Origin of the sequence: Rhizobium sp. Leaf384 (assembly GCF_001424065.1) — a bacterium.
Classification (GTDB): Bacteria; Pseudomonadota; Alphaproteobacteria; order Rhizobiales; family Rhizobiaceae; genus Ferranicluibacter.
In genome coordinates, this window is the sequence record NZ_LMQE01000001.1 from 396,295 (window position 1) to 450,418 (window position 54,124).

The window sequence follows — 54,124 nt, forward strand, 5'->3', positions numbered from 1 at the left end:
GCACCCGTGCCAGCGTTGTTGAGCGGCAGAATCGTGATAATGGGCGGATAGTCGTAATCGATCCCGCCATCGCTGACAGGCGTGATGCCCGTCAAGACGCCCCCTGTGAAAGTCGGCGTTGCGACCGGGACGCCATGACCGGAGAACACGACCTGCGGCGCCACCGTCCAGCCTGAGCCACCAACAACGGCCAGAGCCGAGACCGTGCCCCTGACCTTTGCGTGATACACGTCGGTCAGGTGGATGCCGTCTGCGACTGCGCCCAGCCTTACGTAGGATGAGCCCCAAGCCATCGGCGCATGCTTCGTCGGATCCGATTTGCTTTCGACCTGTGCAGCAATATCGCAGATGAGGCTGAGAGGATGACCCGTTTGACCAACACGAACAGTTCCCACTGCGCTTGATCCCGTAGCTGCTGGCAACCGGCCGCTCATAGGTGCACCGTCTCGAAGCCAAGCATTGAGCAAGAGCCGGACGCCGCCTGATGCATACGCCGCCGAGAATGCCGTCTGGTTTGCCAGCGTCACCCATCCGTCTGTCGAGGTTGTGTAGGGCGTGATCGTCGACTGGTAGACCGCCGGAAGAACGCCACGATAAGACTGCCATTCGGCAATCATGCTTGCCTGGACTGCGGCGAGCGAATCCCCACGGGTAACGTCGTTGATCCCCATCTGACATAGCGCAAAATCAATGCCGGACAGCGCCTGAATCATAACTGACTGCGCAGCGTGGTTGGCATTGTAGCCACTGACGTAATCGCCGGGTAGAGTGTGCTTCAGGACGCCGATACCCGCACGACCGAGAACGCGAGCCGGCCAGCCGAAGTTGCCCCAGGCATCGCCAGAGATGTCACCGCCACCCGCTGCACCGTTGGCGATACTGTCCCCTCGGACAACGCCAGATCGGCCATCCACTGCGCTTGCCAAGAATGCCGGCACTGCCGAAGGATGGCCTGATGTCAGTGGGTTGCCGCCTTGGCGCTTGTCGCCCAGCAGAGGCATGAGCACGATCGGTCGCTCAATGATGAACTGCAGAACGACGGAAGGAGTGGCCGTGTAGTTGCCGGCGGCTGTGACGTCCACGCGGTAGGCCTTGCCTTGGTAGGTGTAGACGCGTGCAGTAGCGCCAGAACCTGTGCCACCGGTAAAGGTTAGATCGTACCACGGGGCCCACAGCCCGGAACCGGCTTCCGTGATATCAATGCTCGTGATGGCCGAACCGGTGCGAACGACATTGAAGGTCGGAGCCGTGCCCAGCGTAGCCGTCGTTCGAATGCCGTACTCAGCGCCCACGGGAACCTCGACGGCAAGTTCGCCGTCGGTGACATCAAGCCGCGTGCCGCGCAAGATTGTCTTCGTTGGCACGATGTTCTGGTAGGTGTTTAGCGGGTATTCGATATCGACCGAGACAGACTGGTCGTAGTTGTAGGATGCCTCACCGATACCGTCGAAGCGATCGATAACGGCGGTAGCACCTACGCCGTCACCGGTAATCGTCAGCGTCGGGACCGGCCCTGCGGGAAATGAACCTGAAGAATAGTTCAGGATAGCAACGATTTGACCGCCAACGATCACCGGCCGGAAATCATAGCTCGAACCACCACCTGAAGCCGTGACCGTGGCCGTCGTGTAGCCGGACCCCGCGTTCGTAACGCGGATGTCCTTCGCGCTGTTCGCTGCGCCGCTGATCTTGACGCCGGAGAGCCCGACGCGGAGCTTTTTCAACGGTGCGCCAGTTCGATTTATCTGACGAACAGTGCCACCTCGGCCAGTGATGGAGGCGCCATTGACGTAGGTGTCCATGTAGCTGTTGTTGCCCATAGCCAGGCGGGCACCAATGGGCGAGTAGCGCCCTGCGCCGCCCTGCCCTGGGATGCTTCCCTTTCCGATGTAGCTTGCTGTCGAATGCATGCGCGCAACCCGCGCAGCCGACGAATTGCCGGAACGATAAGCCATGTTGAATCCTTGAGAAACGGCCCTTAAGGCACGATGACAAAGCGAACCGGCGGAGACACAACGGTCGTCGGGCCAAGCAGCTTTTGAAGAGGGTTGCAGGTGTACTCGAGCACGACTTCATAGCGAGCCGGGCCAAGCGCGGCAGACGTTGGAACGGTGATCGACCGGCGATAGGTTTCCCTGCCTGCGGTCAGATCGGCGCCAACGGTGTACTGCGGCACGGAATGCTTTTGGCCGGCGGAATCGTGGATCCATCGCTTGGCAACGACAGGGCAGATCCGATTGCGAATGACCTTGTATTCGACTTCGATCGTCCCGCCTGGTTTTGCTTCCGTGTCGATTGCGCGGGCTGCCTGGTAAGTGATGGGGGGTTCTCGGTCGACGACCATGACGGCCATGTTGAAAGAACTCACGGCCACGATCGCAGCCGTGGCTCCGGCGATAAAGCCGTAAAGAATGCGCTTCATGCTGCAGGCACTCCTTTGATCCAGCCCCATATTTTCAGGACGTTTTCGTAGAGCGCGACGGTTGCGATAAAGATCGCGATCGCGCCGTAGATGAGCCACCGCAGGAACCGAGCTACGGTTCGCAGATCGCGCACCATCTTGAAACCGTCACGAACATCGTCCGCCGGCATCTTCACGACTTCCTTGAGGGTCTTGAGCTCGTCTTCGCGCAGATCTGCCAGCCAGCTACGCGTATCCTCGGAGAGTTCGACGAGGCGGCCGGGCACTGGTTCGGTCATGCCTTTACCCCGCAGAGCTTTGCGAGCTTTTCGTTCTCTGCGAGGATCTGACGCTTGGTCTCAGTCGTCATACTGTCGAGGACAGACGGCCTGATCGTGCTCGCGATGTCGCAATAGTTACCGCTTGCCGTCGCGCATCCATTTAGCGAGACCATCGTCAACGCCACGATCATCCAGACCGCTGATTTCATTTTCGACTTCCTTGGATTTTTGTCTGGCACGCGCGTTGTTTTTGGCCACTTCCGCGGCCGCGTCTGCCTTGCCGTCAGTGCGGCCGTAGAGAAAAGCGGAGATGACGATGCCCAGCACCACACCTGCCGCTGCGACATAGCCTTGGATCCTGGCCCATAGGGTGGCGATCATTGCGCAACCTCATTAGTTGTGATGTTCTGGACCAACGCAACCGGAGACTCGACATGCTTGAAGACAAACTGATCGACATCCCCTGCCCCAAATGCGGTCATGAGACGAGAAAGAGCGTCGCTTGGATAAAGGCGAACGAGAGCCTTATCTGCGAGGGATGCGGCGCAACGATCAAAATCGAGGCGGAACAGTTCATCGCCGGAATCGATGAGGCTGAGAAAGCGCTCGCCAAATTGCGGAAATCTTTCGGAAAGTTCGGCAAGCGCAGATAGGATGCGGCGACCTCTCAATGTGTCAAAAGACAGCACAAGGTTTGCTGTAGCCATCACGCCCCTCGCCTCACACGCCGCACGAAGTACCAGACGCCGACAAGAACGCCCGCTACAAGCGCGATCGCGAGCGCCCACTGCAACGGCCCACTGCCAGCGGCAATCGCGCCACAGGCCGACAGGAGGCCGCCCAGCGGGCCCCATGCTTCCGGCTTCTTCAGGATCTCAGGCAAGCCGGTAATCTTGGTATCGGCCTTGGCCGCAGCCTCGATCGGCGCAACCACGGCGACAGGGTCCGGGCCCTTCGCACTGGTCATGCGAAGCGCGTTGCCAACGACGCCAGGCTGGTCTTTCCACTTCTTCAGCGGATCCTTGCCTGTCACGCGGATCGTCCAGCCGCGACCATTCGGGCCAAAGCCCGTGGGCCCGCCCAAACCACGCAGATACTTCATGCGCTCGTCGCAATATGCGATGATCAGCATTCGAACGCCGCCCGGGTAAGCCTTCACGCCGGCAAGTGTCTGCTCGCCGATGTGTCCGTCGATATTGCCGGTATAAACGCCTGCGGCTGCGAGAACGGTCTGCAGCTTCTTGATCGCCGTCGCGGGTCCGGAGTTCACGCCGAAGTCGAAGGCCGCATAATCCAGGCCAACAGGCAGAAGATCGCCGCCGGACTGCGTCCAATAGGATTTTTCGTAGATCGCCGTGGCTTCAGCCAGCGTCATCGCCTTGACCTCGGCGGCCGTGACCGACTTCAGTCCGCGGTGCGCCGCCAGCGTCTTGTGCGTGATGCCGTACTTGGTCGGGCCGCCGCTGTCCGTCTTGGCATTTGAATAGCCGCCCTCGTGCCCGAACATCAGGTCAAGGGCGACGGGAAGGGTTTCCCGCGCCATGGTTGTTTCCTCTTGTGGTGGTGGTAAGGGTTAGGCGGTATGATCCACGGCAGGGCCACGGCGCTGCAGCTCGGATTGAACATCCAAGGTGGTCTTCATAACGATGTCCTTTTGCTGCTTTCCGGCGCTCGACGCTTGCCGACTGGCGCGATCACTTCGCACCCAGCGAAGAAGATCCTTTGGTTTACGCTCTCTCACAGAGTGAAACGGGGCAAAAACCCCATTGTGCACGCCGCAAGCGGGATATATGGCTTAGCGCATACCTCTGTTTAGGCGCTCAAATAGACAACGAAGGAAGCGCTAATGAACCCACTACCGAAGAGCTGATGGAGGCAGTCGCTAAGGACATTGCGGCTGTGCTCGACAAATTGAAAAATGTCGAGACGACAGAAAACCTGGAGTTGTTTAGTTCTGGGTTCTTGTTGCAAAACATATTGGCCGACGCTTAGGCTAAGTTCGAGGCCGAGAAGGACACTCCAGATGAATGCTGAACAAATTCTGCACTTCCTTCGAGCAGCAGACGGCTCGGTCCCGCGACTGAATAATCACTTATCATTCATTATGGGGTATACCCGAGTTCCCAATACCGACCCTGCCATAAAAAAGAGGGCGACTTGGTTTGACCCACAAGGCAACGTTGTGACATTGATACCCGATTTTACTGGGAGTATTGATGCCGCGAGGATGTTTTTAGAAGCAGTTGTTCAGCCAAAAGCTGCTGGCTTTGCGCAACGGTCTGATGGCACCTTCGCACAAATAGACGGCTACCCTCCAGTCAAGGGAGCTACCCCCGCACTAGCTTTGTGTATGGCGGCTATAGAGGCCACGCTGGCAAAAGCGTGATCGCGCTGGATATTGCTAATATATCCACACCCAAAAATCGGAAGCGCCTGCCGCGCTAGAGCTTCGAGAAGTCTCTCCCGATCCGGATGCGTTCTGACTTGTGAGGCTTCAGCCCGTTGGCGATCTTTTCTTCAAGTGCATCCATAAAGGCGTCGATATCGTCCCAAGTAGACGGAGGCGGCAGCTCGACATAGCTGTAGCGCCACCAGCGAAGCGATATCATTCTCTCCACTTGAGCTTCTGAAAAACGATACTTCCGAATAGACGCCGGAGCACCACCGACGATCGCATAGGGTGGGACATCTTTCGTGACGATAGATCGAGCAGCCACAATGGCGCCGTCTCCAATCCGAACGCCACCTTTGAGCAAAGCACCTTGGCCGATCCAGACATCGTTACCGATGACGGCTGGCAAGGTGTACTTCTGGAAAGGCAGAAGCTCATAATCTACCCCATGCTCTTCACGGGCAATCGCCACAAAACGGGATGTATATGTAAGCGGACTGCTGGAAAAACGTTGTGTTGGATGCTGCGTGCCCATCATCTGCACATCTGGCGCGATACTGCAGAAACGCCCAACCTTAGTCAAAGGCGGTAAGCTGGAAGCAGAATAGGAGTGCCGCCCGATTGAGCAGAAACCGCCCTTAGGCATGGTAGAGTGCCGCTCGGCCATGACCCTAGTGCTGATTCCTAGTTTCCTGCCAGGTGCATATACTCCAATGATCCTGCGCGGATGCGCGAGATAGATCTGATGGTCGATGCAGTACTGGTCGTGACGTGTCGACCACTCAAACTTGTAGAGCGTCTTCCGCAACCGGATAATTTTTTCGTTTACGCTCTCCACCTCTTCCGGCACGACCTCTGGGGCCGGTAACTCTGCGAACTGGGCGTTCTCCTCAACAACAGGATCGCGACTGTGCCGATAACCTGGCAATTTTGACAGAAAACCGCTTAGAAAACCCAACATGATGCTCCCGGAATCCAATCAGCGAACAAGCATAATTCCGCTGATTCCTCAAGCGAACCCGTTACGTCGCCGTCACGTTTGGGTCCGACACGCCTGAAACCGACGCGACCTGCTTGCCGAATAGTCGAGTATTCTAGCGTTGAAGAAGTCCGTCGCCGTGGACTGGTTGTTGACATAAAGCCTCTCCATGACGAAACCTGCCGGGGCCGCAACATCTCCAGCGTTCAAGGTTACGCTCTCTAGCCCTGTACCGAAATAACCCCCGCCCTGATACAAGGCCAAAGACTGCTGATCGCTGATTCCGAGGGATTGCAGGAGGATAACGAACCGTTCTCCCCCCTCAGCGTCAGGTGTTGCCTATAATGTTACTGCTGCCCCCAATGCGGTCGTGCTGGTGAGGGTCGCGCCGCGCAGAATCAGTAGCAAGAGGCAAAGTGGTGTGAATACCACCAGGCAAAAGTCATTTTTCGAAATTAACGTGCAGATCGCGCCTTCAGTAATTTGGCGATCGCTTCGACTTTTTCCGTAACCGTGATGCTCTTGAATACTTCCACGTGCTTGGAGTTCACGACAACCTCTGCAAACTCAATCCGGGTATCACCCTCGTCTGTCTGGCAAAAAAAAGCGACCTTGCCGAAATCGACCACCGTGGTTGCATTGTTCTTCTGAGTAAGAATGAGCCACATAGCAAATATTCCTTATCTAATATGCTATTAACGGCTAACCAATATTCGTGCCTTACGCAAAGGTAAATAGCTTTAACCGCGTGCTCGGACCCTCGGCTGATAATGGCCATCTGCCGCGTTTCGAGGTCGAGCGATAGCCGAACAGATGAAGACGGGTAGTAGTCTAATTTGTCTCATGAGCACGATCGCGGCTTGCTACGGGCCCTGCGCCCTAAAAGTCGTGTTGTGAAACTCATGGAATGAACGCTAATTTCACTACGGTCATTCCCGCCGGCAAACAGCTTTCAGTGGCCACACTCCATTATTCGATGCTAGTGCGATACGTTATGGCGCCATTAGTCGTGACGTCGACAATTAATACCCCATCTTTTATCGCATTCGGTGAAGCCAGGCACGTGAAATGAAAATCCAAGATGTCATTCAAATCCTCAAAGACGCTAAAGAGCCCGCACCGAAGCTTGATGGCCTGATCGCTATCATCGCTGGTTATCGGCGAAGAGGCGAGAATGCTGACTCTTGGGTCGACCCAGAAGGTAGCTCCATCAATCGTCCGCCGAGGTACACCGAAGTCATCGATGATGCGATAACGCTGCAGGCAGCACTATGCCCTCAATTGAGGGTTGGGTGTGCTTGGGAGGTAGGCGAAGCATCAGCGAACGTAGGCTCGACAACCGCATTGTCGGTAAATCCTGCAATGGCACTCAGCATCGCCACACTTGAGGAAATGTTGAGCTTACAGTCGGCTAGGAACGAGTAGGAAGGACCGTTTAGCTGCGGCGTTAAAGATAGCATCGTCGCCGGCTGATCTCGCGGTGAATCCGAAGTTCTTCCCGCACATGGTCCAGCTCCTCTGCAAGCGAGCACACCGCCCGGACGTGTTTTTTGGTCGCCGTGTTCATATTGATCAGCTTGAAGCTAAGAGCCGTCGATTGAGGAAGTTGCTTTGTTGAGAGACCCTCGTCTTGGCTTCCGCCTTGCGGCTCCTGAAGTCGAGCATAGGTAAAGGTCGGGCGATGGTCAGACTCTGGCGAAGTGAAAGTGCATCCAGTTGTAGTTTTTCGCACGCCCCAGCGAGAGCGCGCCTTCCGATTCCACGATCTTCGAGAACGCTTTAAATTCTAGCTTCGCAAATCGGGCGCGATCACTCCGCCACTTCAAATGACTTTTCTCGGAGTCTGAATCAACGGCGATACTGTAGGCATGCATTGACCGCGTCTTCGCGCCGCGCATTGGTCGGAAGTTTTAGCAACAGCCAAAGATATCGACACCAAGCTTTTCGACGCCGTCGGCACCGTAGTGCGCCAGGGTCTTCTGAAAAATGCGCCGGATCGGCGCCTGTACTTGGGCACGGCAGAGGAAAGGCTTGATGATCCGATTTTTTCTTCCAAGCGATTTTCATGCGGTACGCAAGCTCAACGATGCCCGCGGTGGCTTGCACGCTCCGAGGCTCGCCAAAAGAGCTCCGCACTCCGGCTTGTGATGCCAGTCGGTCATGTGTTTCTCCAATCTGATGTGTTGTAGGTGGTTATGCGCTGCGGAGAAACGCTCAGCTTTTTGACTTGGACTCGTGGTGGTGTTGAGTATGTCTGGACTAGCACTACATAGTTTTTGTCAACACAAACCGGGGAGGCCAACATGTCTGAGAAGCAAGCAGTCGTAGCCGCGATTATTCTGGAATACCTGCCTATGGCGACACCAGAACTAGCCGCTGAGGTCTCAGCAAGGATTGTCACTGCGCTTGAGGAACAGCCGACTGAGCAGGCGAACCGCCCGATGCGAACTGGATCGCACCCCGATAATTGACCGTCACATGACTGCCAATTCTCGATCCGGGCCCGGCTCACATTGAGTCAAATGTATTACCCGCAGAAGCGAGGTTCTGTGTCACAGGTAGTACGCTGCGATGCGCTCGCAGCGCAGTCGACATCAACAGTCAGGCTGACGCAAAAAAATCGGCTGGATGACGCCTCGGCATCTCATCATTTTACTAAAATCCGCTGACAGCTCTGTCGGGCCGCCGCTGTCCGTCTTGGCATTTGAGTAGCCACTCTCGTGCTCGAACATCAGGTCAAGGGCGACGGGAAGGGTTTCCCGCGCCATGGTTGTTTCCTCTTGTGGTGGTGGTGGTGCGCGACGGCATTGCGGATGGGTGAGCACTCAAGCCGGCCTTCGGATTGAGCCGATGCGGTGGTCTGCGGGCGCGTCCGTTACTGAGAAATGCTCAGCTCACGGACCAAGGCAGTGCCGCCGCCGGCAGCCAGGATGTTGCTCCAGTAGACACCGCCGCAAGCGCCGGCAAAGTGCATCGCATAGGCTGTGCGCGCAGTGGTGATCGTCAGCACGTTGGCGGAGCTTCCGCCCCATCCTTCGAAAACATTGACGACTTGGTTGTTGCCGCTGCGAGAGACGACCAGTCGCACCTTCTGGTCGTCCGTGGTCACCGAGAGGGTTGAGGAAGTCCCAAGCGTGGAGCCCAACGTCATCGTGCCGTCGGCTGCGATCGTTGCAGCGTAGAGCCGCCATGCCGTCGTCGAGATGCGGACCAGCATCGTAACGACCTTTGAGCCCGCGGCACCCCAGGTGTTCGAATGCGCGACGATGAAGCCAGCGCCGACCGGCATGCTCACGTCTGCCAGGATCTCCACGGTATCCGTCGTGAACGCCCCAAAGATGTTGGAGCCATCTACCATCTCCGGTACGAGCTCATATGCATGGCTGGGCGTGCTGGCGAACGTGCGACGGAGCGGTCCTGAGTTCTTCAGCGCGTTCCGGGTCTTTACGCCGCGCTCCATCCGCTGGAACTCGAAGTTTCCGAAGTACAGCGCATCGCCGTCGCCGCTGAAGTAGCTGATACGACTAAGGCCGTAGGGGATCGCGCCCCAACGATAGGGAAGATCCGACTTGTGATAACCGGAAGGATTGCTCGTAAAGCCCACAGCGGCGGGGATCTTGTTCACCCCGGTGTTGGCCAGAATGTCATATACGCGCACATATGGCGGGCTCCCCGGCAGGTCGGACGCATACCCTTCTCCATCAATGCCGCGATAAACAAGGCCCATATCCGAGTCTTCGTTCCAGACCCAGAAGCTCATCATCGCGGTCGCCTTTGGGGCGGCAGAGTTCCAGAACATGTTGGCACCCTGGTGCAGGTTGTTGCCAAAAGCGGCTTGCGCGGTCGGGTCTCCGAGATAGTTGGATGCGCTATCCCAGGTCATGAGCTTCCGGCCCCTGCCCTGCTGGATGGTGACGGTATCCCCGAAGAATTCCTTTGCGAAGTAGCAACCCTTGAACCGATGGCCCACGTCCGAAAAATGCAGTCCGTCAGTCTGGAGTTGCGCCCATCGGTAGCCGTCCCGGTTGCCCTGAAGCCAGTGTTTCATGGCCGCCTCTTTGTCCATCAGCGGGATTCGGAATTCTGCCGCGATAGCCCGCTTGGCCTGATTGATCTGTCGCGTCACTTCCTTGTGGTCGCGCGTGTTCGAGGCATTCAGATAGATCGGGTCGCAGGTCGTGATAATCGGAATCGTGCCGTAAGCCATCACGAGCAGGATCAGCCGGCGAAACTCCGAAACGAAATCGGCAAGCTGAGAACCGGCTGCAGCAACATCATTCAGTCCGAAGTCGATAATCGTCGCAGCGGGAATGCCGTAAGCGGAATTGCTGATCACGGCCTTGCGGTAATTGTCGTAAGCCCATCCGCTGACGACCTTCTGCCCCACATAACCAGCATTCCAGAAAGTGACGTTGTTGCCGTACATGTCGCGGAGGATCGACTGGGCAACGGCCGGCCATGCGTTCGGCGCTGTTGCAGCATGGTCGATATTGCCGACGGCGTTCCCACTCCCGTCGACGGGGTTGGCTGTCCAGCCTGTCGTGTAAATGCCATCTGTCGTACTATCGCCATAACACGCGATGGTGACGTGATCGCCCGCCGCCATTTTTGCGCGCAGGTAGTCTAGAAGGCTTTGCGCCGTCCACTGACCGGTGAACATGTCGACCCGAGGGCGAAGGGATTGGAACGCCCACCAGCCACCGTTTGCGCTATTCGTGGTGCCATTCGGCAAGAAGCGGTCCGATGATCGGAACTTCGCCGCATCGGCAACGTCAGGCTCGCTCGCCACGCGCTTCCATGTCGTCACTTCCGTATCAAGCATGGTGTTGCGGCCGAGAGCCTGAATGGTCAGAATACCCGCCGGAACGGAAATAGAGGCCATGCCCGCCACAGTCCCGTAAATCGGCACCTGTTTTTCCGACGCAATATCGTTGACGTAGCCGGCTGCTTGGTCCCGGTAGTTGCTCGCTGCGTCTCGGGCGTCTCGAGCCTGGTTGCGGTAGTCAAGCGCCAGATTGCGAGCGCCTTCGGCTATCTCCTGGGCAGCCTGCGCCGCGTCAGCGGGAAGATCCAGTTTCTTCTGCCAAGCAATGCCGTTGTACACGTAGATCCCGCGCAAATCCTCGTTGTCGTCGGCGACCACAATACCGACGTCGCCAGTCGAAGCTCCGGAAACGCTATCCAGTTGCGCCTTTGTCCCTCGAATGAACGCCGAAGTGACAGCCATGCCGAGCGCGGTTGTCAGGTTCTCAAGCCACGTTCCCCATGCACGGATTTCTGGCTTTGAGGGCTCGGACGGATTGCCGCTTGGCCCGTCCGCCCAGATAGTTTTTGCGTTCTCTACCATAATTTCTCCATGCGGAAGCGCCCCGCCGGAGGCAGGGTGAGAGGTTCAGATTGTTCAATGGGCAGGCGTTAGGCGGCCGGGCGGAAGCCGCGAAGGCGAAGCGGGACGGACAGGGTGCCGACTGCGCTGATCGGCGGCAGGACGCAGTTCACGTCTATGACGCCGTCAACATTCACAAAACCGGTTGACTGCACGAAAATGAAGCCGAGCGTTAGCGCACCGACCGTCGGCCGCCCTGCGGGGTGGATGAAGACGAGATCCCCGACCTTTGCCTTAGCGGCCGGAGCGGAGAGGCGCAGACCGGAAAGCGCGACCGACACCGGCAGAGACTGCGTGATCGTGTAGTAGTATTCCCAGACCGGAGCGCCGGCCTTTATCGCGCCGTCAACGGACGACGCGAGATCCTGCGCGGCTTTCGCCGCTGTTTTTGCATCAGCAGCCGCCTGATCAGCAGCCGCGACCATTGCTCGTTCATCGGTTTGCGTCATGGGAAGGTCACGTCCAAAAAAGCGGTCGGCCCGACGACGCCAGAGCCGTTCTCGGGTTGCACCCAAAGGCGCCGGGTTGCCGCGGCCACCGGTGTTGGCTGCACATAGCGAACGTCGCCAGGTGCGGCCGCCAGCTTGTTGATGAGAGTTGCCGCCGCGAAGGTTTGAGCTGTCGTCCCAATCTTGAAGGTGAGGTAGGCGGTCCGACCTTGTGAGGCCGTGGTGTTGGCCGCGCGCGCGCTAAAGGTCGGCGATGCCCATGACAGCGCTTCGGCGACTGCAGGTGCTGTCGAGTCCACGGTGGATGTCACCTGGGCCACAAGAGACCATGTGCCCGTCTTCTTCGAAGTCATGAAGGCGACTTGAATGTCGAGCAATTTGTTAGAAGGCACGACGTTCGTGTTCATCTTGGTAAAGCCGCCCGCAGGCACAGCATCAGGGTATTCCTGCTCGACCCACTCCCCTGGGTTGCCAGTGCCATCATCGGAAAGCCGGTAGCGGACGGTCGGCGTCAGACTTTCATCTGCGGGGTCAATGATGTCGACGCGAATGTAAACGCTCGATCCATTGGCTTTCGACTGCACAAGATTGATGACGGGCGTTGGGATATTGTCTTTGCTCTGCCTTGGCGGAACAGGCGGTTGCTTACCTTCGTCCGTTGCAGGATCCCAAACGTCGATGCCATCCGGGTGGGCCTTGATGTCCATAGAAAAGCCGCCCTTCGTCAGGGCAACGACGGCTCTGCGGTTTTCGATGATTTTTCCATTGAGCCGCGGCAGTCGGATCGGCGTAGCTAGCCTCACCCAACGGCTGTAGACCGCGTTGATTCCCGAGTTCCAGACGTCGATTGAGCCGTTGACCTTCTGCTGGATCCGGAGCCATTCCCGCTTGCCAAGGCGGCGAGCCTGCCTCCACTGCTGGACCCACGTGTATTCGGCCTCCTCGGAGAGGACTCGGCCTGCGTTTAGCTGCGCCGGGATGTCCTCAAAATAGTCGGTGTCCGCGGTCGCGTAGTCCACCTCAGGGTACGTAAACTTGGGGACGAGACGGTTGATCTCGTCTTCGAAGAGGACATCGTATTGAATGGAGTGACCGATGATGTCAGCATCCGTCAGTGTGACGCACCGGCTTTCGCGGAACTTGCCCACCGTCAGAATGCGGGCGCCGTCGCCGCGAACGACCAGGTGGCCGTCACAGGTTGCAAGGATAGCGTTCAGGCCAGCCTTCGGGCTGTTTTCTGCCGTGTCCCAGCCGTTGCACTCGTAGCGCTTCTCTGTGCCACCTCCGAAAAGCGGAACGGCCTCATCGCAGATGTCTGCCTCTTCTTTCCAAAAATCGAGCGTCGGCAGCAAAGCCTTCGTATAATCCAACCGCTCGCCGAACTCGCTGAAGCACAGATGCCACGCCAGAATAAGTGCGGAGTTCTTCGTGAATGTCCACGTAGCAGGGTCCGTCGGGCTCTGGGCTGGGTTCCTGAAATCCCAGCACTTGGCGCCATCGACTTCTGCCGTCAGGTTCGGCACGCCGTAGGGAAACCGGCTCTGCTGGTCCTTGGCTTTTGCTGCACGCGCCAACATCGCCACGGATGCCTGACCGAAGCCAAGATGCTGAGAAGTCCAAAGGCGCTCGGAGGCTGGCTTCGCTGCATAGCGGTCGATGATGCTCTGATACGGAAGAGCCGCCGCGCTTTCGCTTCCAAGCCGTCGGAAGATATAGACGTTGTCGCGGTATGGATCGCCCGATGGCTTGCGCTGACCCAACGCATCGAGGTCCGCGAGCTCGACGACATCGTCGTGCAACCAAAAACGCTTGTAGGCGGAGACGGGATGACCAGCGATCGCCTGGATCGCGACAAGGTTATTCCCAAGCGACTCCCAGAGCATGTAGGCGCCAGCCATGCGGTTCGTGCCAACGCACCAGGCGCGGTACGGGATTGCCTGGGTCTTTGGCGCTTTGCCGTCCTCGGGCTTCGGCGGCTTTGGCACCATCAGCATCTGAAGGCCGAATGTCAATGCCGTCGTGGCGATCGCCGAAGCGATGGACGCAGTCGTAATTGTCGTGCCGGCAATCGTGCCCGTCAGGCCCATGGCGACGAACAGCGGCGTGAAGATCGGATCTCGTCGTGCGATCGGATAGAGGGTTGTCGTGCGTCGAAGCGTGTGCTCCCACAGAATCCGTTGATCAGGCGTCGCGTATGAGTGCGAATAAAAGCGCTCGTCTCTGATCATTCAATTCTCCAGGCAGCGCTATGCGTTGCCTGCTTTGCAACAGGACCGCGCGCCGACATCGCCAGCCACAAAGGGCCGAAGCGGATGGCGGGAATCTGTTTGTTGGTGATGCCAGTGGCATCGAAGCCGACGGGTGTGGAAATCAGGCCCACGTCCCCGGATCGCGGGGCTTCGGTGCGGCTGACGCTGACCCGCGCCAAGCGTTCGTCCAGCATGCGCTCGATGCCGCCATGAGACGCGATAAGGGCGTTCGCATCTTCACGCGAAGAATAGGTGCCGATCAGGCCGGCCCCGGGATCTTTGCCCGTGACGATCTCGACCCAGCGCGCACAGAATGTCGTGCAGTCATGACCGCCCACCCCACCCCACACCCATCGGTGCGGGAGGGCCGCGTACTCTGTCAGCGATGTCATGGAGTCACCTTGCCGGTGTTAGCCGTATTGCGGCCAAGAGGGCTGTACGCCCCGCGCTAGGCGGGCTGTTCCGTCGCAGAACTTGTCGGTCGGATAGATCGCCTTCTGGTGCGCGCTTGACCAAAGAGACCGCGACGGGCGCGACCTAGTTTCATTGCCGGCAGCGACGGCCAAGGAGAGCGTTAGTGAAGGGCTCTGCCCCGATTGCACCGCGGGGCTGGCCTCTCCGATATGCGAAGCTGTGCCCTGCCATAGCGGGATGATCTTGCTCATCGGCTGGAAATACTGATCCAGCGTCGTGATACCCATATGGACTTCCGCACCACGAACAGGCGGCAGGCTCTCGATCATCTTGGAGCCGGCCTCAGGGTCAATTCCAGAGATCGTGAACTCGACGCTGTCCGACGTGCCGTTGACGAGGATCTCGAGCGTCGGGATTCCCTGCAGCCTTCCGCCACCCAGATAGACCGTGCCGTCTGGGTCAATGCTGTCGAAGCCGATCGGCATGTCATTCACGCCGAACCATAGATGCAGAGCGGGATCAGTCGCCACCCGCATGAAGATGCCGAGTTGGTGGCTGCCGCGCAACTCCTGGATGATGTTGTCTGGAACCCAGCCCATCGTTAACCCCGACGGTTGGCGTAAGCCTGCGCGCCAAAGTCGCCACGCCTTGAAGCCTCAGTCCACCGCCGAAGGCATTGCTGCATGCTTTCCTTGACCTGGGTCTCGACAGCTTCTGCTGAAACGGTGGCAATCGTGAGTAAAGACGACTGCCTGCCCATCATCTTCTCGAGTTCGGCAAGCCGTTCCGACATGCGCTCAAATTCTTCTCGGCTAACGTAGCTGGTCATTAAAACGCCTCGGTAAATTGGATGGATTGCTGCGTGACGAAGAACGCCTCGACGACCGACGGCAGCGTAAATCCGGCCGGGAACTTGGCAACAAAGCGAGGGCGCGCGAACTCGACACGCGTGCCTACGGGCACGGCTTCGCGGAGTGCTGGGCCGATCGCCAGGCGGTACTGTTGGTAAGAGCCGCCGGAGTCCGCCCCGTTGTCGAACTCTTCGACGATGTCCCAGAACCGATAAGCTCGCCACCCCTTGGTCGGATGATAGATCGAGAACCATTCCGACCAGTCAAGCCGGCGCGGCATGCCGTAGATCTTCAGTTTCAGAATGCCGGCATTCAGCGCAGCCGCCTCGGTCACTACCCCCCATACTGTCGTCTGGCTGTAACCGGACGTGTCGGAAAAGAACGAGCCATCCGAATGCGGGATGCCGCCGACATTTGATGCCGGCAGCTTCCCGATTGTTGGAAACGGGCCGAACCAGTCGGTGATGATCGGGACATTCACGAACCGGAAAGAGCCGTTCAGCCGTGCGCCAAGCTGGTTGATGTAGCGAAACTGCTCTTTGTCTTTGATCTTGCAGTCTTCGTAGGTGGCGGTCACGACGCCGCCACCTGTCATCTCCATTGTGATGCCTTCGCCCAAGCTGTTGCGCCCGCCATCAAGGGATGATCCCTGGACGTCGAACGTCGTCTTGAGCGGCGCCAGAAAGTTCGCCTCAAGGGTAGGCACGTTTAGGTATCGGGCCATTATCACCCCTTCTGGCTGGCGAACTTACTCTGCATGTTGCCGAACCCGCCGCGTCGCTGTTGCTCGCGATCAGCGGCGAGCGCTTCTTGAACACCTTGCCGCACGAGTTCGCGCACATGCGGGTCGCCGGACGCACCGCTGACATTGACGTTCAAGTCGCGGGGCGTGTTCTGGCCACCGTCGATCGACTGGCGTTTGTTGAGGCTTGGGGCGACGGGTGCGCCGACGCGGCGCACGAGCCCCCCTTCGGCAAATCGCGGAACTCTGTCAGCATTGATTGCGTCAAGTAATGGCCCATGCTTTGCCACCATGGCGGCTCTTGTGACGTGCTCGCCATTTGAAAGAAGCGCAACGATGCTGTCGCTTGTGCCAGTTCCGGGTCCACGAACGCGCCCGCCTTCCGCCAGCTTTGGCGCGGGAGGGAAGTAATTGGTTCCCGAACCTGTACCTTTACTAGGCGACCCGCCGAAAAGGCTACCGAGCCAACTGAAAAGGCCACCTCCCCCGGATGCAGGATCTGACCCGAGGTTATTAGCCAGACTGCCGAGGCCCTGAGTGGCTGCGCCGGAAGACTGAGCAACCTTGGCCAGCGCTCCGGCTGCCTCGGTAGAACGGCGGACCTGAACCTCTGTGGCGCTGACCCAGCTGTTCATTACCGAGTCGGACGAGTTGCCCGAGAGCATTTGCAGTTGCTGCTGGCCGTTGGCCACGCGCGTTGCGCCTGTAGCAAACCCGACGTGTCCCCCAGACTGCCCTGCCCTGAAACCATTGGTCTGAAGAAGAACGTCGCCTTTTTGCGCGAGGCCCGGCGCAATCTTGGTGCCCCAGTTTTGGAACGAGTTCGCCGTCAGCGAACCGGAGCCTTTGACGCCGACCTGCTCAAGGGAGGAGTTGACGAAACCAGCGCACCAAGCCGTCTGTGCAGCATTGATGTCCACCCCGCCTTTCTTAAGGAAGGCATTAATATTTCCTGGGCTTCGCTCGCTTTGGCCAAGAAGGTTGCTAGCAAGATCCACGGCACTTCCGCCGCGAACGACGGAGCCTGCGGGGGCTGCTGCGGACGCAACGCTGCCAATAGCCCCAACTGAACTTGGCGCAGCAGATGGCCCCGCACCCCCAGGCAACAACGCCCCAAACACCTGTTTTAGGATGCCTGAAAGCTGCTTCTGCGCGGAGGACAGGAGCTCCTGCAGGATCATGTCGCCCAGCTTCTTGCCGATGTCCTCGCCGCCACTCAACAGCGCGCCGCTGAGGTTGTCGATAAACTGGTCAGAGGCGGACTGGATCTCGTCCAGTTGAAGCGACCGAGCGATTGCCTGGCCTGTAGCACTGTTCGGATCCTCTTGCAGACCATACTGGCGCTGCATCTGGACGATCTTCTGGTCTTGCGCAGACATTCCGCGCATTCGAGCATCTGTCAGCAGATCCTGCTGCAGCTTGGCCTTGGCCAATGCCTCGGAGTAGCCGGCATAAGCCGCAACGCGCGTTTCGATCTCCGCGCGCTCTTTGTCGCCGATCGTCCGACCCTTGTCCTGCGCATCCTGCAGAAGCTGAAGGCGGAAGCGTGCGGCATCGGTCACCGTGCCGTATTGGCCGGTGATCTCGAGTTCCAGACGCATTTGCTCGATGCGATCGTTGGCCGATTTGATCAGATCGCGGTAGGCGTTGCGGGCCTTCTCAGCAGAGGTCTCTGCCTTTTTGGACGCGGCGTCGAGTTTGGCAGGTTCCTCGCCCAATTGCACAGGCTTCTGGCCTGGCACCGGAACCGCCACAGTCACGCCCTGCGGGTTGGTGACTGTTGGATTTGCGTTCTCTTCCTGACGGCGCAGCTGGTCGCGCAGGCGGTAGTCTTGCACGCCGTCTTGGGCGCCAACTCCCTTGCCAAAACGAGCGACCTTTTCGAGGGTTGCCGCAAGATCGTCGCCCTGCTTCTTTAATTCTCCAGCTTTCTTCGATGCTTCATCCAAAAGATCAGGAAGAGCCGTCAACGATTTTGCGAATGCATCAACTGCAGGCGTGGTTCCGTCAGCCATCAATGCGCGAAGGTCATCCAGTACCTTCTTTGCCATCTCGGACGTCGCCGAACCCTTGCTAATCGCCTCTTGGAGTGCCGCAAAGTCGCGTTGCAAGTTGCCAACTTGACCCTCGTCCTTTCCCAACTGTTGAAGTTGGGAGTCAGTATCGGTCATGGCAATGTTTAAGTCTTCAATCTTTTTGCGGAGATCGGCCCATTGATTGTCGGCCTCAACAGCAGACGCGCCCTTGATATCTTTAGTCTGCTGCGCGCGTTCTCGCTCGTCGTTGTATGCCTTCAGCGCCGGAAGAGCTTCGCCCCACTTCTGGGACACCGCAGAGATGAGCTCGGCTTCCTTCTTCAGCGTCTCCGCCGATTTGGCCCCGCCCCACTCAATGCTGCTGAAATACTGAATAGCTGCAGCGGAAGCCGCAACCACACCGATCGTCACAAGCGAAATAGGTGAAACAACCGATGCAAAAGCCGCGCCCAGTGCAGACCCAAGACTTGAGCCGCTTGACTTCAGATCATTGAACACCGCGGACAGCTGCGTGCCCTGCTGCAAAGCGATCTGGAGCGGCGACATCCCGCCCATGGCGGTTACGCCGATATCCTGAAACTGAGCAGCGATGTTAGAGGTGTTGTATGAACTGACGCCTTGAGCGCCGCTACGCTGCGCCGGCGTATCTGCCAAAGCAGCATTGCGGCCCTTGATTGCGGCCGTCGATGCGAGCGCAGCCTGGCGCTCTTTCGTGATGGCGGCAGTCATCTCCGTCGCGGAAATCGCGCCGATAGAATGTGCCCGCCTGATGTCGGCGATCGACTGCTTGTAATTGTTGATCGTGGAGAAGAGAGGATTGTACTTCGCACGGAGGCGCTCGAGCTCCTTGCCCTGATCGGCAAGTGCTCCGCTCCACTCTTTGGCACCCTGCGTCCCGATACCGACCATCTTTTCAATGCGGGCCTGCAGGGCCGTAGACATCGACTTGTCGATGCCCTTGCCCATGCCGTCAAATTGCTTTTCGACCTTGCTCGACGATGCGGCAATGTCGGCTTCCAGCCTTTTGAGGCTGCGGCGAACCGTGGCCAGGTCCGTGCTAATCGAGATGATCAGGTCATCGGAATTGTCAGCCATCAGCAAGTGTCCTAGCATGCGAAAAAGCCCGCAGGAGTTGCGGGCCTTGGGAGGTGGATATGGATGGATGGCTGAAGGCGCTGATCGCAGCCGCGTGCGTCGTAATAATCGCCGGAGGCGGTTACTACGCCATCAAGGAAAACGCCGCCGCGACACAGCGAGCAGCTGACGAGAAAGAACAGACGATCCGAAATGGCTGCGCCGCAGCAAGGGCGAACAGTGGGCTCACAGCGATGCAGGAATACTGTAAGGACAGGGGGTACTAACCCCCATGCCTCTCCATAAGCTCGCGCATTTCGCGCTCAGACGGCGCACTCCTGCGTCTTCGCTGCCATCGTCGTTGTGCGCTTCGATCGCCTCGAAGAACTCGACCAGCGTGGCCGCCCAGAAGTCGGGCGGACGCCAGCCGATCTTATGCGCCGTGCGCAGCCACTGACGCAGCTGCTGCTCGGTGTTTAGCTCTTCGCCGCCCCGGTCTTCTTTGCCGGCGCGGCGCTTTCGTTTCCCTTTTCGCCGGCCTCATCGAGGTGAGCGGAGATCAGGTCGTTGAAAGCAACTGAGCAGTCGGCGAAATGGCGCAACTGGATCTTCTCGAGTGCTGCGGCCTTGTCGCCCTTGATCGTAAGGAACTGGATCGCAGCCAGGGTGGCGGCAATCTCGACGCCGGCCAACCGCTGCCACAGATCGGACAGCGACTTGCACTGAAGTGCCGCGGACACGGCAGCCAGACCGTTCATCGTGCCGGCCAGAACAAGGTCGACATCTTCGATCTTGAGCGCGACTTCGCCGCGCGCCAGATTCACGGATTCTGCCATGGATTACACCGCCGCAACAAACGTGATGGCGTCGGCCGGAACGAACGTTGCGCTGAATTCCATGTTGTTTTCCATGTCGCCCGAGAACTCAAAGTCGGTCACGAAAAACGGGCCCGTGAAGGTGCCTAGCCCGGGCACAATGACCTTCGCGTTGAACTGCTCGGCGTTGATGACCTTTTCCATGAATGCGCTCATCGCGGTCGACGACACAAACGCGCCGGAACCCGAGAACGTGCGGTTCACCATGCCAGGACGCGACGTCTTGATGACTTCGTCGCCGGGATTGGTGCACGATGGGATCGAGGTGTCGATCTCACCCGCGGAAAGGCTGAAGCTGCGCGTCTTCAGGCCGCAAAGATTGGTAAAAACTTCGGTGGAGGCGCCGTCGCCGATCTGAATGAGTAGGGTACGGCCGATCTGCTGTGCCATGTGCTGGTCCTTTAGAGAAAAAGGCCGGCACATGGCCGGCAACGTTTGTGGTGGTGATGGCGGCCGCTATTCGGCCCGATCGTACCGAGCAAGAAGCTCGACGACCGCGTGGCTGGTGAGACCGTCCGGATCTCGGAAGACCCGCGTCTGGCGATGCATGATCGAGATGAATCGGTTGGTGCTGAGCACCATTGGCGTCAGGTGCAGGGCTTCGACCATTGCGTTTGCGATGCGCCGGACTTCTGGAAAGCCAACCGCGCGCGACCATGCATGCATGGTCAGGTAGATGTCTCCGCCCTCAAGGCAGGTCGCATCCCGGCGTAGCGTCTGAGCCTCGCCGATGTTGATAAACCCTTGCTTCGGTTGAGCCCAAGCAGCGTCCGGTGTTATGTCGTAAATACCGTTCACGAGCGCCATTACAGCGCTGTCCGCCTTCAGCAGGCGCACGACTTCGCCCTGAATCTCAAGTTCTGGTGAGGCCATTATTTGTTCATTGCCTCCCGCACCGCTTTGTTGATGGCAGCGTTCAACCGCTTTTTCGCTTGGGGCTTGAATGCTCGCCAAGCCGGGAAAATGTGCGGTTGCGCTGGCATTCCCGGATGCATATCAGCTGGGTTGGCTGCGGCGGCCTTCTTGCCTGCGACAGTCCCGCCACCCTTAGCAGTGCTATGCGGAGCGGTCCCAAACTCCAGAAACCGCCAAATCCACGCGGCGAAGAGACCGACCGCGTCTTTGTCTTTGCTCGCCTGAATGCCGACTTGCTCTTGAGTGGGTCGGTTTCGCAGGAAATCAGCATCAAACGAATGCATGTATTCTAGCGTCGCGCCTGTTGGCGCCTTCTGCTCCATCTCGGCGGCGAAGTCCTCCATGATGGCGATCTTCGCGTCGGCGGCATATTTCTCAGCATTCGGCGCCAGAGCGTTCAGCCGCTTCATGAGCGCCTCGCGGCCCTGCACCTTCGCCTTGATCACGTCGCGACCCCATCATCGACCAAGAATTCGATCCAGCCGTTGCGCCCGTCGGGATTGGACGCCGTCCGGATGTTGAACTCTCGCGGAGAACGAGCATCGACGATCCGCCAGGCCGGCGTGACCGACCGTGTGCGCTCATTGGAACGAACCCAGACCGTATAAGGCTGGACACTTGACAATCGGCTTGCTTGGACAGCTTCGCCGCCTGCACGCGCAACCAACTGTGCCGGCTCGGTGAAGACGGTAGCAAATGGGCCGGAGACCTCGTTGCCATAAGAATCGTCAACGAACGTGCGGATCTGAAAATTCAGCCTCTCACGCATAGCCCCCGATTTAGGCTTCCGAGCCATCAGCGTAGTCCTCAGCCTTTGTGTCGTCGGCGACCGCCGCCCCTTTGGCAACCGCTTCCTCGCCGCAGATCCGGCGCACGTTCTTGGACGTGCCGGCCTTGTAGGCGATCGTGAAGCCTGGTTGCCGCCAGTCAAAATCTTCTACGAAACGTACGTGCATGTCTCATCCTCCAAGGATGTCCGCCAGACGCGGTAAGGCGCTAGAAGCCGTCGTACTGTCGGCTGGAGGACGGCGTCGCCTGCGTCCTTCTCTGGGGCCTCACGGCGCTCGTACAAATCCGACAGGACAAGCAGCACGGCAGCCACAATGGGCGGCGTCACGATCATCGTGTAGCCAACCGTGTCAGGGGCCGGAAGCGTGCCGCCAAGCGGCAAAACAGGCCTGTCCAGATACTCAAGAACGATCGATTCCGCCGCAGCCAGATAGACGCCAATTTCGGCGTCTTCGTCCTCATGAAAGATGCGCAGATGCTTGCGCGCGAGCTCAAGATCAACCAGCGCCATGTCAGGCCGCGATAACTGCTGCCGTCGCAGCGCTGGTGACAGTCAAACGCCCTGCGAGCGACTGCGCCCGGGTGCGTACCGTGATCGTCTTGCCGATATCATCAACAACTGGCGTGTAGGACGTGCCGTAGGGGCCGGGAATCCCGACCCCATTGGCGTGCCAATGCCTGTCCACCGTTGGCGTGGGTGTGCCCGTCACGGTGCCAGCACTTGCCGTCAGCACCTGGCCGACGCGCGCCGTGCCGGTGATCGCAGGCAGAACGGTAAAAGCAGGCGCGGCGGGGTTGGCGACACCGCCGATGTAGCTCGCAAATCGATGCTTGTTTGTCTTCGGTGTCGCCATCTGCGTCAGTCTTTCTTCTTGGCCGTTTTCGGCTCGGTGTGCGCGGCCTTTGCGGGCGCCGGCTCGGGCTCGGGTTCTGGCTCGGGCTTCGCTTCGACTTCTGCCTCGTCGGCAGGTTCGTCGGCCTTCTTGCCGTCTTCGAACGACACCAGGCCCAGCACACGAAGCTCGTTGGCTTCGCCGCGCTCGACCTTGAACGGCTTGCTCTCCGCGGTCTTGAGACCGGAGCCGTTGTCGAACGTCTTGAGCGGCTGCACTTCTACGTAATCGGTCATTGTTTTTCCTATGAAAAAGGCGCCAGAGGCGCCTTATATGAGGTACAAAATCTGATCTTTCTTGCGGATGTTTTCGTCTCCCCACATCGGCTGCAAGTTTGCTAACGACCACGCGAATTGGAATTCAGGGTCTTCAGCGGAAGTATACGAGAAACTTGAGAGGGGCAGTCGGTGGTCGATGTGCCAGCCGTTAAGACCGCGATTTTCCCAGGTCATTCCATCAGTGAACTGACGCTCCAAATGATCCATGAGTTCTTCAACGGTATACGGCACAAGAGATGTCCAAGAGCGCCCAGCTTTGTCTTCAACGGAACGCAGAATTCCACGCCGCATTATAGCGTTTAAAGAATGCTTTGGGTGGCTTGCCACCCAAGTCTTGGCATACGCGCGGACTCTCGCAACAGAATCAGGAAGCTTGTTTGCTTTTGCGAGCAGGGTGCATTCTCCGCAGTAGACGAAGTTTCCTTTGCGGGTCACGGTGAAATTCGCCCTGCAATGCTTGCACGTCTCCACACGACCGACACGTTTGCGCCCTTCGTATATTCCTTTTTCGTAAGAGATAGCTCGTGCACGCTCTAGCATTACAATCGGGCGACAAGTGGGACAAAATGATTGACGACTTTTCGAAGTGGCAACATAGTCGCACGAGCAGCGCTCACATGCGAAAGTCTCCCCCTTCACTTTTTTGATCCCGGCCTTGCGCCGCTTTGCGTCTGCCGCAATGCGATCACTTTCGCGGCGGGCTTTTATCCTGCAATCATCGCAGCGCTTCTTGTGCTTTGTTTTCCCAACTACTGGCGCCCCGCAATCGGGACACGGAAGCGAAAACAAGACTTGCGCAGCCAAAGTGGTGGCATTAATGGCTTTTGACAGCATCTCCGAACCTACCCGTTCGTTGGTGTTAGACCTCCCTAAGGATTGGCGTCCTTAAGGAGGTCGTCTACCTGATAAGTAGGTTTTGGCAGCTAAGTAATCAAGCCGCCACACCGTTAAGCAGGGTTAACCGCACCGGTGACGAAGGCCTCCGGACGATACACGGCAAGCGCGAGTCGTTCTTCGCATCGCACGCTAAGCATGTTCTTCTCGAAGTCGTCAACGTTCTCGCTCGACAGCAGGACTTCGATGTCCATACGGTCGAAAATCTGCGCAGCGATGTTGAAGGCGCCGGTCAGGAACGTGCCCGAAGCCATTGCGAAGGAAGACACAACCGGAAGATTCCAGAGGGTTGGCGAGAGCGCGCCCTGCGGCTGGCCTACGATGTAGTTGCCGCCGGCATCCTTCGTCAGTTCGATCTTCGCCCAGTCGATTGGGTTCAGAACGAAGGCCGTAGCCGGAAACTGCGCCAAAACGACCTGGAGAACTGCGAGGCGAAGGCGGTCAATCGCAGTAGCAGACGTCGGCGTGAACGACGGAGCGAAAGCAGTTGCCTGAGGCAGGATGCCGGCGATGTTCTGGCCCGTTCCGGAGCCGTTCAGCAGCTGATTTTCTTCAACGAGCTTAAGGCCGTATCGAGCCTGCCCGTCAATGAAGCTGGCCAGCGCCGGAGCGTCGTCCATGATCTGTCGGCTAGCCTTAAAAAGGTGGGCCAGCGTCCGAACAGGGGCGGACATCATGTTGAAAGCGATGTCAGAATACGGCTTGGCAGTCGTTTCAGCAACCGGAGCAGCATTATTCGTGAAGCCGGTCTGCTTGACGTATTCGATATTGTTGGATCCGGTGCGACCAGGCATCAGAAGATCGCGGATCGTCAGCTGACGCTGAGTAAGTGCGAAAATGCCAGGAACGCGAGCGCCCTGGACAAGCGACGTCCCAACGGAACGACCGGCGCCCTGCGTGGTGTCCGCCGTAGTGATGGCGGCGCGGTCAGCAATAACGCGAATGGAGCCGCGCTCTGTGCCGCTGAGGGCGCCGTTCTTGAAGCCCGCAGTTTCGACAACAAGCTGGCCAAGAGACTTTTGTTCTTCGACGCCTTCTTCCTTCTCGCGGGCAGCGCGCTTTTCGAGGTCGCTGATGCGCGTGGAGACGGCGCCGAGCTCGGATAGAGCCTTGTCGGTCTTGTCGGTGAGGTCCGCCGAGATCTTCTCGCCGTCGGCGGTCTTGCGGGTGAATTCGGTCGCCAGTTCGGTCACGTTCTCCTTGATGGAGGCGAGCGACTTCGTCAGGTCGGCGAGACCTGTTGCCAGTTCAGTGGTCATGGGGATTCCTAGATCTTTATTTTGAAGGATCGTGCTTCGGCCAGAGCCGCGTTCAGCGCTGTCAAAGCAGCAGCATCCGTCTCGACATCAGGCTCCCCCTGATCGGCCTTGAGGTAGAGCCGAGCGGCCCGCTCTGCCTCTGAGTTCGAGAAGCCTGCAAGTCCCTTGAGGCCGTTTTCAAACTCACGTTTCGTGATTGGTTCGCCAGCTGCCATCTTGCTCGCAAGCAAGGTCGCAGCCTCTGCGCGCGCCTGGTTGCTTGCCTTCACGCGCCGCACATATGCCGGCTGCGTTTCGGCGCCAAAGCGCTCAAGCGTCTCTTCCAGTGTGGCAACGCGATCGACCATGCCACGGTCCATGAGACTTTCGGCGTAAAACACCCTGCCCTGTCCATAGCCATCTTCGACCTTGCCAACCGTCGTGCCCCGCCCTTCGGCGACGGCTGCAACGAACTTGTTGTAGGAGCGGTTCACGCCATCCTGCACGTGCGCAAGCGTGTCCTTGCTCAGCGGCTCGGTCTCGTTGCCTTCGACCTTGTGCTTGCCGGCGGAAATGTACGTGCGCTTGATGCCGCGCTGCTCGAGAGCCTTGGAAACATCGTCATGCGCCGTGTAAACGCCGATCGATCCAGCGCGTCCCGAAGGCGTCACAACGATTTCGTCGGCTGCGGAGGCCACCCAGTAGGCAGCGCTGGCTGCCAGGCTGTTGACCTGCGCGATAATCGGCTTTTCGCCGCCACGTAGCTTGCGAATTTCGGTCGCAAGCTCATCCGTGCCGGGGACTGTGCCGCCGGGGCTATCGACATCGAGCACAACAGCCTTCACATCCGCGTTGGACAGCGCTGAATGCAGCGCTTTTTTGATGCCGGCGTAGGATGATCCACCGCTCATGGCGGAAAACATGTCCATTTTCTGCGCCAGCACACCGTAAACGGGGATAACTGCGACTTTCCCATCGGTTTCGGCGATATCCTTTGCTCGCGCGTCGTCGATCGCCGCGGCAAACTCGGTGGAAAACAGCTTCTCGCCCTCGGCTCGCGCGACCAAAACATCAGCCAACATGCCCAGTTTTTCGCGCTGAATCGCCCAGGGTTCGGCCAGAAAGGCCGAAATCAGGTGTTCAAATTTCATGATTTGTCCTTATGCAGCGCGTGCTGCGGGCGGTTCAGGCGTTGCCTGGGTGTCTTTGCCGAGCATATCGAGCGGCGTCATCGTGCCGTTGACGATCGAGCGGTTACCGCCTTCGATCGGCGCCTTGTTCTCGTAAGCGCGGCCCTCATTGACGGTGTAAACGCCGGACTGGATCATCTTGGAGACGAAATCAGCCCGAGCTTCGCTGTCGCCCCTCAAGAGGCCTTCCATCGAGAATTTGACGACCATCTGCTTGCGCGTTTCGCTGCTCAAAAGGTCACGATAGATGGCGGATTCGATGCTTTTCACCATCGGGCCAAGGCAGGTCTTGGTGAATTGCAGGATCAATTGCTCGATCCCGCTGCCCCACGTCGTCGTGCCGTTGGCTGCGTGGCCGATCATGACCGGCGGAACACCAAAGATGCGGCAAATCTGTTCGACACTGTATTGGCGCGTCTCCAGCATCTGCGCGTCTTTTGGATCAATGGTGAGCTGCTGATATTTCAAGCCAGCCTCAAGGACGGCGATCTTACCGGCGCGATCAGATCCGGCGAACTGCCCCAAGACATCGCCCAGCTGCTTGCGCTGATCGGGCTTTAGAATCTGGTCCGAAGACAGAACTCCTGAAACCTGAAAGCCGTTGGCAAACATCTTGCCTGCTACGCGCTCACCTGAAAGGGCGTTGCCGACCGCATTTCGGACAACGCCGATCGGCGACATGCCGCGGTCGCAGCCCGGCAGAACCGCTCCACGGACGTGGAACATCTTGTCCTCAGCGATCCGCCTGCGCTTCCCGTCCTCAAGCACCTCGTAATACCGAGCGCCACGCTTGTCGCGGCAGACGTCGACGTTCAGAGGAGGTAGCGGGTTAAGCGCAACCAATCTGGTACCGTTGAATTTCTTCTCAGCAAAGAAATTGCCGTCCAGGCAGAAACACAGCGCGACCATTGCCCAGAAGTCCGACGCGGTGTCGTCCATATTGGGCATATCGTGCAGCAGGCTGTAGAGATCGGAGCTCGTGTCGACGGTCACGCCGTCAGCCTTGTAGACTAGGCACGGGAGCATGATGAATGCGTTGCGAATCAGGTTGACGCACGCCCATACAGCATCAAGCTGCAGGGCGCTTTCGATCGTCACCGTCTCGCCTGACGTCGTTCCCAGCCCGAAGAAACCGCGCCAGAACTCGCCGTCGGTGAGTTTTATGGGCACTCCGCGCCATCTCTCGAAGAGACCCATTAGATCACCATTACCATGTTGTTGATGAAGTCGCCGATGTCGGCGCCTGGCGCAGCTTCGCCATCAACCGCAGCCCCGACAGCCATTGCAGCAGCCACAGCCGGGTCGATCCTCACCGTTGATTTCTTTTTGCTGAACCACTGATTGCCCATCAGCGGGTCCGTCTCGATTGCCACACCCATGAGAGCGCCAAGCAGGACGGGAGAACGGCGTAAACGAATGCGCCCCTCAAGGATAAGCGTTTCCAGAGCCGCAACGGACCCCGGCATCCAAAGCCCCAAAGGAGCCTCCAGGCCGGCAGCCTTTGCCGCTTCGACCTTATCCTCGTCAGGCTTCGCCCTACGCTTGCCGCCCTGCGGATGCGCTACTGTCTTGATATCGACGCCGTACTCGTCCAGTTCTTGCTCAAACTTGTCGAAAGCATAGCGGTCAAAGGCCAGCACACCGATGCCGTGCTCAGCGTTGATACGTGCGAACAGGGCGGCAACGTGATCGTAGCGAACACGCGCACCTTCCGGAGCGTTGATGTATGGCTGCGAGGTGTCATTGCCGTCTGCATCCTTGTGAAACGTCTCTTTCCAGAGCCGGTACGGCACATGGTCGACCTTTGACCGCTCATCCATCGTGTCGCGCGGCGTGAATGCCTCGATCCACAAGTCGTAAGTGGGCAGATCAACCTCTTCGCCATCCGTCCGGACAACGCGCTTTGTGCCGGTCTCGATGATGAAGGCGGCAGCCGTCAGATCCTTCGCGCCAGATAAGTCGAGCCCAGCCGCGTTGATTGTTTTGCCTTTGTGCTCGGCATACGGATCGAAGTCGGCCATCACCTTTTCAAGCAGCGGCCGCGGTATCCACGCAGTGTCGGATTCGGTCCAGACGCAGAAGTGCAGCCGCAGAATGTTGTTGCGCTTCGACGGGATGTCCCTCGCCTGCGCGACGACGCCTTCGATGTACTCGTACTTGAGCGTCACACCCAGAAGCGGATTGGCTTTCACCCAGCAGGACGGATCCGTGAACGGGTCGTCGTCCTTGTCGAGCGCGCAGACATAGCTGAACGTCTCGTCGCTGGAGTTGTTGGTGCCGATGACGTCGCCGACATAGTGGAAATCGTCGTCTGGCGTCTCCGTGCCCGCTGCAACCTTGACCGCCCACTGGTGCTCCGCCCAGCAGACGCTGTTGCGGTCGCTTCCCGAGTTCGTGATCATCAGTAACAGAGGCTGGTCGCGAAACTTGAAGCCGCGCTCCAGCATTTCGATCGTGTGGCCGTTCGGATGTTCGTGCAACTCGTCGACCAGCGCCACATAAGGCCGCGGCCCGCTGTGCGCCTGCTCGCGCGAGATCGGACGAAAGAATGATCGCGACTTGATGTGCGCCAGGTTCCAGACGGGGTTTCCGCCCGACGGCGTCAGTTCACGCGAAAGCTTCGGCGACTGCTCATACATCGCAACTGAGTCGCGAAACAGAACGAAGGCCTGCGCTTTGTCCTTGCCGGCCGCGGAGATCTCGGCCGCCGCCTCGCCGTCAGCGGTCATGCAGTAGAGTCCGACCGCGCCAGCGAACGGCGACTTGCCTTGGCCTTTTGCTTGCTCAACATATGCGCGGCGAAACCGTCGGACGATCTTGCCGTCCTCGTTCGTGCGCTTCCATCCAAAGATAGAGCCGGCAATGAACGCCTGGCTTGGCTGCAGGATGAACGGCCGGCCTTCGAACTGGCCGCCATTGAGGCGCAGAACGTCACGGCAGTAGCCGATAAAACGCGCAGCGCCCGCCGGATCCCAGATCAGGCCGCGTTTCGCGCCGTTCTTCAGGTCGTCGAGGTGGCGCTGGCATGCGTTGCGGACGTGCGGCCCAGCGATCGTCTCGCCGGAGATGACAGAACGCGCATATGCAGTCGTCGGGTCGTCAGAAGTAGGCGTCGGCAGGGTCGGTCTTTTCGCCATCTGGCTTAGCTCCCGCCTTCGATGCGTCTGCTGGCGTAGCTCCCATTGATCCCAAGCATTGCCGGTAAAGGTTCATGGCCTGGACGCCGACATCTGTCTCGCCGTTAACCATGTCGCCCATCATTCGCCCACGGACTTTTGCCGCTATCGAGAGGACGCCTCGATGGCTCTTGTTGAGCCAAGGAATTTCTTCAGCCAGCTCGCGCCAGGCCTGTTTTGCATTTTCGGACAGCCAAGCGAACGGCTCACCCAAGTCGCCGTCGACGATAGGCTCGTTTCGCTCCTCGAACCGGCCCTTGTTCTTCTTATCAGCGCCAGTGACTGCTGCCTTGGCGGCTGGCGTTCTCTGCCGTGCCATGGCGTCATACCCTCATATTTTGAAATGTGGCGTTGTACGCGTTTGCCCAACGCCGATACCCACCCCATCGATGATGGACTTCTAATGTACCCCCTTTCCGGGGGTCGGAGGGCATCCCCTCCATCATATCACGTCCGACTCGGTGTGTCAAGCACAAAATGCAACAAAATCATCTGGATGCGACGATTTATTCGTCTAATATGTCATCAGATCGGCCACCCATCCGCTCCGTAGGCCACAACCGTCTGCCCTGCGTCCTCGCGCTGGCCTCTCGAGGAGTGACAGGCTTTGCAAGTTGACAGGAAGGGGCCCGACCAGAACAGGTCAAGGTCGCCCTTGTGGGCGATGCGGTGGTGGACCTCGTTGGCCTCGGTGATCTCTTCGCGCTCAAGGCACCATTCGCAAAGCGGATGCTCGCTTAGCTGACGCTCTCGGACAGCGCGCCAACGTGCAGTCTTGTAGAGCTTGCGCCACGGTCGCGTGTCGGTCATCAGGTTGCGTGCTGCACCATCGTGGCGACGTCAGCCCATTGGCGATCGGTGGAGCAGGAGGCCACGACAGACAGCACCATTAGGAAGGCGCATGCAGTAGCAAGGCAGCGAGCGACCGTGACAGCTTGTAATGTGAGCATGGCGAGCCTTGGGGGGGTTGGCTGGAAAGGAAGGATTCGAACCTTCGACATAGCGATTAACAGTCGCCCGCTCTTCCGCTGAGCTACATTCCATAACTGGTTGCGCAGGTCAGATTCGAACTGACGATCTCCAGCTTATGAGGCTGGCGAGATACCGGGCTTCTCTACCGCGCATAAAAACGAAAGCTGGAGGGAGCGCGGCTTATGGGTGAACTAAGCACCGTGCACACTCAACCTCCAGCAGGATCGCTGCGGCGCCGAGGAGACGGAGCGGGCAGCGATGGGTGACAACAAGGGATCCCTCAGCCAAACAGAAAACTGCACCGAAGCGTGTTCCGTCTGAATGGCCTTCTATCACCTTGCTGCATTGGTGTGCCGAAGCGCAGCGCTGCAGACGCTATGCCATCGCGCCAATTGAGTGCAGATGGGGGCTTCGGCAATAAGTATCGTGGTGCCGCATGAACGCCGCAGCCCTCATGCTTCGATCCTTTCGGGTAGGCCATAAGGCCGGGCGCAAACCGCTTCCCATAACCGCCTGCCCCATACCATGGACCCCTGAGCAGGTAGGCTTTGCGCTTAACGTCCGCCGACAGCACCACGAATAGGCAAACGAAGATGGCCGAGCGGAACAAGCACCGCTGCAGCATAGTCGCCGTCCCGGTTTGTCGATCGGGCTGTAGGCGCAGGCGAACACCATCACTGGGTCGCGGCATCTTCGTTATTCACAGCCAGCCTAAGCTGGCCAGGCGCTAGCTGAGCGAAAGACTCACGGCGTTACGCCCTATAGTTACCCGCACACTCAGCGGCTGCAACGAAGTGCAGCATGGCGACGGGTCCGTCTCACTACGGGAGATCGGAAGCAATCAGGGTGGCGCAACTACGTTGCACCACCCTTCACTTGATAGGTGGGCGAAGTGTCGGAAACTTCCCCTACCTTTCCGCCGCGTGTCTCGCCGCCTCCATTGCATCGAGATAATTGTCATTCGCGGCAACCAGTAGACGCCTACCCGCATCGATCGCATGACGGCCTTTATAGCCGCGCGCCTCGCCGAGCTGTGCCAAGCTGCGGGCCGACAGAGCTTCCGTTAACGCGAAGACATGCTTATCCGCCATCGCTTCCAGCGCGCGATTGAAGGTGTCCCGGTTTTCTTTCTCCGTAAAGATATCCTGCCACGCTTGCGAACCGCTCTCGCCTTTCTTGCCCTTCCGGCCGCCGGTGAACAACTGACCCAGGTTTGTCGGACCGTATGGGAAGCCGTCGGGGCAGCGCGTGATTTCGGGGAGCGTGGGCGTGTTCGCATATGCACGAGCAAGCATATCAGCAGCCGCGGCTCGATTGACGCTGAGGCGTTCTTCCCTGGTGGGCGGTGCTTTCGATTTCGGGCGCCCCGCAAGCCGCCCCTGAACCATCCAGCGATAGTGCGCGTTGGTTCGCGAGACGTCGTCTTCCGTGCCACGATCGCGAGGGGACTTCTCTTTGCCACCAAGCATGCCGCCCACAGGCATCCGGATGTTTGCCTCCACGACCTTGTCCGCGTCCAACTTGTAGCCACGCTCGGTCTGAGTGCCGTCGCTGAACCGCAGGCGCCCGATGCGAACGACTGTCTTGCGGCTCACGCCATTATCGTCGACGTAGCTCCCGCGCTCCGGCGACTTCCTCATTTCCCGTTCGATCTCATCCATCGTTGGTGTGATCTCGAGGGTTCGATCAACGCCAAATCCTTCTTCCGGCGGGGCGTTATCGTTGTCGGCGACAAGACGGAAATTCGTGCTGATAGTTGGCGCAGGCTCTTCGGGCACGCCCTCGCCTTCAGCCGCGCCGATCGGTCGGTTCCGCATCGCCAACAGTGCGGCCAGTTCGGACAAGTCGCGGTGTCGTGGCTTCTCGGTTTTCGTCTCGCGACCAAAAATGGCGGAATCGGTTTTCGGCGCTGTTGCTGCCCAACCGGCCACGGCTGCACGATGTTCTGATGCTGTTCGGGTCATGCGGCATCCTTTTTCTTAGCGGGGCGGTTGTCGTTGGCAGGAACCAGACTGCCGGCGTCGGTCAAGCTGGGTCGGCGCGAGGCGAGGTCATTGAGATCTTCGAAGTCTGCTCGTCCAGTTGGTAGGTAAAAATCTTTCGCCATTGAGGGAGCTGAACCTTTGCCTGGGAACGGCCCGCCTTGTTGGCGGTGATGTCGAATGGTCAATTTTTCCTCCAAGGTGTTTGCTGTTCGCTGCCCCATTGCCGTATTGCCACATTGCAAACATGGATTCTGACAATCGGAATTGAGCCCAAAAAGAAGAGAGAAAACCACATTTGCAATGTGGCAATAGAATAAAAAAATATATATATCTTATTGTTATATATATGTTTTTCTATTGTTTTTAGCTGCAATGGCATGGCAATAGCTTGCAACCGTTGCCAGGATTGCAAGGCACCAGATCTGGGCCGTTGCAACGTTGCATCTTACGTTGCCAAAACGGGGAGCCGGAACTTGCTGCCTGCGCCCGGTTTCGATCGGCCTTCGATGCTGACCTCGCCGCTCTCTAGGAGGTACTGGAGAGCGGCATCAATCTCCTTTAAGTCTGCCCCACGAATGCCTTTCCGCCGCAGAAGGACGGAGTACGCGACCACGCCATCCTTCGCTTCCCGAATGACCTCGACGATCGTTTTGCGAAGAGCTTCCGCCGGGCTTTCTGACATGTGGCGGTCAACACCTTCCGCAATGAGGTGGATCGACCTAAAGACGATGGCCCACGCCCATTCGATGTCATCCAAACTGATCTCTGGCGATCTCGCATCGCGGCTAATTGCTCGGATCGTCGCAAGCCTGACTGTGTTTTCAGCGGCACGCCCGATGATGTCGTTGAAGGTCTGATCCCAGCCTAAACGATGTTGCCACATGAAAACTTGACCCCACCGCTTGTACGCGTCACCAGCTTCTCCGCCGGCAAATTGGACTTTGTGCTTCGCGTCGGACTTCGGTCCTCTTGGGAAGCCAGTGATAGCTCCTTGCAGCGAAGCCACGAGAGCGGCCGGCGGGCGCAGATCCACATCAAGCCGCGGCGGGCGTATATTGCCCTCATCACGCGTTCCCGTAACGAACACGAACCTATTGATGAAGCCATCCGAGACTGATGCGGCGGATAACCCGCTGTAGAGCGTGCTAGGTGTGGTCATGGCCAGCACGGTGAGAGCAGGCCCGACTAGCGGGCCGTCGTCTTTCTTCGTCTCGCTGGAAGCGTAGATCCGGCCGTCGAAGACGCTGTTTGATTGGTCAAAAATGGCGAGTAGCATTTTGCGGATCGAGGCCGATGCCGAACTCTGATTGCGTCCATTCACGTCTTGGAGAAGGATGCCGAACTCATCGAGCACTGCGACGGTGCTGATGTTCTTGCGCAGCATCCGCTCGATCGCCGCGTAGCTGGTCGGATCTCCATTCGAGACGGCACCCACGGCGCCGCACAGGTCCCCTAGGTTTCGGATGGCTTTTGGGGGGTGCCCCTTTCCGCCCGCCGTCCCAAGGATTGTGCAGAGGTAGCCGTTGACGCCAGCATTGGTGGGGCCAATTGCCAACTTGCCGAAGCATCCGCCGAGAAGAGCAATGGCCGCCGCAAGCGACAGCTCGCGCACCGGCACAATCGCGGTATCGTGGATCCAGTTTGCAATATTTTCGAGAAGCCCGCCGGCGGCTTGAGGCGTGAACGGGTCTGGGTGCATTGGAGGCGTATCATTAAGCGGTGTAGCGTGATTATCGTTTGCTGCGATCCTGACCTTCTCGGCTGCACTTTCAACGAATGCTTGCGCAGCTTCGGAGCGTGCAGCGCGCTCCTCGATCAGAGGAACACCAAACTTTCCCCACATGCGGCGGAAATCTGTCGCAGCGCGCTCTTCCGTTGAATATCGCCGCAGCCAATCGCCACGCGCATCAATGAACAAACGCATCCCGCCCTCTACCGTGTGGCCATCGAAGGCAAGTTGCTCGACCACGCGTGCTGCGTGCTCGGACCTATCGCCGACATCGTTCGCTGCGAGCAACTGCGCTGCCCGATCGCCAGCCTGGACGCCGCCGCTCGCCGGAAGCTGCCCGATGTCAAAGCGCGACGCCTCCCTAACCTCAGCGGCCCACGGGTCCAGCGCCGCGCGGAGATCCGCGACCGGCATAAGCTCGCCTTGCCACTCCTCGACGACGAAAACCGGTGCTGGATCCGCCGAACGCCCACGCTCTAGCTTCTTCTTATTCGGGTAGTTGAATGTTCCGGGGATCCGCCAAACGTGGGCGACGTCCGCGGTTCCATGGTCGGAGTTTGTTGCACGCTTGAGTGCGGCCGCGAGCGGTTTGGCTTCCGCTGGCGCAACGGGACTATCAAACAAAACGAATGGCTGCCGATTGCCGGGCGATGTTTCAAGAACAATACTTGCATCGAACGGCATAGCCCCGTCGCGCCCTGTGTCGGCATCGAGATCGACCACAAGACCGAGCAGTGCAACGATATCGGCTTCAGTCCCTCGTTTACCGCGTTCAAGGTTGGGCCGCATGACCTGCAGACCCGCGAACACGTTCGCATGCGGTGTCTCGGCATGGCATAATATGGCCTCGACCATGCCGTCGACGTCGCCGATGCGATGGTGGCTGACCACGCCTGGTACGTCTTCGTCCCCGTTTGGGTTCGCGTAGAAGGTCGACACGACCAGCAGCCCAGCAAGCCCGGCAGCCAACTGATGCAACATCTCGACGTGGCCGCGAACGGCAGCTTCATTGAACGTGATGGGCACTGCGGTGTTAAAGGCGGGGGTTCGAGCCATGGCTGTTTTTCGCCCTTTCCAGTTCAGAGTTGGCGATGTCTGCGATCGTTGCAGAAAGCTCAGGCGAGAACGTCGCCAAGCGCCGGCCTCCATTTGCCGACGGTGCGTAGACAATACGGCGACCATCAGGAGCCGCCATCAGCTTCAAACCAAACATCCGGACGTCGGCTGAGAACTCCAAATCGAAACAAGCAAGCGCGCGAATGGCTTTGCCAGGCTGCGCCGGAACGCGTTGGATGTGTATGACCTTCATCGGCCGCCCTCCCCGTCTCGGCCAAGTTTCTCGTTCATTGCATGGCGAACGAACTCTGCCGTCCGAGGATCAACGCAGAAGATATCCCCTGCTTGCTGCAGGTCGCGATTCCCCTCGGTGAAGCGCATCCGTCTGACGCTTGCCATTGCGGATACGCCAGTGGGAGTCAGAACCGGTGAGAAATCGACATACCCGCACGTCCGACCTTCGTCCGCGTCATGGATGGCGAGCCCGTAGCCCGTGACGGGTTTCGAACGGGGCGCGCTCAAGCGAACAACCCCGCGAAATCAGCAAAATCTGAAGCCGCGGCACCGCGCCCCCTCATCGCGAAGTACCTGCCGACGAGCTCGCGATCGTCCACGATTTTGTCAACGATGCCGCAAGCACGGAGGAGCGCGTCGAACCGGCGCGAAGCCCGCCCAGGCTCGGTCGCCAACGCGAAAATTAGCGTCGCCTCTTCGGCGAAATGGCCGACCGGAAGCGCGCGGACAGTCGCAAGATGCAGGTGGTCCACCTCGGCGGACAACTCGACGCTGGACACGCACCAGCCTGCCCACTCGGTGGTATGGGCGAGACGATGATTTGCCAGACGAGCGACGCGGGCGACGCCGTCGGCAGGACCCGTAAGGGCGAATGCCATTGCGATGGCTTCTTGGGTCGGGGTGTTTGTTTGGGGAATGGGCATGCGTTCTCCTCCGCCGACCAGGGGGTCGGACGCTCTTGTGTGTGGTGGGGTGTGCTCAAATATGTAGTGATTTTACGCGGGTATCTCGCCCGCGGCTCTACCGGTTAACCGCTGGATTGCGTCGATCGTCTAGGGGACGGCCCGCCGGCTGTGGACTGGCAGGGGTTTGTGATCTGAAAATGGTAGGGTAGTTAGACTTGGGCTGTCGGCCGGTTATCGTTCGGGGCACCCCACGTTGAACATCGTGCGCGTTCGGCTTTCCAAGCATCTAGGTCCGAAAGTTCGTAGATCACCGCCCTACCGAGCTTAAAGTACCGAGGCCCGCCGCCGAAGCAGCGAAGTTTGTCTAGGGTGGATTTCGAAAGACCGAGATGGTGGGCGGCCTGCTTAACTCGTAGGTTCGTCGTCACTGTGTTTCCCTCCGTATCCTTGCGTTGGAAGGAATATGCGACCGTTTTACATTTTTGTTTAGATCACGAAATTCCCATTTTCGTGCGGTGTTTCACGGAAGGTCTCTCGTTGCCTCGTCATGAGCTGCTTTAGCCGCGTCAAACTCCGACACGGCATTTTTGACGTGTCCTTCAGAGTAGCAGAACTTCTCAGCGGTGATTCGCATCGCGTCCTCATACTTCGCTCCACGCCGGCGGAGATCATGGAAATGCTCGCCAATCTCAAACCAGTATTGACGCAATGTCTTTCGACGTCCCCGTTTCCTCGGCTTTGGTGAGAGCATCTCGGCCGCAAGCTTTTGCGTCACCTTGCTTGCATTGCCGGTCAATAGGATCTCGACAAGGAGCCGCCGCGCGTCTTCCGTTCGCCCCTCGCTTATAGCTGACTCAATCGGAAAAGCCTGTAGGCTAAAATCGTCGGGTAGCTTCGCCATCATCGGCCTCCCATTGCTGCAGCAATGCGGTCAGCTATGGCATCAGCAGCACGTCGAACAGGATCGCTTGCCAAATGCGCGTATTTCTCCGTTGTTTTCGTGTCGGCATGGCCAAGCAGCCGGCCTATGATAGGTAGCCCCAAACCGCTGCCGGCTCCTATAGAAGCGTACGTGTGGCGCAGGTCATGCAGCCGAACACCTTCCAGGCCTGCCCGTTTCGAGATTGCAGACCACGGCCTCTTGAGATCTGCCCTTGGCTTCTCGTCCTTCATTCCTGCACTCTCACTGGCTATGACATATCGGCCTAGTCGCGGAATTTCTTTAATGACGGCGATCGCGGCTGACGACAGGATGACGGACTTCTTTCCTGTCTTGGAGTCGCCAAGGAACAGTATGCCTCGCTCGAGATCGACCTCTCTCCAGCTCAAGTGAAGAATCTCTCTCAGCCGGCAGCCGGTAAGCACTAGCAGCCTGATGGCTGCGGTAACGGCCGGAGAGAAGACAACGCGACGGTTTTCCTCTTTCGGCGCGTGCTTTGCCTTCGCTTTCGTTGGGTCAACTGCGTAGGGTACGCCAACAGTCTCTGCCTCGATAAGAGCCTCACCCAAGGCGGCGAGCTCTTCTGACGTTAGGTATCGCTCTTTCGAGTTCTCGGCGTACCGCTCAACACGGCTCACGGGATTACAGCTTTCCGGAACCAACTCCTCCCCAGTTGCCCAGCCATACGCAGCGGAGAGGATCGCTAGTGCCCTATTGGATATGGTCCTGCCGCCGGTCTTCCTATCGCGACGCCGGGAGATCGCAGCCTGCATGCGGGCGACGTCGGCTTTGGTCACCTGTCCCGCTCTCATAGACCCAATCTCTGGAACGATGTGCTTGTCGATCACATGCCGGTAAAAGTCCGCTGTAGAACCTTTACGCTTCGCCTTGACGTGCTTCTCAAGAAAGTATTCCAGGATTTCCCTCACGGACGGAGCCGCGCGCTCCTCCGCTCGCTGAGCCGCAGGATCTGCGCCTAAGGTCACCCGGGCAAGTGTTCTTGCAGCCTCGTCCCTCGCCGCCTCCGGCGAATGGGTAGAAGGCGTGCCAATTTTGATGCGCTTCTTCGCAACGCCCCTTCCACCCGCGCCTGGACGATACTCAAGGATCCATGTCCGTGTTCCGGACGGCATCACCTTAAGCCCAAATCCCTTGAGATCCTCGTCGTAGAAAATTACCGGCTTCTCGACAGCTTGGATGCCTGAGACGGCCTTACGGGTTAGCTTCAATGTCGGCACTGGCGACCCCTTGTTCTATCTATCCAGTCGCCACCCAGTCGCCACCAAGAGCGGAAACGAGAAGAAACTACATGAATGATCTTGAGACAACGTAGCCAATTTTACATTCAATAACAATATGATGGGAAACACTGGGAAACCTGAGGAAACGCAAGTTTCCAAACTGGGGGTCAAGGGGTCGTCGGTTCGAATCCGGCCATTCCGACCATTCAAATTAACCACTTAGCGGGTTGATCGAGCTCCCCCAGAGCTCACGGCTGCCGCCCGGTTTTCACCTGCGGCCCGAACGTCATCCCCACATAATGAAAAACCGCCCGATCCTGCGATCGAGCGGCGAACGGACGCTGTGCCGCGGTCCCGGATGTCCGGTTTGCGGTGTCGGGAGAGAGCCGAACAGACGCGGCTCTCTCGGGCTTGCGGGATCGTCGATCAGGCCGCTGCGATCGCCTTCTCGATGTCGTGGATCGAGTGACCGGTGAGATCCTTGTCGAGCTCTCCGACGATGACGTCCGACAGGGCCTTGTGATAGCCCTTGCGAAGCTCGCCCAGGGTGCGCGGTGCCGCGATGATCACCAGCTTCTTGATCTTGCCATCCAGAACCTGCTTGTTCAGCGCGCTGATCACGCCAGCGGTAAAGCCGTCTTCGTCCTGCTGTCCGTCGCCCGGATTGGCAGAACTGCTGGAATGGCGGCCACCCGACGGGATTTTCGAATCATCGATGTCCGGTTCGGGCAAGGCCTTGAGCTGGATGCTGGAGGCCTGACCTTCATTCTTGAAGAGGGACAGCTTCTTGCCGTCCGCGACCGCGACGACTGCATTCTGGGGAAGATCCATGGAAAACTCCGTTGGTATCGCGCTTGTGACGACGGGGTGTCGTGCGCATGCTCGATAAAAGCCCTTTAAGCGGCTTTTCGTTCCGTCTTGTCGTCGTCAGGCGGTCATCGCGCCAGCGTGCCGATCATCAGCCTGTTGCCGTCCCGGTTGCCGCACCGACAGACGAGCTTTTCCTGAAAATGAAGAAGGCTCATCTCGGCGCCGACCCTTCGGCGGACGATCGCCATGTCGAGCCACCCGACGTGATCGCAGGTCGGGCAGGTGCCGCCGATGATCTCGTATTGCGCCAGGTCTCCAATCGGACGCCACAGGTCGTAGCTCCCCTCGCGCATCCGGGCCGGCGCGAACGGCGCGGCCATGTCGGTGCGCAGGTCGATTCCGCGCTTGTGCTTCATGACCTCACGCCTCCGGACGGGCCGGCAGGCGCTCCAGGCGCGGCTTCCACCCCCGCCCGATCCCCGTCGAGAGCAAGCGGGACGCGATCTGAAGCTGGTCGCGCGTGAAGTCCAGCTCCATGACGAGCGTCTTGACCGCCTCCACCGCGTCTCCCGCGTGCTCGGTGATGATATGTTCGGCAAGGACGTCGATCGACATCTCCAGGGGTTCGTTGGCATGGTGCTGGACATTGGTCATGGGCCGACTCTCAGGTGGGAATGTTTTCGGAACTGGCGGACTATGTTCCTATTTTGTTCACGGTCGGATGCATGTGTCAAGGAAAGGTTTCGTTCTTCACAGGGGTGCGGGTTCGCCCTTACGCGGACACGGTTTCCCTCGTCGGCCGGGCTGTGGCGGGACACCTCTCGCGGCCTCTCCGCTGGGCGTCGAGGCGCTGCAATCCTTGCGAGCGATCGCGCGCTTGCTAAGGACCGCTCTCTTTAAAGTCGCGAAATCATTGCATTTCTGCGGAACATTTCCTTTGGCAAAAGCTTACCCATCGAGACCTGCACACGGGTCTTGAACGGAGGAACCCAATGAAAAAGATCATTCTCGCTGCGGCGATCGTTGCTGCATCCGCCTTTGGCGCCAGCGCCCAGACGACGCCCGCGCCGTCCGCCGATGGCAACACGCCGGCAGTCGCGACGCCCGACACCGCCAACCCGACGGCACCTGTCGAAGGCGCAAATTCGTTCACCGAAGCGCAGGCCAAGGAACGGATCGAAGCTGCCGGTTACACAGGCCTCGACGGCCTGATGCTGGACGACAAGGGCATCTGGCAGGCGAAAGCCATGAAGGATGGGAAATCCGTTGCGGTTTCCATGGATTACCAGGGCAACGTCGTCGCCAAATAACAAGCGTCCGTGCGCTGAAAGGAAATCATTATGAAGACTGTAACAGGACTGTTCGACGATTATAGCGATGCAAGCGCTGCCGTGAGCGCCTTGGAGGCCCGTGGCATCCCATCCGACGATATCAGCATCGTGTCCAACAATGCGGATGGCCGTTACAAGGATGGCGACCATGACAGCAAGGCTGCCGAGGGCGCCGGAACGGGCGCCGGCATTGGCGCCGTTGTCGGCGGCGCAGGCGGTCTGCTCACGGGTCTTGGCATGATGGCCATTCCGGGCGTCGGTCCCGTCGTCGCGGCCGGCTGGCTCGCCGCAACAGCCCTCGGTGCCGTTGCCGGCGCTGCCGCTGGTGGCGCCACAGGTGGCCTCATCGGTGCGCTGACGTCGTCGGGTGTCGATGAAGACCATGCGCATGTCTACGCCGAGGGCGTCCGCCGCGGCGGCACGCTGGTCACCGCGAAGGTTGACGATGCCCTGCAGATGGACGCGGAAGCGATTCTGAAGAAGTCGAACTGGGTCGATCCGGTCGAGCGTCGCAATGCCTATGCAGAGCAGGGCTGGACGAAGTTCGACGACACGGCTGCCCCCTATGGCGCCGCAGAGGTCGAGCAGGAACGCGCGCGTTATCCGCGCCGCACGCTGTAATCGGGCGAGATCGCCAAGGAAGGGGCCGGAGTCATCCGGCCCTTTTTCTCGTTCCCCGATCGTCCGGACACCGCCCCCAAGCGCGGCTGCGGTGATCGCATTCGTCCCTGGCGGACGTCGCTGCCTCGCGCACGCGACAGGAAAAACGTACCCGCCTCTGGCCGGATCGTCGGTTCACCCTAGGTTCATCGCTTACCGAATAATAGTAAGACTTACTTAGCAAGGAAGACACCATGACCAGATTGACCCAGGTTCTCGGCGCCGCCGCTGTTGCGGCCGTCCTCGGCCTCACAAGCTTCTCGACCGCGTCTGCAGCGCCTGTCGTACCGGCGCCCGTGCAGATGACGACCGATGCGCAGGCGGTCCAGTATCGCCATCGCGACGATCGTCCGCGCTGGATCAAGCGCCACGACCGTCGTCACGAGCGCCGGATAGAACGTCGCGAGGAGCGTCGTGGCTACTGGCGCGGGCACCGCGGGTATCGCGAGGCGCGTCGTGGCTACCGCCGCCACAGCGACGGATACTACTACGCACCGGAAGTCTTCCGCCTCGTCATTCGCTAACACCGGCATCGGTCGCCGCTCTCCAGGGAGCGGCGGCCTTTCTTTGTGTCGAGGGCTCCGGCCCGACGCCGTTGGCGGCCGTCAAGCGCGTGTTGTCCTGATACAGCTCGCCCGAACGTGTGCAGCGGCTTCGGGAAACGACAGGCATCACAACAAACCGTAAAGCGCACAGGCCCTGCGCGGCATGCCATTTTCACTGGACCGATAAGATCGGTCTCGTCCACTGCCCTGCCCTCGGCCTTTCCCTGTCGCACGGCGTTCCGCACGAGCGGTGACCCGACATGTCCGGCTGACTGCAAAATGCTCGTTGCCGGAGGTGAACAGCGCCAATGATCCTGTTGGTTCAAGGATGGCCTGAAGGCGGACCGCAGGCCCGGACCATGCTACCCCCCTCTTTCCCGTTGCCTGCGCAGGCGAACCGAGCACGGATGTTCCGCCAGCAGAGACCATCGGACACGGGCATCGAGACGCAGAGCTGAAGCGGTCCCCACCGACGCACAGGTTCGGTGACACGAACGGAGGCGCGCTGCATGGAGACGCTGCGCGCGACATCCAACCGCAATCAGCATTCGGCGTCGAGGCGGTGTTGGAAATATAAAGACAGGGAGAGGGTGTGACGGCGGGAGCATGGCGCTCGGGCTCAGGGTTAGAGCAGGGCCGTTACCGGGTCGGGACATGCTATCGCAGACATGCCGGACCATTATACGTCGCCTGTTGCAGCATGGCCGCACGGCAACCTTCGAAGTCCGTGTCCATGCCGATCAGGATCGACAGGAGATCGTCGCCGCTCCGTCCAGTCGGAGCCTCGAAGGCTCCGGCTGGACAGGCGTTTTCCAGGACCAGCCGGAGCCTGGCAGGCATCGGCTGGATAGGTCTTACGGCGTGGGGCAAGCCGTGCCGGATGCCGTCGTGGTCGCACCCGGTGCGCAGGGCTGGTCGCCCGTCATCGGTGCCGTTGCGGTCGGTGCCGCTGCGCTGCCGGCGCCGGACGTCGTCGTGCCCATGGAGCCGGATGCACCAGAGCTGTCGCTCGAGGCCGGCTGATCGCCCGTCATCGGTGCGGTGCCGCCCGTGGCGCCGGTCGTCGTGCCCATGGCAGAGCCGGACGTGCCGGCCGCGCCCGTTGCCATGCCGCCCGTCGACGAGGTGCCGGCTGCGGTCGTGTTCGGCTGGTCACCGGTCATCGGTGCTGCACCATTGGCTGCGCCAGAAGCGCTCGTGCCGGTCTGTGCAAGGGCGGTGCCGGTCAGGCTCAGCGCGACAAGCGCTGCGGTCAAATAGGTCTTTACCATTGTTCTCATCTCCTCGTCTCGCCTGGCATTCTGCCGGCGTTGAGACCTGAAGAACCCTCCAATAGGCAAGCTGTTCCCTCCGTCACCGGCATTAGGCCCGCTGCGCGGACGAGCGTCCGGTATCGGACGAAACAAGAACATCGGGAACGATCTGGCGTATGGTGCGCGACTAAAATACGGACGGGCGCGCCTATCGTCGTTTGACGACGACGCCGGAGACCGGCAGAGCGGGCAGGTTCCGGCAGTCTGGGATCAACGGACCTGGTCGAGCAGCCGCTTGCACTCCAGAAGGTCGTAGAGGGCCTCCTGCAGCAACGCCCGGTCTTCCTTGTTGACGGAGGTCTTGCCGACGGACACCTCGGGCATGTCGTCGGCGCCATTGTTGAAGGAGAAGAAACGGCGGCTGGTCGGCATTTTGGCGCGGCCGACGATCTGGTCCTCATCGGCCATGCCGATCTTCGGTTGCTGCTGGACCGGTGGCTCGTCGTTGCTGGCGGCAGCCAGAGCCTCGACGGTCGCAAGGTCGCCGCTGGCAATTGCCGCGACGAACTTGTTGCCGTTCATCTTCAGGAGCTTCTGGACGCCCTTGATCGTGTAGCCGTGATCGTAGAGCAGATGGCGGATACCCTTCAGCAGGTCCACGTCCTCGGGCCGGTAGTAGCGTCGCCCACCGCCGCGCTTCATCGGCTTGATCTGGACGAACCGCGTCTCCCAGAAGCGCAGCACGTGCTGCGGCAGGTCGAGATCGTCGGCGACTTCGCTGATCGTGCGAAACGCATCCGGGCTCTTGTCCATGTCGTCCTCAATCAGCCATAGGGGTCATGATCCCGAGAGGCCATGACCGGGGTGCCGCAGCGTCCCGATTCGGGACAACCCTGCGCTCTGCGCTGCATGATCGCACAATCGGGCCGTCTTTCAACGGCTTACGCGAAGGTTTTCAACCGGAAAAAGCAAGGCGCCCGAACGGGCGCCGTCGACATGCGCCCCCAGGGCGAGGCTGTCAGGGTGCAGGCGCGGCCGGCTTCTGCTTGGCCTTGCGGGCCAGATGGGCCTTCAGCACGCGCTGCTTCAGCACGTTGGAGGCCTTGAAGGTCATCACGCGACGCGGCGAGATCGGCACTTCCTCGCCCGTCTTGGGATTGCGGCCGATGCGCTCGTTCTTGTCGCGCACCTGGAAGGTGGCAAAGGAGGAGAGCTTGACGCTCTCCCCGCGCACGATGGCGTTGCAGATCTCGTCGATGACCGTTTCGACCAGTTCGGCGGATTCGGTACGCGACAGGCCGACCTTGCGAAAAACAGCCTCGGCGAGGTCTGCTCTCGTTACCGTTTTACCGCTCATGATCCCCCACAGATCTTCTGGAATCTCGATTTCCGTGAGAGACTATTGCCGTTGGCCACGTGGGTCAAGCGCTTCATTCCCTTTCGCTTTTCATCGAGCGACGGGCGGGCCCGCCGGTTACCAGCGCAGCAGCACGGAGCCCCAGGTGAAGCCGCCGCCCATGGCCTCCAGCAGCACGAGATCGCCCGGCTTGATGCGTCCGTCGGCTGCCGCCTCGTTCAAGGCGAGCGGGATGGAGGCGGCCGACGTGTTGCCGTGGAGATCGACCGTGATGACGACCTTTTCCGGGGGGATGCCGAGCTTCTTGGCCGAGCCGTCGATGATCCGGCGATTGGCCTGGTGGGGCACCAGCCAGTCGATATCCTCGGCCGTCGTGCCCGTGGCCTCGAAGGCCTGCTCGATCACGTCGGTGATCATGCCGACCGCATGCTTGAAGACTTCGCGGCCCTCCATGCGCAGATGGCCGACCGTGCCCGTCGTCGACGGCCCGCCGTCGACGTAGAGCTTTTCGCGATGGGTGCCGTCGGAGCGCAGATGCGAGGTGAGGATGCCGCGATCCGCCGTCGTGCCGTTGCCCTCGCCCGCCTCCAGGATCACGGCGCCAGCGCCGTCGCCGAAGAGCACGCAGGTGGTGCGGTCGCTCCAGTCGATGATGCGGGAAAAGGTCTCCGCGCCGATGACGAGAACGCGCCGTGCGAGCCCGCCGCGGATATAGGCGTCCGCCGTCGCCATGGCATAGACGAAGCCCGAGCAGACGGCCTGCATGTCGAAGGCCGCACCATGCTGCATGCCGAGACGTGCCTGGATGTTGACGGCGCTGGCCGGAAAGGTGTTGTCGGGCGTCGATGTCGCGAGAATGATGACGTCGATATCGGCCGGCGTCAGGCCCGCACGGTCGAGGGCGGCGCGTGCGGCGGCTTCGCCGAGCGACGCCGTCGTCTCGCCCTCGCCGGCGATGTAGCGCTGCCGGATGCCGGTTCGCTGCACGATCCACTCATCGGTGGTGTCGACCCTCGCCTCCAGGTCACGGTTGGTCACCACTTGTTTCGGGAGCGCTGCCCCGAAACCGCGAACCACAGAACGGATCATGTCTTTGTCAAACCTCGCCACCGGCACCCGTCGGCGCCCCTTCGGGGGCCCGGGTCGCGCGGTATTTGTCCAAGTCGGTCTCGATCTTGGCTTTCAATCCATTGCGGACCATGTCGTAGCCGACATCGATCGCCGCTGCAAAACCCTCGGCATCCGCACCGCCATGGCTCTTGATCACCACGCCGTTGAGGCCGAGAAAGACGCCGCCATTGACCTTGCGCGGATCCATCTTCTCGCGCAGCCGGTCAAAGGCGCCTTTCGCCAGTATATAGCCAATCTTGGCCAAAAGCGTACGGGACATGGCCGCACGCAGATATTCCGCGATCTGGCGGGCCGTGCCTTCGGCGGCCTTCAGCGCGATATTGCCGGAAAAACCCTCGGTGACCACGACGTCGACGGTCCCGCGGCCGATATCGTCGCCCTCCACGAAACCGAAATAGTCGATGCCGTCGAGATTGGCCTCGCGGATCAGCCGCCCGGCCTCCTTGACGTCTTCCTGGCCCTTCATCTCTTCCACGCCGACATTGAGGAGACCGATCGTCGGGCGATCCATCTCGAACAGCGCGCGCGCCATGGCGCCGCCCATCAGGGCGAAGTCCATGAGCTGCTGCGCATCGGCGCCGATCGTCGCGCCGACGTCCAGCACGATGCTCTCGCCTTTCAGCGTCGGCCAGATCGCCGCGATCGCCGGACGCTGGATGCCGGCCATCGTGCGCAGGCAGAAGACCGACATGGCCATCAGCGCGCCGGTGTTGCCGGCGGACACGATGACGTCGGCCTCGTTGCGGTTGATCGCATCGATCGCCTGCCACATGGACGCCTTGCCACGGCCGCGGCGCAGCGCCTGGCTCGGCTTCTCGTCCATGGCAATCGCAAGCTCGCAGGCGTGGAACGTGCTTGCAGCCTTGACCTTCGGGTACTTCTCGAGGATCGGCAGGCAGTCGGCCTCCAGACCGTAGAGCACGAATCGGATGTCCGGATGCCGCTCGAGCGCCTTGGCGGCGCCGGGGATGATGACCTGCGGACCATGATCGCCGCCCATCAGATCGAGGGATATTCTGACCACGTGTTTCCTATCCTGCTGTCCGTTTCGTGCCCGCCTGCCCCGTCCGCGCCGCGAAGCGCCGGCGCTCCTGCATGGCGATCCGGACTGGTCCTTAACCGTTCACGCGGTCGAATGCGAGCCGATCCCGCAATTCCTCCGGCCGCTTTCCGTCAAAACGGCCTTTTTTCCAAGATTCATACCTGAACCGGCCCTGAACAAGAAACGCTACGGCCGGCCGTTCAGTCCTTTTTCCAGTCTTTCAGAGCGGCAAACGGATTGGGGCGCTTGTCGTTCTGCTCCGTGCTTTCGATGTGGTCGGGAAAGGCCGCACCGGGCTTCTTCGGATAGGGGTCGATCGCCATCGCCACGTGCTCCGCGACGGTCTGGCCGATATCGATCGTATCGCCGACGAAGACGTCGGGTGCATCCGGACCGTCGGGGTCGATCACCGTCTCCGGCGTCTCGGCCGTCAGCGCACGCGCCAGCCGCGATCCGTCGGGCACGAAGGTCGCCTCCACGGGCTCGTCGATATGGCTTTCCACCGGCTCGAGCGTCACCACGCATTCCTGCACCAGATCGGCGGTGACCCGGCCCTTGACGCGCACGCCGTCCTTTTTCCAGCGCGCGATCTGCAGCTCGGCCGTCAGGCTGCGGACCTCGGTCACGCGCCATTGCCGGGCCAGCGCCTCGAGCGCCGCCGCGTCCGCGGCGAGCCGCAGCGTCGTCAGACTGGCCGAGAGCGCACCGACCTTGACCAGATGCGAATAGGCAGGGGCGTCATCGAGCTTTTCGGGCGGCTGTGCGGGGGACTTCACGGGGCGCTCCTTTGCGTCGTGTCTGTGTGTGGGATCGGGTCGGCAGCCGGGGACACCGTTGATGCGGACATCCCGGGAACCGCCCCATGGCCGGCGTCCGGGCCGGGCGCCGGGATGGCGAGCGTGCCGGTTTCGACCATGGCCTCGTCGGTCGCGCTCAGTCTCCGTTCGACCGCGATCATGTAGTCGGCCAACGCCGTCATCGCAGGCGCCTCCGCCGGCGCCTTCGGGTGAAAATTGCGGCGGAGCGCGGCTTCGAGCGCGGGGCCGTCGCCCTGGTCGAGCGCTGCGGAATAGCTTTCGAGACGGCCGTAGAACATCGACGCCAGCTTCTTCATGCGCTTGGGCACGCTGACGTCGCCGACACCGAGTTCGCGGATGGAGTGATCGACATCCTCGAAGAAGGCGTCCACGATTTCCTGGGCGATCTCCTGCCCGGGCCGCGCCGAGGCCCGCGTCCGGCGGAAGTAGAGAATCAGCATGGCCGAGACCATTTCGAACCGGCCCATGACCGTATCGGGCACATCCATGCTCTCGTAGAGCATCGGCTGCCGGGCGGCGGCCGTCAGAAGGTCATACTGACGGGCGACGATCGCGGCGTTCCCGTTTTTTTTGCCGAACAGCCCGAAAAACATCATTAAGCCCAACTTTCCCCGCTTCAAACACGCTGAAACACCGGGGGCACGCGCATCGTCTTGTTGCATGATCGCGGAAGCTGGTTTACCGAAGCAGGCACGAAAAGCAATGGCGCATCTGCCGGCGTATCTTCAAGGGAGATGTCGTTGACGAGACGTTTTTTCAAGTCCGACATGCATATTGTGAACCGGACGGGTCTCGCCGTCATCCTGTGCGCGGGCCTTCTGGCCGGCTGCCAGAGCTCGGGCGATCTGTTCACCGTGTCGCAGACCTATAACCAGGGTTATGTGGTGGACCAGGAGACGCTCGCCCTCGTGCCGGTCGGCTCCAGCCGCGAGCAGGTCCTGCTCTCGCTCGGCACGCCTTCCACCACGGCAACCTTCGACAACGAGGTGTTCTACTACATCTCGCAGAAGCGCCGCCGCCCGGTCGCCTTCATGAAGCCGAAGCTGATCGACCAGAGCATCCTCGCCGTCTATTTCGACAAGGACGGCACCGTGTCCCAGCTGGCGCACTACACGCAGCAGGATGGCAAGGTGTTCGACATGATCTCGCGCACCACGCCGACCGGCGGCAAGGAGCTCACCTTCCTCAGCCAGCTGCTGACCGGCAACGGCATCGGCAAGAGCATGGCCCGGTCCGTCCTCTCCTCCGACGTCGGCAACCGCTGATCCTTCCGCGCCGGGCGCAAGCCCGCGACGCCGCGACCGCGCAAGACAGAAAAACCCGCAGCGCCGGCCGGCCCTGCGGGTTTTCATTTGAGGCGACGCCCTTTAGGCGAGAACCGCCAGCAGCAGCAGGGCGACGATGTTGGTGATCTTGATCGCCGGGTTGACGGCCGGGCCCGCCGTGTCCTTGTAGGGATCACCCACCGTGTCGCCGGTGACGGACGCCTTGTGCGCTTCCGAGCCCTTGAGGTGACGCTGCCCGTCCTTGTCGACGAAACCGTCCTCGAAGCTCTTCTTCGCATTGTCCCAGGCGCCGCCGCCCGAGGTCATGGAGATCGCGACGAAGAGGCCGTTGACGATGACGCCGAGGAGCGACGCGCCGAGCGCCGCAAAGGCCGAGGCCTTGGAACCGGAAAGCGCGAGGACGCCGAAGTAGACGACGATCGGCGCGAGCACCGGCAGCAGCGACGGAACGATCATCTCGCGGATCGCCGCCTTGGTCAGCATGTCCACCGCCCGGCCGTAATCGGGGCGGTCCGTACCGGCCATGATGCCGGGCTTTTCGCGGAACTGCCGGCGCACCTCCTCCACGACGGAGCCCGCCGCACGGCCGACGGCCGTCATGGCGATGCCCCCGAACAGGTAGGGAATGAGGCCACCGAAGATCAGCCCGGCGACGACATAGGGATTGGAGAGATCAAAGGAGATCGTTCCGACGTCGGCATAATAGGGATACTTGTCGCCATTGGCGGCAAAATACTTCAGGTCGTTGGCGTAGGCGGCAAAGAGAACCAGCGCGCCAAGACCGGCCGAGCCGATCGCATAGCCCTTGGTGACGGCCTTGGTGGTGTTGCCGACCGCGTCGAGCGCGTCCGTCGACTTGCGCACCTCCGGCGGCAGATGCGCCATTTCGGCGATCCCGCCGGCATTGTCAGTGACCGGACCGAAGGCGTCGAGCGCCACGATCATGCCGGCGATGCCGAGCATGGCGGTGACGGCGATGCCGGTGCCGAACAGGCCGGCAAGCTGGTAGGTCGTGATGATGCCGCCGACGATGACGATGGCGGGCAAGGCGGTCGATTCCAGCGACACCGCAAGGCCCTGGATGACATTGGTGCCGTGGCCGCTGACGGAGGCCTGGGCGATCGAGTTGACCGGCCGCTTGTTGGTGCCGGTATAATATTCGGTGATGACGACGATCAGCGCCGTGACGACGAGGCCGAGAATGCCACAGGCAAAGAGGCTCGCACCCGTGATGTCCTTGCCATCGACCGTGCCGATGACGCCCCAGCCGACGGTGGCTGTCGTCGCGAGGGCAAGGCCGACGATCGACAGGAGGCCGGTGACGATCAGCCCGCGATAGAGCGCGCCCATGATCGAGCCGTTGGAGCCGAGCTTGACGAAGAAGGCCCCGATGATCGAGGTGATGATGCAGGTGCCGCAGATCGCGAGCGGGTAGACCATGGTCGAGGCGAGCGTCGCGCTTCCGGCAAAGAAGATCGCCGCCAGCACCATCGTCGCGACGATCGAGACGGCATAGGTCTCGAACAGGTCGGCCGCCATGCCGGCGCAGTCGCCGACATTGTCGCCCACATTGTCGGCGATGGTCGCGGGGTTGCGCGGATCGTCCTCGGGAATGCCGGCCTCGACCTTGCCGACGAGATCACCGCCGACATCCGCGCCCTTGGTGAAGATGCCGCCGCCGAGGCGGGCGAAGATCGAGATCAGCGACGCGCCGAAGCCGAGCGACACCAGCGCATCGATGACCTCGCGGTCACCCGGTGCATGGCCGAGGCCCGCGGTCAGGATGAGGTAATAGAGGGACACGCCGAGCAGCGCGAGGCCCGCCACCAGCATGCCGGTGATGGCACCGGACTTGAAGGCGATGTCGAGACCTGCCGACAGGCTGACGGAGGCCGCCTGCGCCGTGCGCACGTTCGCCCGGACGGAAACATGCATGCCGATGAAGCCCGCCGCGCCCGAGAGGACGGCACCGATCAGGAAGCCGATGGCGGCCGTGCCCGAGAGGAGCAGCCAGGCCGCGACGAAGACGATGGCGCCGACGATGGCGATGGTGAGATATTGCCGTGCGAGATAGGCCTGCGCCCCTTCGCGGATATAGCCTGCAATTTCCTGCATGCGGGCATTGCCCTGATCGGCAGCCAGCACGGACCGCGTCGCCCAGATGGCATAGGCCACCGAAACCAGCCCGCATAGAATTACGCCCAGTAGAACAATCATGTCGGATGTTTCCTCCCTTGGAAGGCCGGCAGGCAACGCCTCGCCAAAGCCCCGTCTTCGTCCCGCCGCGCCTCCTCACGCATAACGGGAACGGCGCCAGATTGCGGCGGCAGCATGGCAAGGTCAAGCGGACTTCGTGTCCAGAATCCCGCAACTTGGAAAAGGGCATCCCGCGGCGATGGCCATGCTCCTGCGCCCTTTCGGCACGCGCTTCGTCCTTGACCCGCCGACCGGAAGCCGCCTCCCGCACAGGGTGCCGGAGATGGGAAGCGCGCATCCACGTGCGCCGCGGCGGACGATCGCGCTCGCCGGCAAGTCCGCGGCACGAACAGCAAAAAGGGCGGACGCCCGAAGACATCCGCCCCAAAACCGATCAACGTGACATCGTGAAATAACCTACTTCCGCACGTCCGTGCGGAACTGGCGGGCAATGCGGTCGAGGACGGCGTTGACGAGCTTCGGTTCGTCTTCCTCGAAGAAGGCCCGCGCGATCTCGACATATTCGGTGACGATGACCGCGACGGGGACGTCCTTGCGTTCGGTCAGTTCGAACGTGCCGGCGCGCAGGATGGCGCGGACGGTCGAATCAAGCCGCGACAGCGCCCAGTCGTCCTGCAGGGCCGTGCCGATCAACGGGTCGAGCTTGCGCTGGTCGCGCACGACGCCCGAAACGATGGAGCGGAACCAGGAGGCGTCCGCCTTCAGATAGGTGTCGCCATCGATCTCCTGCCCGAGGCGGTGCGTCTCGTATTCGGCGACGATCTCCAGCACGCCGGTGCCGCCGATGTCCATCTGGTAAAGGGCCTGCACGGCGGCAAGGCGCGCTGCGCCGCGCTGGTTCGCCTGCTTCAGCGGGGGCGTCTGTTCGGTCGGCGTGTTCACTGTTCGCCTCCCAGCTTGGCTTTCAGGGCGATCATCGTCAGGGCAGCGCGCGCCGCGAAGCCACCCTTGTCGCCCTGCGACTTGCGCGCACGGGCCCAGCCCTGCTCGTCGTTCTCGACGGTCAGGATGCCGTTGCCGATAGCGAGGCTCTCGCTGACGGTCAGATCCATGATGGCGCGGCAGCTCTCGTTGGCCACGATGTCGAAATGGTAGGTTTCGCCGCGAATGACCATGCCGAGCGCGACGAAGCCGTCATATTCGGTGGCGCCGTTGTCGATGCCGTCGAGCGCCATGGCGATCGCGCCGGGGATTTCGAGCGCGCCGGGCACGGTCACGACGTCGTAGGTAGCGCCGGCGTCCGTCAGCGCGGAGGTCGCACCGTCGAGCAGCGCATCGGCCATGTCGTCATAGAAGCGGGCTTCGACGATGAGGATATGGGGCTTGCCGCTTTCGGCCATCGGTTCACCTGTCTGAGAAATGGGGGCAATGGAAATGTGGATGTTGCCGGTCGCTTGGTCGGCAGAGGCACGGGTCAAACCACGGCGGGGCCGCAATGGCAAGCCTTTTCCATATCGCGTGACGCAGGGCAGCTTTGCGATCGGCGCGATTCGCCTTTAAGACAGATATCATGCACGCCATACCGACCCTCGAAACAAACCGCCTGCTTCTTCGCCCCTACCGGCGCGACGACTTTACGGCCTATGCCAACCTCTTTGCCGATGCGCAGGTCGTGCGCTTCATCGGCGGCGTGCCGTTCTCGCGGGAACAGGCCTGGACGCGCTTTCTGCGCCAGGTGGGCATGTGGCATTATTTCGGCTTCGGCTTCTTCGCCCTGCAGGACAAGGAGAGCGGCGCCTTCATCGGCGAGGCGGGGTTCCACGATCTGCATCGCGTGATCCAGCCCTCGCTCGAAGGCACGATGGAAACCGGATGGGCCCTGTCCCCCACGGCCCACGGCCGGGGCTACGCCACCGAGGCCGTATCGGCGGCGCTGCAATGGGGCGAGCGGACCTATCCCAAGGCCCGGCGCACCTGCATCATCGATCTTGCCAACACCGCATCGCTGCGCGTCGCCTCCAAACTCGGCTTCCGCGAGATGGCGCGCACCGTCTATCACGGCGCACCGGTCGTGCTCTGCGAGCGCCTCTTCACAGCCCGGTCACAGGACCCCGAGGCCGGGCGACCCCACGACCGGGAGATGTCGAGAAGCTGACGCGACGTCAGACGTTCCTGGCCGGGAAATCCGCGAGCCGGGCCGCATAGCGGGCCATCGTGTCCACCTCGAAATTGACGCGGTCGCCGGCCTTGCGTTCGCCCCAGGTGGTGACCTCCAGCGAATGGCGGATCAGGAGAACGTCGAACACCGTGCCGTCGACGGCATTGACGGTCAGCGACGTGCCGTCGAGCGCGACGGAGCCCTTCGGGGCAACGAAGCGCGCCAGGTGTTCGGGCGCGTCCAGGCGAAACCGCGTCGCTTCGCCTTCCGCCTCCACCGACAGGATTTCGGCCGTGCCGTCGACATGGCCCGAGACGATGTGACCGCCGAGCTCGTCGCCGATCTTCAGGGCCCGTTCGAGGTTGATGCGCGCACCGGCAGACCAGCCGGCAATGGTCGTCAGGCGCAGCGCCTCCTCCCAGGCCTCCACCTCGAACCAGCGCTCGTTTGCGCCCTGCTCGGGCAGCGCGGTCACGGTCAGGCAGACGCCGGAATGCGAAATGGAGGCGCCGATGTCGATGGTGGCAGGATCGTAGGCTGTCGCCACGCGCAGGCGGATGCCCGCGTCGAGCGGCGTCACGCGCTCGACCTTGCCGATGTCAGTCACGATGCCGGTAAACATCAGGCAGTCCTTTCGTAGATATCCAGATGGTCGGGTCCGAAGGCCTCGCCAGACATATGCAGGAATTGCGCAGGCACAAGCCCGGGACGAACGGGAGAGGCCACGCCCTGCGGCCCGATGGTGGGCGTTCCCGTAAACAGGAGCAGGCGATCGACCAGCCCGGCCGCAAGGAACGAGGCCGCGGTGCGCGCGCCACCTTCGACCAGCAGCGAGGACAGGCCGCGGCTTGCCAGCGCCGGCAGAAGGAGGTCGAGCCTGCGCGGATCCCCTTCGAGCACCTCGACGCCCTGCGCCGACAGGGCATCGATCCGCAGCTGCCGCGCATGCGTCTCGGCGTTGTCTTCCTCCGACGCCAGCGGACGGGCCACCGCGATGACCGGAACCTGCCGTGCGGAGCGCGCCAGCTTGCTGTCCGGGGGCAGTCGCAGATCGGCGTCCAGCACGATGCGGACCGGCGAACGCTCTTCGAGCCCCGGCAGGCGGACGGTCAGGTCCGGATCGTCGGCGAGCGCCGTGCCGATCCCGACGAGGATGGCATCGGTGCGGGCGCGCAGGTGCTGCACATAGGTTCGGGCTTCCGGCCCGGTGATCGCCACCTGCCCCTGCCCC

The 54,124-nt window shown here is 60.5% G+C and carries 62 protein-coding genes, 2 tRNA genes and 1 pseudogene (2 of these 65 running past the window's edge); 8 read left to right on the plus strand and 57 right to left on the minus strand.

What is annotated here, in order from left to right:
• The 6 genes from ASG25_RS01920 to ASG25_RS01945 form a co-directional block, all read right to left on the minus strand.
• A protein-coding gene (locus tag ASG25_RS01920) for a hypothetical protein (RefSeq protein ID WP_062468518.1) crosses the window boundary here: on the minus strand, nt 1-1,955 show its 5' portion. 286 nt of this gene lie to the left of the window's left edge; only the first 1,955 of its 2,241 coding nucleotides appear in the window; its start codon is at nt 1,953-1,955; its stop codon lies off the left edge, out of view.
• A 23-nt stretch (nt 1,956-1,978) separates the two neighbouring features.
• Nucleotides 1,979-2,422 (minus strand): hypothetical protein, encoded by a 444-nt coding sequence (locus tag ASG25_RS01925; protein ID WP_062468520.1) that lies wholly within the window; start codon nt 2,420-2,422, stop codon nt 1,979-1,981.
• Nucleotides 2,419-2,700, minus strand: coding sequence for a hypothetical protein (locus ASG25_RS01930; protein ID WP_062468522.1), 282 nt, complete (start codon nt 2,698-2,700; stop codon nt 2,419-2,421). Before ASG25_RS01930 ends, ASG25_RS01925 begins: the two co-directional genes overlap by 4 nt.
• Before the next feature lie 117 nt (nt 2,701-2,817).
• Nucleotides 2,818-3,063 carry a hypothetical protein gene (locus tag ASG25_RS01935; RefSeq protein WP_062468524.1) on the minus strand — a complete coding sequence of 82 codons (246 nt, stop codon included), beginning with the start codon at nt 3,061-3,063 and terminating at the stop codon, nt 2,818-2,820.
• Nucleotides 3,060-3,389, minus strand: coding sequence for a hypothetical protein (locus tag ASG25_RS22505; RefSeq protein ID WP_156379925.1), 330 nt, complete (start codon nt 3,387-3,389; stop codon nt 3,060-3,062). Before ASG25_RS22505 ends, ASG25_RS01935 begins: the two co-directional genes overlap by 4 nt.
• Nucleotides 3,389-4,225: a glycoside hydrolase family 108 protein gene (locus ASG25_RS01945; protein ID WP_062468528.1), complete on the minus strand. Its 837-nt coding sequence runs from the start codon at nt 4,223-4,225 to the stop codon at nt 3,389-3,391. Before ASG25_RS01945 ends, ASG25_RS22505 begins: the two co-directional genes overlap by 1 nt.
• 480 nt (nt 4,226-4,705) lie before the next feature.
• On the opposite strand from ASG25_RS01945, the gene ASG25_RS22510 reads away from it, so the two are divergent.
• Entirely contained in the window at nt 4,706-5,068 is a 363-nt protein-coding gene (locus tag ASG25_RS22510; protein ID WP_156379926.1) for a hypothetical protein, read from the plus strand.
• A 55-nt stretch (nt 5,069-5,123) separates the two neighbouring features.
• Here the strand turns inward: ASG25_RS22510 and ASG25_RS01950 are convergent, their stop codons facing one another.
• Both ASG25_RS01950 and ASG25_RS01955 read right to left on the minus strand, forming a co-directional pair.
• Nucleotides 5,124-6,035 (minus strand): CatB-related O-acetyltransferase, encoded by a 912-nt coding sequence (locus ASG25_RS01950; RefSeq protein WP_062468530.1) that lies wholly within the window; start codon nt 6,033-6,035, stop codon nt 5,124-5,126.
• Between the two features lie 473 nt (nt 6,036-6,508).
• A complete protein-coding gene (locus ASG25_RS01955; RefSeq protein ID WP_062468532.1) occupies nt 6,509-6,721 on the minus strand; it encodes a hypothetical protein in 213 nt (70 codons plus the stop codon).
• A gap of 400 nt (nt 6,722-7,121) precedes the next feature.
• On the opposite strand from ASG25_RS01955, the gene ASG25_RS01960 reads away from it, so the two are divergent.
• Nucleotides 7,122-7,478 (plus strand): hypothetical protein, encoded by a 357-nt coding sequence (locus tag ASG25_RS01960; protein ID WP_062468534.1) that lies wholly within the window; start codon nt 7,122-7,124, stop codon nt 7,476-7,478.
• Between the two features lie 1,169 nt (nt 7,479-8,647).
• On the opposite strand, the gene ASG25_RS23045 is transcribed toward ASG25_RS01960, so the two are convergent.
• The 9 genes from ASG25_RS23045 to ASG25_RS02005 all read right to left on the minus strand — a co-directional run bounded on the left by ASG25_RS23045 (nt 8,648) and on the right by ASG25_RS02005 (nt 19,275).
• Nucleotides 8,648-8,821: a hypothetical protein gene (locus ASG25_RS23045; RefSeq protein WP_200942746.1), complete on the minus strand. Its 174-nt coding sequence runs from the start codon at nt 8,819-8,821 to the stop codon at nt 8,648-8,650.
• Nucleotides 8,822-8,928: 107 nt separating this feature from the next.
• Nucleotides 8,929-11,400 (minus strand): SGNH/GDSL hydrolase family protein, encoded by a 2,472-nt coding sequence (locus ASG25_RS01970; protein ID WP_082479822.1) that lies wholly within the window; start codon nt 11,398-11,400, stop codon nt 8,929-8,931.
• A 68-nt stretch (nt 11,401-11,468) separates the two neighbouring features.
• Entirely contained in the window at nt 11,469-11,888 is a 420-nt protein-coding gene (locus tag ASG25_RS01975) for a hypothetical protein (RefSeq protein ID WP_156379927.1), read from the minus strand.
• A complete protein-coding gene (locus ASG25_RS01980; RefSeq protein ID WP_062468541.1) occupies nt 11,885-14,116 on the minus strand; it encodes a hypothetical protein in 2,232 nt (743 codons plus the stop codon). The genes ASG25_RS01975 and ASG25_RS01980 overlap by 4 nt, the downstream gene beginning before the upstream one ends.
• Nucleotides 14,113-14,529 (minus strand): hypothetical protein, encoded by a 417-nt coding sequence (locus ASG25_RS01985; protein ID WP_062468543.1) that lies wholly within the window; start codon nt 14,527-14,529, stop codon nt 14,113-14,115. Before ASG25_RS01985 ends, ASG25_RS01980 begins: the two co-directional genes overlap by 4 nt.
• A gap of 18 nt (nt 14,530-14,547) precedes the next feature.
• A complete protein-coding gene (locus tag ASG25_RS01990) occupies nt 14,548-15,150 on the minus strand; it encodes a hypothetical protein (protein ID WP_062468545.1) in 603 nt (200 codons plus the stop codon).
• A gap of 2 nt (nt 15,151-15,152) precedes the next feature.
• Nucleotides 15,153-15,380, minus strand: coding sequence for a hypothetical protein (locus ASG25_RS01995; RefSeq protein ID WP_062468547.1), 228 nt, complete (start codon nt 15,378-15,380; stop codon nt 15,153-15,155).
• Nucleotides 15,380-16,126, minus strand: coding sequence for a hypothetical protein (locus ASG25_RS02000; protein ID WP_062468549.1), 747 nt, complete (start codon nt 16,124-16,126; stop codon nt 15,380-15,382). The genes ASG25_RS01995 and ASG25_RS02000 overlap by 1 nt, the downstream gene beginning before the upstream one ends.
• A gap of 2 nt (nt 16,127-16,128) precedes the next feature.
• Nucleotides 16,129-19,275 (minus strand): phage tail length tape measure family protein, encoded by a 3,147-nt coding sequence (locus ASG25_RS02005; protein WP_062468551.1) that lies wholly within the window; start codon nt 19,273-19,275, stop codon nt 16,129-16,131.
• A 59-nt stretch (nt 19,276-19,334) separates the two neighbouring features.
• Here ASG25_RS02005 and ASG25_RS23195 point away from each other — a divergent pair, with 59 nt between their 5' ends.
• Complete coding sequence (locus ASG25_RS23195; protein ID WP_062468553.1) at nt 19,335-19,541, plus strand: hypothetical protein; 207 nt, start codon at nt 19,335-19,337, stop codon at nt 19,539-19,541.
• A 189-nt stretch (nt 19,542-19,730) separates the two neighbouring features.
• Here the strand turns inward: ASG25_RS23195 and ASG25_RS02015 are convergent, their stop codons facing one another.
• The 28 genes from ASG25_RS02015 to ASG25_RS02140 all read right to left on the minus strand — a co-directional run bounded on the left by ASG25_RS02015 (nt 19,731) and on the right by ASG25_RS02140 (nt 39,809).
• Nucleotides 19,731-20,090 (minus strand): hypothetical protein, encoded by a 360-nt coding sequence (locus ASG25_RS02015; RefSeq protein ID WP_062468555.1) that lies wholly within the window; start codon nt 20,088-20,090, stop codon nt 19,731-19,733.
• 3 nt (nt 20,091-20,093) lie between these two features.
• A complete protein-coding gene (locus ASG25_RS02020; protein WP_062468558.1) occupies nt 20,094-20,519 on the minus strand; it encodes a phage tail tube protein in 426 nt (141 codons plus the stop codon).
• A gap of 66 nt (nt 20,520-20,585) precedes the next feature.
• Nucleotides 20,586-21,002: a DUF3168 domain-containing protein gene (locus ASG25_RS02025; protein WP_062468560.1), complete on the minus strand. Its 417-nt coding sequence runs from the start codon at nt 21,000-21,002 to the stop codon at nt 20,586-20,588.
• The gene (locus ASG25_RS02030) at nt 21,002-21,490 is read right to left on the minus strand and encodes an HK97 gp10 family phage protein (RefSeq protein ID WP_062468561.1); all 489 of its coding nucleotides are present in this window, start codon (nt 21,488-21,490) and stop codon (nt 21,002-21,004) included. The genes ASG25_RS02025 and ASG25_RS02030 overlap by 1 nt, the downstream gene beginning before the upstream one ends.
• The gene (locus ASG25_RS02035; RefSeq protein ID WP_062468563.1) at nt 21,487-21,840 is read right to left on the minus strand and encodes a head-tail adaptor protein; all 354 of its coding nucleotides are present in this window, start codon (nt 21,838-21,840) and stop codon (nt 21,487-21,489) included. Before ASG25_RS02035 ends, ASG25_RS02030 begins: the two co-directional genes overlap by 4 nt.
• Nucleotides 21,824-22,000 carry a hypothetical protein gene (locus tag ASG25_RS22520; protein WP_156379928.1) on the minus strand — a complete coding sequence of 59 codons (177 nt, stop codon included), beginning with the start codon at nt 21,998-22,000 and terminating at the stop codon, nt 21,824-21,826. The genes ASG25_RS02035 and ASG25_RS22520 overlap by 17 nt, the downstream gene beginning before the upstream one ends.
• On the minus strand, nt 21,982-22,344 hold the full coding sequence (locus ASG25_RS02040) for a head-tail connector protein (protein ID WP_062468565.1): 363 nt from the start codon (nt 22,342-22,344) through the stop codon (nt 21,982-21,984). The genes ASG25_RS22520 and ASG25_RS02040 overlap by 19 nt, the downstream gene beginning before the upstream one ends.
• A 1-nt stretch (nt 22,345) precedes the next feature.
• On the minus strand, nt 22,346-22,687 hold the full coding sequence (locus tag ASG25_RS02045; protein ID WP_062468567.1) for a hypothetical protein: 342 nt from the start codon (nt 22,685-22,687) through the stop codon (nt 22,346-22,348).
• Between the two features lie 5 nt (nt 22,688-22,692).
• A complete protein-coding gene (locus ASG25_RS23050; RefSeq protein WP_062468569.1) occupies nt 22,693-22,962 on the minus strand; it encodes a hypothetical protein in 270 nt (89 codons plus the stop codon).
• Between the two features lie 33 nt (nt 22,963-22,995).
• Nucleotides 22,996-23,838, minus strand: a complete 843-nt coding sequence (locus ASG25_RS22530) for a hypothetical protein (RefSeq protein ID WP_156379929.1) — start codon at nt 23,836-23,838, stop codon at nt 22,996-22,998.
• A gap of 113 nt (nt 23,839-23,951) precedes the next feature.
• Nucleotides 23,952-25,157, minus strand: coding sequence for a phage major capsid protein (locus tag ASG25_RS02060; RefSeq protein WP_062468574.1), 1,206 nt, complete (start codon nt 25,155-25,157; stop codon nt 23,952-23,954).
• Nucleotides 25,158-25,165: 8 nt separating this feature from the next.
• Complete coding sequence (locus ASG25_RS02065) at nt 25,166-26,287, minus strand: S49 family peptidase (protein ID WP_062468576.1); 1,122 nt, start codon at nt 26,285-26,287, stop codon at nt 25,166-25,168.
• Nucleotides 26,288-26,296: 9 nt separating this feature from the next.
• Nucleotides 26,297-27,523 carry a phage portal protein gene (locus ASG25_RS02070; protein WP_062468577.1) on the minus strand — a complete coding sequence of 409 codons (1,227 nt, stop codon included), beginning with the start codon at nt 27,521-27,523 and terminating at the stop codon, nt 26,297-26,299.
• Nucleotides 27,523-29,463, minus strand: coding sequence for a terminase TerL endonuclease subunit (locus ASG25_RS02075; RefSeq protein WP_062468579.1), 1,941 nt, complete (start codon nt 29,461-29,463; stop codon nt 27,523-27,525). The genes ASG25_RS02070 and ASG25_RS02075 overlap by 1 nt, the downstream gene beginning before the upstream one ends.
• Nucleotides 29,426-29,821: a hypothetical protein gene (locus ASG25_RS02080; RefSeq protein WP_062468587.1), complete on the minus strand. Its 396-nt coding sequence runs from the start codon at nt 29,819-29,821 to the stop codon at nt 29,426-29,428. The genes ASG25_RS02075 and ASG25_RS02080 overlap by 38 nt, the downstream gene beginning before the upstream one ends.
• 206 nt (nt 29,822-30,027) lie before the next feature.
• Nucleotides 30,028-30,312: a hypothetical protein gene (locus ASG25_RS02085; protein ID WP_062468588.1), complete on the minus strand. Its 285-nt coding sequence runs from the start codon at nt 30,310-30,312 to the stop codon at nt 30,028-30,030.
• 158 nt (nt 30,313-30,470) lie between these two features.
• Nucleotides 30,471-30,545, minus strand: a tRNA-Asn gene (locus ASG25_RS02090).
• Nucleotides 30,546-30,549: 4 nt separating this feature from the next.
• Nucleotides 30,550-30,626: transfer RNA gene (locus ASG25_RS02095), tRNA-Met, on the minus strand.
• A gap of 756 nt (nt 30,627-31,382) precedes the next feature.
• Nucleotides 31,383-32,438, minus strand: a complete 1,056-nt coding sequence (locus ASG25_RS02100; RefSeq protein ID WP_062468590.1) for a hypothetical protein — start codon at nt 32,436-32,438, stop codon at nt 31,383-31,385.
• A gap of 466 nt (nt 32,439-32,904) precedes the next feature.
• Nucleotides 32,905-35,244, minus strand: a complete 2,340-nt coding sequence (locus ASG25_RS02105; RefSeq protein WP_062468594.1) for a DUF3987 domain-containing protein — start codon at nt 35,242-35,244, stop codon at nt 32,905-32,907.
• Nucleotides 35,222-35,497: a hypothetical protein gene (locus ASG25_RS02110; RefSeq protein ID WP_062468597.1), complete on the minus strand. Its 276-nt coding sequence runs from the start codon at nt 35,495-35,497 to the stop codon at nt 35,222-35,224. The genes ASG25_RS02105 and ASG25_RS02110 overlap by 23 nt, the downstream gene beginning before the upstream one ends.
• A gap of 265 nt (nt 35,498-35,762) precedes the next feature.
• Nucleotides 35,763-36,182 carry a hypothetical protein gene (locus ASG25_RS02115; RefSeq protein ID WP_062468605.1) on the minus strand — a complete coding sequence of 140 codons (420 nt, stop codon included), beginning with the start codon at nt 36,180-36,182 and terminating at the stop codon, nt 35,763-35,765.
• A 191-nt stretch (nt 36,183-36,373) separates the two neighbouring features.
• Nucleotides 36,374-36,592 (minus strand): helix-turn-helix domain-containing protein, encoded by a 219-nt coding sequence (locus tag ASG25_RS22020; RefSeq protein ID WP_082479826.1) that lies wholly within the window; start codon nt 36,590-36,592, stop codon nt 36,374-36,376.
• Between the two features lie 92 nt (nt 36,593-36,684).
• Nucleotides 36,685-37,068: a hypothetical protein gene (locus ASG25_RS02120; RefSeq protein WP_156379637.1), complete on the minus strand. Its 384-nt coding sequence runs from the start codon at nt 37,066-37,068 to the stop codon at nt 36,685-36,687.
• The gene (locus ASG25_RS02125; protein WP_062468609.1) at nt 37,065-38,342 is read right to left on the minus strand and encodes a site-specific integrase; all 1,278 of its coding nucleotides are present in this window, start codon (nt 38,340-38,342) and stop codon (nt 37,065-37,067) included. Before ASG25_RS02125 ends, ASG25_RS02120 begins: the two co-directional genes overlap by 4 nt.
• 429 nt (nt 38,343-38,771) lie before the next feature.
• A complete protein-coding gene (locus ASG25_RS02130) occupies nt 38,772-39,176 on the minus strand; it encodes a host attachment protein (protein WP_062468611.1) in 405 nt (134 codons plus the stop codon).
• Nucleotides 39,177-39,280: 104 nt separating this feature from the next.
• Nucleotides 39,281-39,571: a hypothetical protein gene (locus tag ASG25_RS02135; RefSeq protein WP_062468613.1), complete on the minus strand. Its 291-nt coding sequence runs from the start codon at nt 39,569-39,571 to the stop codon at nt 39,281-39,283.
• A gap of 4 nt (nt 39,572-39,575) precedes the next feature.
• Complete coding sequence (locus ASG25_RS02140) at nt 39,576-39,809, minus strand: hypothetical protein (protein ID WP_062468615.1); 234 nt, start codon at nt 39,807-39,809, stop codon at nt 39,576-39,578.
• A gap of 338 nt (nt 39,810-40,147) precedes the next feature.
• On the opposite strand from ASG25_RS02140, the gene ASG25_RS02145 reads away from it, so the two are divergent.
• From ASG25_RS02145 to ASG25_RS02155, 3 genes are all read left to right on the plus strand, one after another.
• Nucleotides 40,148-40,465 (plus strand): hypothetical protein, encoded by a 318-nt coding sequence (locus tag ASG25_RS02145; RefSeq protein ID WP_062468617.1) that lies wholly within the window; start codon nt 40,148-40,150, stop codon nt 40,463-40,465.
• 30 nt (nt 40,466-40,495) lie between these two features.
• A complete protein-coding gene (locus ASG25_RS02150; protein WP_062468618.1) occupies nt 40,496-41,107 on the plus strand; it encodes a general stress protein in 612 nt (203 codons plus the stop codon).
• 233 nt (nt 41,108-41,340) lie between these two features.
• The gene (locus ASG25_RS02155; RefSeq protein ID WP_062468620.1) at nt 41,341-41,670 is read left to right on the plus strand and encodes a hypothetical protein; all 330 of its coding nucleotides are present in this window, start codon (nt 41,341-41,343) and stop codon (nt 41,668-41,670) included.
• A gap of 875 nt (nt 41,671-42,545) precedes the next feature.
• Here the strand turns inward: ASG25_RS02155 and ASG25_RS02165 are convergent.
• The 7 genes and pseudogenes from ASG25_RS02165 to ASG25_RS02195 all read right to left on the minus strand — a co-directional run.
• Nucleotides 42,546-42,962 (minus strand): hypothetical protein, encoded by a 417-nt coding sequence (locus ASG25_RS02165; RefSeq protein WP_062468623.1) that lies wholly within the window; start codon nt 42,960-42,962, stop codon nt 42,546-42,548.
• 252 nt (nt 42,963-43,214) lie between these two features.
• On the minus strand, nt 43,215-43,757 hold the full coding sequence (locus tag ASG25_RS02170) for a MerR family transcriptional regulator (protein ID WP_062468626.1): 543 nt from the start codon (nt 43,755-43,757) through the stop codon (nt 43,215-43,217).
• Nucleotides 43,758-43,962: 205 nt separating this feature from the next.
• On the minus strand, nt 43,963-44,301 hold the full coding sequence (locus ASG25_RS02175; RefSeq protein ID WP_062468629.1) for an integration host factor subunit alpha: 339 nt from the start codon (nt 44,299-44,301) through the stop codon (nt 43,963-43,965).
• 117 nt (nt 44,302-44,418) lie between these two features.
• A complete protein-coding gene (locus ASG25_RS02180) occupies nt 44,419-45,390 on the minus strand; it encodes a beta-ketoacyl-ACP synthase III (protein WP_062468633.1) in 972 nt (323 codons plus the stop codon).
• 7 nt (nt 45,391-45,397) lie between these two features.
• Nucleotides 45,398-46,456, minus strand: a complete 1,059-nt coding sequence (gene plsX / locus ASG25_RS02185) for a phosphate acyltransferase PlsX (protein ID WP_082479827.1) — start codon at nt 46,454-46,456, stop codon at nt 45,398-45,400.
• A gap of 218 nt (nt 46,457-46,674) precedes the next feature.
• Nucleotides 46,675-47,250, minus strand: a complete 576-nt coding sequence (locus ASG25_RS02190; RefSeq protein ID WP_062468639.1) for a DUF177 domain-containing protein — start codon at nt 47,248-47,250, stop codon at nt 46,675-46,677.
• A 110-nt stretch (nt 47,251-47,360) separates the two neighbouring features.
• Nucleotides 47,361-47,885: pseudogene (locus ASG25_RS02195) on the minus strand (ubiquinol-cytochrome C chaperone family protein); the annotation flags it as partial.
• A 141-nt stretch (nt 47,886-48,026) separates the two neighbouring features.
• Between ASG25_RS02195 and ASG25_RS02200 the strand changes: the two are divergent.
• Nucleotides 48,027-48,557: an outer membrane protein assembly factor BamE gene (locus ASG25_RS02200; RefSeq protein WP_062468647.1), complete on the plus strand. Its 531-nt coding sequence runs from the start codon at nt 48,027-48,029 to the stop codon at nt 48,555-48,557.
• A 102-nt stretch (nt 48,558-48,659) separates the two neighbouring features.
• Here ASG25_RS02200 and ASG25_RS02205 read toward each other — a convergent pair whose 3' ends face one another.
• From ASG25_RS02205 to ribH, 3 genes are all read right to left on the minus strand, one after another.
• A complete protein-coding gene (locus ASG25_RS02205; protein ID WP_062468649.1) occupies nt 48,660-50,795 on the minus strand; it encodes a sodium-translocating pyrophosphatase in 2,136 nt (711 codons plus the stop codon).
• 396 nt (nt 50,796-51,191) lie between these two features.
• The gene (gene nusB, locus ASG25_RS02210; RefSeq protein ID WP_062468653.1) at nt 51,192-51,677 is read right to left on the minus strand and encodes a transcription antitermination factor NusB; all 486 of its coding nucleotides are present in this window, start codon (nt 51,675-51,677) and stop codon (nt 51,192-51,194) included.
• Nucleotides 51,674-52,135, minus strand: a complete 462-nt coding sequence (gene ribH, locus ASG25_RS02215) for a 6,7-dimethyl-8-ribityllumazine synthase (RefSeq protein ID WP_062471906.1) — start codon at nt 52,133-52,135, stop codon at nt 51,674-51,676. Before ribH ends, nusB begins: the two co-directional genes overlap by 4 nt.
• Before the next feature lie 170 nt (nt 52,136-52,305).
• Here ribH and ASG25_RS02220 point away from each other — a divergent pair, with 170 nt between their 5' ends.
• Nucleotides 52,306-52,890, plus strand: coding sequence for a GNAT family N-acetyltransferase (locus ASG25_RS02220; RefSeq protein ID WP_062468657.1), 585 nt, complete (start codon nt 52,306-52,308; stop codon nt 52,888-52,890).
• A 7-nt stretch (nt 52,891-52,897) separates the two neighbouring features.
• Here the strand turns inward: ASG25_RS02220 and ASG25_RS02225 are convergent, their stop codons facing one another.
• Together ASG25_RS02225 and ribD are read right to left on the minus strand one after the other, a co-directional pair.
• Nucleotides 52,898-53,515, minus strand: coding sequence for a riboflavin synthase (locus ASG25_RS02225; RefSeq protein ID WP_062468660.1), 618 nt, complete (start codon nt 53,513-53,515; stop codon nt 52,898-52,900).
• Nucleotides 53,515-54,124, minus strand: partial view of a bifunctional diaminohydroxyphosphoribosylaminopyrimidine deaminase/5-amino-6-(5-phosphoribosylamino)uracil reductase RibD gene (gene ribD, locus ASG25_RS02230; protein ID WP_062471909.1) — the 3' portion only. The gene runs 551 nt beyond the window's last position; 610 of the gene's 1,161 nt are visible here — the last part of the coding sequence; the start codon falls outside the window, past its right edge — the gene reads right to left on this strand; the stop codon is at nt 53,515-53,517. Before ribD ends, ASG25_RS02225 begins: the two co-directional genes overlap by 1 nt.

Excerpts from the sequence above, each read along its gene's own strand:
- ASG25_RS01925 (WP_062468520.1), bottom strand. The coding sequence starts at position 2,422 with ATGAAGCGCATTCTTTACGGCTTTATCGCCGGAGCCACGGCTGCGATC.
- ASG25_RS01930 (WP_062468522.1), bottom strand. The coding sequence starts at position 2,700 with ATGACCGAACCAGTGCCCGGCCGCCTCGTCGAACTCTCCGAGGATACG.
- ASG25_RS01935 (WP_062468524.1), bottom strand. The coding sequence starts at position 3,063 with ATGATCGCCACCCTATGGGCCAGGATCCAAGGCTATGTCGCAGCGGCA.
- ASG25_RS22505 (WP_156379925.1), bottom strand. The coding sequence starts at position 3,389 with ATGGCTACAGCAAACCTTGTGCTGTCTTTTGACACATTGAGAGGTCGC.
- ASG25_RS01945 (WP_062468528.1), bottom strand. The coding sequence starts at position 4,225 with ATGGCGCGGGAAACCCTTCCCGTCGCCCTTGACCTGATGTTCGGGCAC.
- ASG25_RS22510 (WP_156379926.1), top strand. The coding sequence starts at position 4,706 with ATGAATGCTGAACAAATTCTGCACTTCCTTCGAGCAGCAGACGGCTCG.
- ASG25_RS01950 (WP_062468530.1), bottom strand. The coding sequence starts at position 6,035 with ATGTTGGGTTTTCTAAGCGGTTTTCTGTCAAAATTGCCAGGTTATCGG.
- ASG25_RS01955 (WP_062468532.1), bottom strand. The coding sequence starts at position 6,721 with ATGTGGCTCATTCTTACTCAGAAGAACAATGCAACCACGGTGGTCGAT.
- ASG25_RS01960 (WP_062468534.1), top strand. The coding sequence starts at position 7,122 with ATGAAAATCCAAGATGTCATTCAAATCCTCAAAGACGCTAAAGAGCCC.
- ASG25_RS23045 (WP_200942746.1), bottom strand. The coding sequence starts at position 8,821 with ATGGCGCGGGAAACCCTTCCCGTCGCCCTTGACCTGATGTTCGAGCAC.
- ASG25_RS01970 (WP_082479822.1), bottom strand. The coding sequence starts at position 11,400 with ATGGTAGAGAACGCAAAAACTATCTGGGCGGACGGGCCAAGCGGCAAT.
- ASG25_RS01975 (WP_156379927.1), bottom strand. The coding sequence starts at position 11,888 with ATGACGCAAACCGATGAACGAGCAATGGTCGCGGCTGCTGATCAGGCG.
- ASG25_RS01980 (WP_062468541.1), bottom strand. The coding sequence starts at position 14,116 with ATGATCAGAGACGAGCGCTTTTATTCGCACTCATACGCGACGCCTGAT.
- ASG25_RS01985 (WP_062468543.1), bottom strand. The coding sequence starts at position 14,529 with ATGACATCGCTGACAGAGTACGCGGCCCTCCCGCACCGATGGGTGTGG.
- ASG25_RS01990 (WP_062468545.1), bottom strand. The coding sequence starts at position 15,150 with ATGGGCTGGGTTCCAGACAACATCATCCAGGAGTTGCGCGGCAGCCAC.
- ASG25_RS01995 (WP_062468547.1), bottom strand. The coding sequence starts at position 15,380 with ATGACCAGCTACGTTAGCCGAGAAGAATTTGAGCGCATGTCGGAACGG.
- ASG25_RS02000 (WP_062468549.1), bottom strand. The coding sequence starts at position 16,126 with ATGGCCCGATACCTAAACGTGCCTACCCTTGAGGCGAACTTTCTGGCG.
- ASG25_RS02005 (WP_062468551.1), bottom strand. The coding sequence starts at position 19,275 with ATGGCTGACAATTCCGATGACCTGATCATCTCGATTAGCACGGACCTG.
- ASG25_RS23195 (WP_062468553.1), top strand. The coding sequence starts at position 19,335 with ATGGATGGATGGCTGAAGGCGCTGATCGCAGCCGCGTGCGTCGTAATA.
- ASG25_RS02015 (WP_062468555.1), bottom strand. The coding sequence starts at position 20,090 with ATGGCAGAATCCGTGAATCTGGCGCGCGGCGAAGTCGCGCTCAAGATC.
- ASG25_RS02020 (WP_062468558.1), bottom strand. The coding sequence starts at position 20,519 with ATGGCACAGCAGATCGGCCGTACCCTACTCATTCAGATCGGCGACGGC.
- ASG25_RS02025 (WP_062468560.1), bottom strand. The coding sequence starts at position 21,002 with ATGGCCTCACCAGAACTTGAGATTCAGGGCGAAGTCGTGCGCCTGCTG.
- ASG25_RS02035 (WP_062468563.1), bottom strand. The coding sequence starts at position 21,840 with ATGGCTCGGAAGCCTAAATCGGGGGCTATGCGTGAGAGGCTGAATTTT.
- ASG25_RS22520 (WP_156379928.1), bottom strand. The coding sequence starts at position 22,000 with ATGCACGTACGTTTCGTAGAAGATTTTGACTGGCGGCAACCAGGCTTC.
- ASG25_RS02040 (WP_062468565.1), bottom strand. The coding sequence starts at position 22,344 with ATGGCGCTGGTTGATCTTGAGCTCGCGCGCAAGCATCTGCGCATCTTT.
- ASG25_RS02045 (WP_062468567.1), bottom strand. The coding sequence starts at position 22,687 with ATGGCGACACCGAAGACAAACAAGCATCGATTTGCGAGCTACATCGGC.
- ASG25_RS23050 (WP_062468569.1), bottom strand. The coding sequence starts at position 22,962 with ATGACCGATTACGTAGAAGTGCAGCCGCTCAAGACGTTCGACAACGGC.
- ASG25_RS22530 (WP_156379929.1), bottom strand. The coding sequence starts at position 23,838 with ATGCTGTCAAAAGCCATTAATGCCACCACTTTGGCTGCGCAAGTCTTG.
- ASG25_RS02060 (WP_062468574.1), bottom strand. The coding sequence starts at position 25,157 with ATGACCACTGAACTGGCAACAGGTCTCGCCGACCTGACGAAGTCGCTC.
- ASG25_RS02065 (WP_062468576.1), bottom strand. The coding sequence starts at position 26,287 with ATGAAATTTGAACACCTGATTTCGGCCTTTCTGGCCGAACCCTGGGCG.
- ASG25_RS02070 (WP_062468577.1), bottom strand. The coding sequence starts at position 27,523 with ATGGGTCTCTTCGAGAGATGGCGCGGAGTGCCCATAAAACTCACCGAC.
- ASG25_RS02075 (WP_062468579.1), bottom strand. The coding sequence starts at position 29,463 with ATGGCGAAAAGACCGACCCTGCCGACGCCTACTTCTGACGACCCGACG.
- ASG25_RS02080 (WP_062468587.1), bottom strand. The coding sequence starts at position 29,821 with ATGGCACGGCAGAGAACGCCAGCCGCCAAGGCAGCAGTCACTGGCGCT.
- ASG25_RS02085 (WP_062468588.1), bottom strand. The coding sequence starts at position 30,312 with ATGACCGACACGCGACCGTGGCGCAAGCTCTACAAGACTGCACGTTGG.
- ASG25_RS02100 (WP_062468590.1), bottom strand. The coding sequence starts at position 32,438 with ATGACCCGAACAGCATCAGAACATCGTGCAGCCGTGGCCGGTTGGGCA.
- ASG25_RS02105 (WP_062468594.1), bottom strand. The coding sequence starts at position 35,244 with ATGGCTCGAACCCCCGCCTTTAACACCGCAGTGCCCATCACGTTCAAT.
- ASG25_RS02110 (WP_062468597.1), bottom strand. The coding sequence starts at position 35,497 with ATGAAGGTCATACACATCCAACGCGTTCCGGCGCAGCCTGGCAAAGCC.
- ASG25_RS02115 (WP_062468605.1), bottom strand. The coding sequence starts at position 36,182 with ATGCCCATTCCCCAAACAAACACCCCGACCCAAGAAGCCATCGCAATG.
- ASG25_RS02120 (WP_156379637.1), bottom strand. The coding sequence starts at position 37,068 with ATGATGGCGAAGCTACCCGACGATTTTAGCCTACAGGCTTTTCCGATT.
- ASG25_RS02130 (WP_062468611.1), bottom strand. The coding sequence starts at position 39,176 with ATGGATCTTCCCCAGAATGCAGTCGTCGCGGTCGCGGACGGCAAGAAG.
- ASG25_RS02135 (WP_062468613.1), bottom strand. The coding sequence starts at position 39,571 with ATGAAGCACAAGCGCGGAATCGACCTGCGCACCGACATGGCCGCGCCG.
- ASG25_RS02140 (WP_062468615.1), bottom strand. The coding sequence starts at position 39,809 with ATGACCAATGTCCAGCACCATGCCAACGAACCCCTGGAGATGTCGATC.
- ASG25_RS02145 (WP_062468617.1), top strand. The coding sequence starts at position 40,148 with ATGAAAAAGATCATTCTCGCTGCGGCGATCGTTGCTGCATCCGCCTTT.
- ASG25_RS02150 (WP_062468618.1), top strand. The coding sequence starts at position 40,496 with ATGAAGACTGTAACAGGACTGTTCGACGATTATAGCGATGCAAGCGCT.
- ASG25_RS02155 (WP_062468620.1), top strand. The coding sequence starts at position 41,341 with ATGACCAGATTGACCCAGGTTCTCGGCGCCGCCGCTGTTGCGGCCGTC.
- ASG25_RS02165 (WP_062468623.1), bottom strand. The coding sequence starts at position 42,962 with ATGGTAAAGACCTATTTGACCGCAGCGCTTGTCGCGCTGAGCCTGACC.
- ASG25_RS02170 (WP_062468626.1), bottom strand. The coding sequence starts at position 43,757 with ATGGACAAGAGCCCGGATGCGTTTCGCACGATCAGCGAAGTCGCCGAC.
- ASG25_RS02175 (WP_062468629.1), bottom strand. The coding sequence starts at position 44,301 with ATGAGCGGTAAAACGGTAACGAGAGCAGACCTCGCCGAGGCTGTTTTT.
- ASG25_RS02180 (WP_062468633.1), bottom strand. The coding sequence starts at position 45,390 with ATGATCCGTTCTGTGGTTCGCGGTTTCGGGGCAGCGCTCCCGAAACAA.
- ASG25_RS02200 (WP_062468647.1), top strand. The coding sequence starts at position 48,027 with ATGTCGTTGACGAGACGTTTTTTCAAGTCCGACATGCATATTGTGAAC.
- ASG25_RS02205 (WP_062468649.1), bottom strand. The coding sequence starts at position 50,795 with ATGATTGTTCTACTGGGCGTAATTCTATGCGGGCTGGTTTCGGTGGCC.
- ribH (WP_062471906.1), bottom strand. The coding sequence starts at position 52,135 with ATGGCCGAAAGCGGCAAGCCCCATATCCTCATCGTCGAAGCCCGCTTC.
- ASG25_RS02220 (WP_062468657.1), top strand. The coding sequence starts at position 52,306 with ATGCACGCCATACCGACCCTCGAAACAAACCGCCTGCTTCTTCGCCCC.
- ASG25_RS02225 (WP_062468660.1), bottom strand. The coding sequence starts at position 53,515 with ATGTTTACCGGCATCGTGACTGACATCGGCAAGGTCGAGCGCGTGACG.